This window comes from Leekyejoonella antrihumi, assembly GCF_007845645.1.
In the GTDB taxonomy this organism is placed as follows: Bacteria; Actinomycetota; Actinomycetes; order Actinomycetales; family Dermatophilaceae; genus Leekyejoonella; species Leekyejoonella antrihumi.
This window is the reverse complement of record NZ_VCQV01000015.1, coordinates 1-57,671: the sequence shown is the minus strand read 5'-3', so window position 1 is coordinate 57,671 and position 57,671 is coordinate 1. Positions and strand designations below refer to the sequence as shown.

The 57,671-nt window shown below is 66.0% G+C and carries 49 protein-coding genes, 1 pseudogene and 1 riboswitch (1 of these 51 running past the window's edge); of the genes and pseudogenes, 25 read left to right on the top strand and 25 right to left on the bottom strand.

The features are described 5' to 3' along the window. Positions 1-1,140: the 3' portion of a cell division protein PerM gene (locus tag FGL98_RS11935; protein WP_146316998.1), read on the top strand. It extends 108 nt beyond the left edge of the window; 1,140 of the gene's 1,248 nt are visible here — the last part of the coding sequence; its start codon lies beyond the left edge, outside the window; its stop codon occupies positions 1,138-1,140. 160 nt (positions 1,141-1,300) lie between these two features. On the opposite strand, the gene FGL98_RS11930 is transcribed toward FGL98_RS11935, so the two are convergent. Beyond that, on the bottom strand, positions 1,301-1,690 hold the full coding sequence (locus FGL98_RS11930) for a hypothetical protein (RefSeq protein WP_146316997.1): 390 nt from the start codon (positions 1,688-1,690) through the stop codon (positions 1,301-1,303). 152 nt (positions 1,691-1,842) lie between these two features. On the opposite strand from FGL98_RS11930, the gene purN reads away from it, so the two are divergent. The 5 genes from purN (at position 1,843) to FGL98_RS11905 (ending at position 8,150) form a co-directional block, all read left to right on the top strand. After that, on the top strand, positions 1,843-2,520 hold the full coding sequence (gene purN / locus FGL98_RS11925; RefSeq protein ID WP_342779972.1) for a phosphoribosylglycinamide formyltransferase: 678 nt from the start codon (positions 1,843-1,845) through the stop codon (positions 2,518-2,520). Positions 2,521-2,608: 88 nt separating this feature from the next. Then, a riboswitch (ZMP/ZTP riboswitch) is annotated at positions 2,609-2,685 on the top strand. A 26-nt stretch (positions 2,686-2,711) separates the two neighbouring features. Continuing rightward, entirely contained in the window at positions 2,712-4,322 is a 1,611-nt protein-coding gene (gene purH, locus FGL98_RS11920) for a bifunctional phosphoribosylaminoimidazolecarboxamide formyltransferase/IMP cyclohydrolase (RefSeq protein WP_246136513.1), read from the top strand. Positions 4,323-4,432: 110 nt separating this feature from the next. Further along, a complete protein-coding gene (locus tag FGL98_RS11915; protein WP_186526125.1) occupies positions 4,433-5,485 on the top strand; it encodes an extracellular solute-binding protein in 1,053 nt (350 codons plus the stop codon). A gap of 101 nt (positions 5,486-5,586) precedes the next feature. Next, complete coding sequence (locus FGL98_RS11910; protein WP_146316994.1) at positions 5,587-7,062, top strand: ABC transporter permease; 1,476 nt, start codon at positions 5,587-5,589, stop codon at positions 7,060-7,062. Continuing rightward, positions 7,059-8,150: an ABC transporter ATP-binding protein gene (locus FGL98_RS11905; protein WP_146316993.1), complete on the top strand. Its 1,092-nt coding sequence runs from the start codon at positions 7,059-7,061 to the stop codon at positions 8,148-8,150. Before FGL98_RS11910 ends, FGL98_RS11905 begins: the two co-directional genes overlap by 4 nt. Positions 8,151-8,162: 12 nt before the next feature. Here the strand turns inward: FGL98_RS11905 and FGL98_RS11900 are convergent, their stop codons facing one another. After that, complete coding sequence (locus FGL98_RS11900; RefSeq protein ID WP_146316992.1) at positions 8,163-9,548, bottom strand: aminotransferase-like domain-containing protein; 1,386 nt, start codon at positions 9,546-9,548, stop codon at positions 8,163-8,165. Here FGL98_RS11900 and FGL98_RS11895 point away from each other — a divergent pair. Both FGL98_RS11895 and FGL98_RS11890 read left to right on the top strand, forming a co-directional pair. Next, positions 9,547-10,827: a benzoate/H(+) symporter BenE family transporter gene (locus FGL98_RS11895; RefSeq protein WP_146316991.1), complete on the top strand. Its 1,281-nt coding sequence runs from the start codon at positions 9,547-9,549 to the stop codon at positions 10,825-10,827. The two genes, FGL98_RS11900 and FGL98_RS11895, sit on opposite strands and share 2 nt — an antisense overlap. Before the next feature lie 38 nt (positions 10,828-10,865). Beyond that, entirely contained in the window at positions 10,866-11,270 is a 405-nt protein-coding gene (locus FGL98_RS11890; RefSeq protein ID WP_146316990.1) for a secondary thiamine-phosphate synthase enzyme YjbQ, read from the top strand. 100 nt (positions 11,271-11,370) lie between these two features. Here the strand turns inward: FGL98_RS11890 and FGL98_RS27110 are convergent. Further along, positions 11,371-11,973: pseudogene (locus FGL98_RS27110) on the bottom strand (NUDIX domain-containing protein); the annotation flags it as partial. A 37-nt stretch (positions 11,974-12,010) separates the two neighbouring features. Here FGL98_RS27110 and FGL98_RS11880 point away from each other — a divergent pair. Then, positions 12,011-12,244: a hypothetical protein gene (locus tag FGL98_RS11880; protein WP_146316989.1), complete on the top strand. Its 234-nt coding sequence runs from the start codon at positions 12,011-12,013 to the stop codon at positions 12,242-12,244. Positions 12,245-12,427: 183 nt separating this feature from the next. Next, entirely contained in the window at positions 12,428-12,994 is a 567-nt protein-coding gene (locus tag FGL98_RS11875) for a GNAT family N-acetyltransferase (protein ID WP_146316988.1), read from the top strand. Between the two features lie 202 nt (positions 12,995-13,196). Here the strand turns inward: FGL98_RS11875 and FGL98_RS11870 are convergent, their stop codons facing one another. The 5 genes from FGL98_RS11870 to FGL98_RS11850 form a co-directional block, all read right to left on the bottom strand. Continuing rightward, positions 13,197-13,604 (bottom strand): hypothetical protein, encoded by a 408-nt coding sequence (locus FGL98_RS11870; protein ID WP_146316987.1) that lies wholly within the window; start codon positions 13,602-13,604, stop codon positions 13,197-13,199. Between the two features lie 132 nt (positions 13,605-13,736). Then, positions 13,737-14,816: a class I SAM-dependent methyltransferase gene (locus FGL98_RS11865; protein WP_146316986.1), complete on the bottom strand. Its 1,080-nt coding sequence runs from the start codon at positions 14,814-14,816 to the stop codon at positions 13,737-13,739. Positions 14,817-14,953: 137 nt separating this feature from the next. Then, positions 14,954-16,534 carry an HD domain-containing phosphohydrolase gene (locus FGL98_RS11860; protein WP_146316985.1) on the bottom strand — a complete coding sequence of 527 codons (1,581 nt, stop codon included), beginning with the start codon at positions 16,532-16,534 and terminating at the stop codon, positions 14,954-14,956. 9 nt (positions 16,535-16,543) lie between these two features. Further along, positions 16,544-17,479, bottom strand: coding sequence for a sulfite exporter TauE/SafE family protein (locus tag FGL98_RS11855; protein WP_146316984.1), 936 nt, complete (start codon positions 17,477-17,479; stop codon positions 16,544-16,546). A 113-nt stretch (positions 17,480-17,592) separates the two neighbouring features. Continuing rightward, entirely contained in the window at positions 17,593-20,343 is a 2,751-nt protein-coding gene (locus FGL98_RS11850; RefSeq protein ID WP_222432143.1) for a UPF0182 family protein, read from the bottom strand. Between the two features lie 316 nt (positions 20,344-20,659). Here FGL98_RS11850 and FGL98_RS11845 point away from each other — a divergent pair, with 316 nt between their 5' ends. The 3 genes from FGL98_RS11845 (at position 20,660) to FGL98_RS11835 (ending at position 24,726) form a co-directional block, all read left to right on the top strand. Beyond that, entirely contained in the window at positions 20,660-21,571 is a 912-nt protein-coding gene (locus FGL98_RS11845) for an ABC transporter permease (RefSeq protein WP_222432142.1), read from the top strand. Continuing rightward, positions 21,564-22,412, top strand: a complete 849-nt coding sequence (locus FGL98_RS11840; protein WP_222432141.1) for an ABC transporter ATP-binding protein — start codon at positions 21,564-21,566, stop codon at positions 22,410-22,412. The genes FGL98_RS11845 and FGL98_RS11840 overlap by 8 nt, the downstream gene beginning before the upstream one ends. A 157-nt stretch (positions 22,413-22,569) precedes the next feature. Then, positions 22,570-24,726, top strand: a complete 2,157-nt coding sequence (locus tag FGL98_RS11835; protein WP_146316981.1) for a hypothetical protein — start codon at positions 22,570-22,572, stop codon at positions 24,724-24,726. A gap of 705 nt (positions 24,727-25,431) precedes the next feature. Here the strand turns inward: FGL98_RS11835 and FGL98_RS11830 are convergent. Both FGL98_RS11830 and FGL98_RS11825 read right to left on the bottom strand, forming a co-directional pair. Next, positions 25,432-26,928 carry a hypothetical protein gene (locus FGL98_RS11830; protein WP_146316980.1) on the bottom strand — a complete coding sequence of 499 codons (1,497 nt, stop codon included), beginning with the start codon at positions 26,926-26,928 and terminating at the stop codon, positions 25,432-25,434. 422 nt (positions 26,929-27,350) lie between these two features. Continuing rightward, positions 27,351-28,883 carry a hypothetical protein gene (locus FGL98_RS11825; RefSeq protein ID WP_222432140.1) on the bottom strand — a complete coding sequence of 511 codons (1,533 nt, stop codon included), beginning with the start codon at positions 28,881-28,883 and terminating at the stop codon, positions 27,351-27,353. A gap of 277 nt (positions 28,884-29,160) precedes the next feature. Between FGL98_RS11825 and FGL98_RS25430 the strand changes: the two genes are divergently transcribed. Next, a complete protein-coding gene (locus tag FGL98_RS25430; protein WP_186526123.1) occupies positions 29,161-29,853 on the top strand; it encodes a low molecular weight phosphatase family protein in 693 nt (230 codons plus the stop codon). Then, on the top strand, positions 29,846-30,466 hold the full coding sequence (locus tag FGL98_RS11820) for an arsenate reductase/protein-tyrosine-phosphatase family protein (protein ID WP_186526122.1): 621 nt from the start codon (positions 29,846-29,848) through the stop codon (positions 30,464-30,466). The genes FGL98_RS25430 and FGL98_RS11820 overlap by 8 nt, the downstream gene beginning before the upstream one ends. A 9-nt stretch (positions 30,467-30,475) precedes the next feature. Here the strand turns inward: FGL98_RS11820 and FGL98_RS11815 are convergent, their stop codons facing one another. Genes FGL98_RS11815 through cysC form a run of 3 tightly spaced genes read right to left on the bottom strand, consistent with a single transcriptional unit; the run spans position 30,476 to position 33,397 of the window. After that, complete coding sequence (locus FGL98_RS11815) at positions 30,476-31,231, bottom strand: 3'(2'),5'-bisphosphate nucleotidase CysQ (RefSeq protein ID WP_246136512.1); 756 nt, start codon at positions 31,229-31,231, stop codon at positions 30,476-30,478. A gap of 19 nt (positions 31,232-31,250) precedes the next feature. Then, on the bottom strand, positions 31,251-32,213 hold the full coding sequence (locus FGL98_RS11810) for a sulfite exporter TauE/SafE family protein (protein ID WP_222432139.1): 963 nt from the start codon (positions 32,211-32,213) through the stop codon (positions 31,251-31,253). Continuing rightward, positions 32,210-33,397: an adenylyl-sulfate kinase gene (cysC, locus tag FGL98_RS11805; RefSeq protein ID WP_222432138.1), complete on the bottom strand. Its 1,188-nt coding sequence runs from the start codon at positions 33,395-33,397 to the stop codon at positions 32,210-32,212. Before cysC ends, FGL98_RS11810 begins: the two co-directional genes overlap by 4 nt. A 96-nt stretch (positions 33,398-33,493) precedes the next feature. Between cysC and cysD the strand changes: the two genes are divergently transcribed. The 8 genes from cysD (at position 33,494) to FGL98_RS11765 (ending at position 42,626) form a co-directional block, all read left to right on the top strand. Further along, positions 33,494-34,405 carry a sulfate adenylyltransferase subunit CysD gene (gene cysD, locus FGL98_RS11800; protein WP_146316976.1) on the top strand — a complete coding sequence of 304 codons (912 nt, stop codon included), beginning with the start codon at positions 33,494-33,496 and terminating at the stop codon, positions 34,403-34,405. A gap of 20 nt (positions 34,406-34,425) precedes the next feature. Continuing rightward, positions 34,426-35,676 carry a sulfate adenylyltransferase subunit 1 gene (locus FGL98_RS11795; RefSeq protein WP_146316975.1) on the top strand — a complete coding sequence of 417 codons (1,251 nt, stop codon included), beginning with the start codon at positions 34,426-34,428 and terminating at the stop codon, positions 35,674-35,676. Positions 35,677-35,808: 132 nt separating this feature from the next. After that, complete coding sequence (locus FGL98_RS11790; RefSeq protein WP_146316974.1) at positions 35,809-37,113, top strand: nucleotide sugar dehydrogenase; 1,305 nt, start codon at positions 35,809-35,811, stop codon at positions 37,111-37,113. Further along, positions 37,110-37,718 carry an acyltransferase gene (locus FGL98_RS11785; protein ID WP_146316973.1) on the top strand — a complete coding sequence of 203 codons (609 nt, stop codon included), beginning with the start codon at positions 37,110-37,112 and terminating at the stop codon, positions 37,716-37,718. The genes FGL98_RS11790 and FGL98_RS11785 overlap by 4 nt, the downstream gene beginning before the upstream one ends. Further along, positions 37,715-38,803, top strand: coding sequence for a DegT/DnrJ/EryC1/StrS family aminotransferase (locus tag FGL98_RS11780; protein WP_146316972.1), 1,089 nt, complete (start codon positions 37,715-37,717; stop codon positions 38,801-38,803). The genes FGL98_RS11785 and FGL98_RS11780 overlap by 4 nt, the downstream gene beginning before the upstream one ends. A gap of 1 nt (position 38,804) precedes the next feature. Continuing rightward, a complete protein-coding gene (locus tag FGL98_RS11775) occupies positions 38,805-39,803 on the top strand; it encodes a Gfo/Idh/MocA family protein (protein WP_146316971.1) in 999 nt (332 codons plus the stop codon). A gap of 58 nt (positions 39,804-39,861) precedes the next feature. Beyond that, positions 39,862-41,115: an oligosaccharide flippase family protein gene (locus tag FGL98_RS11770; RefSeq protein WP_186526121.1), complete on the top strand. Its 1,254-nt coding sequence runs from the start codon at positions 39,862-39,864 to the stop codon at positions 41,113-41,115. Positions 41,116-41,342: 227 nt separating this feature from the next. After that, positions 41,343-42,626 (top strand): hypothetical protein, encoded by a 1,284-nt coding sequence (locus FGL98_RS11765; protein WP_146316969.1) that lies wholly within the window; start codon positions 41,343-41,345, stop codon positions 42,624-42,626. Here FGL98_RS11765 and FGL98_RS11760 read toward each other — a convergent pair. The 12 genes from FGL98_RS11760 to FGL98_RS11705 form a co-directional block, all read right to left on the bottom strand. Continuing rightward, positions 42,607-44,034: a hypothetical protein gene (locus FGL98_RS11760; RefSeq protein WP_146316968.1), complete on the bottom strand. Its 1,428-nt coding sequence runs from the start codon at positions 44,032-44,034 to the stop codon at positions 42,607-42,609. The genes FGL98_RS11765 and FGL98_RS11760 overlap by 20 nt on opposite strands. 35 nt (positions 44,035-44,069) lie before the next feature. Then, the gene (locus FGL98_RS11755; RefSeq protein ID WP_146316967.1) at positions 44,070-45,251 is read right to left on the bottom strand and encodes a glycosyltransferase; all 1,182 of its coding nucleotides are present in this window, start codon (positions 45,249-45,251) and stop codon (positions 44,070-44,072) included. After that, positions 45,244-45,681, bottom strand: a complete 438-nt coding sequence (locus FGL98_RS26730) for a CatB-related O-acetyltransferase (protein ID WP_281289173.1) — start codon at positions 45,679-45,681, stop codon at positions 45,244-45,246. Before FGL98_RS26730 ends, FGL98_RS11755 begins: the two co-directional genes overlap by 8 nt. A 119-nt stretch (positions 45,682-45,800) precedes the next feature. After that, on the bottom strand, positions 45,801-46,916 hold the full coding sequence (wecB, locus tag FGL98_RS11745) for a non-hydrolyzing UDP-N-acetylglucosamine 2-epimerase (RefSeq protein WP_146316965.1): 1,116 nt from the start codon (positions 46,914-46,916) through the stop codon (positions 45,801-45,803). Next, entirely contained in the window at positions 46,913-48,016 is a 1,104-nt protein-coding gene (locus FGL98_RS11740; protein WP_146316964.1) for a polysaccharide biosynthesis C-terminal domain-containing protein, read from the bottom strand. The genes wecB and FGL98_RS11740 overlap by 4 nt, the downstream gene beginning before the upstream one ends. Then, positions 48,013-49,293: a glycosyltransferase family 4 protein gene (locus FGL98_RS11735; protein ID WP_146316963.1), complete on the bottom strand. Its 1,281-nt coding sequence runs from the start codon at positions 49,291-49,293 to the stop codon at positions 48,013-48,015. Before FGL98_RS11735 ends, FGL98_RS11740 begins: the two co-directional genes overlap by 4 nt. Then, the gene (locus tag FGL98_RS11730) at positions 49,290-49,925 is read right to left on the bottom strand and encodes an acetyltransferase (RefSeq protein WP_222432137.1); all 636 of its coding nucleotides are present in this window, start codon (positions 49,923-49,925) and stop codon (positions 49,290-49,292) included. The genes FGL98_RS11735 and FGL98_RS11730 overlap by 4 nt, the downstream gene beginning before the upstream one ends. Beyond that, positions 49,922-50,539 (bottom strand): sugar transferase, encoded by a 618-nt coding sequence (locus FGL98_RS11725; protein WP_146316962.1) that lies wholly within the window; start codon positions 50,537-50,539, stop codon positions 49,922-49,924. Before FGL98_RS11725 ends, FGL98_RS11730 begins: the two co-directional genes overlap by 4 nt. Then, on the bottom strand, positions 50,536-51,675 hold the full coding sequence (locus tag FGL98_RS11720) for a DegT/DnrJ/EryC1/StrS family aminotransferase (RefSeq protein WP_146316961.1): 1,140 nt from the start codon (positions 51,673-51,675) through the stop codon (positions 50,536-50,538). Before FGL98_RS11720 ends, FGL98_RS11725 begins: the two co-directional genes overlap by 4 nt. After that, complete coding sequence (locus tag FGL98_RS11715; protein ID WP_146316960.1) at positions 51,672-53,555, bottom strand: polysaccharide biosynthesis protein; 1,884 nt, start codon at positions 53,553-53,555, stop codon at positions 51,672-51,674. The genes FGL98_RS11720 and FGL98_RS11715 overlap by 4 nt, the downstream gene beginning before the upstream one ends. Next, complete coding sequence (locus tag FGL98_RS11710) at positions 53,552-54,991, bottom strand: tyrosine-protein kinase domain-containing protein (protein WP_146316959.1); 1,440 nt, start codon at positions 54,989-54,991, stop codon at positions 53,552-53,554. Before FGL98_RS11710 ends, FGL98_RS11715 begins: the two co-directional genes overlap by 4 nt. Positions 54,992-55,104: 113 nt before the next feature. After that, positions 55,105-55,527 (bottom strand): Crp/Fnr family transcriptional regulator, encoded by a 423-nt coding sequence (locus FGL98_RS11705; protein ID WP_146316958.1) that lies wholly within the window; start codon positions 55,525-55,527, stop codon positions 55,105-55,107. A 306-nt stretch (positions 55,528-55,833) separates the two neighbouring features. On the opposite strand from FGL98_RS11705, the gene FGL98_RS11700 reads away from it, so the two are divergent. Beyond that, positions 55,834-56,709, top strand: coding sequence for an adenylate/guanylate cyclase domain-containing protein (locus FGL98_RS11700; RefSeq protein ID WP_186526120.1), 876 nt, complete (start codon positions 55,834-55,836; stop codon positions 56,707-56,709). 207 nt (positions 56,710-56,916) lie between these two features. Then, entirely contained in the window at positions 56,917-57,171 is a 255-nt protein-coding gene (locus FGL98_RS11695; RefSeq protein ID WP_146316956.1) for a hypothetical protein, read from the top strand. Positions 57,172-57,671: the final 500 nt, after the last annotated feature.

The following is a 57,671-nucleotide window of genomic DNA, read 5'->3' as shown; positions in this document are numbered from 1 at the left end:
GCGATGGCGCTCGTGCTGCTGCTGCTTTCCCTGGTGGCCTGGGTCGTCGACCCGCACAGCAGCGTCGGTTGGATGGACAACCTGGCCTTTGCCGCCGCTGCCTGGGGCATGGTGCATCGCGGCTCACTGGCCGTGCAGGGCGACGGCATCACCCATGTGGTCCTGGCGCCGTTGCTGCTGACGCTGCTCGCCGCCTACCTGGCTCGGCTGTCCGCGGGTGCCCTCACTGCCTACCTGGGTGGGCTGGAGGAGCGGCCACGCAGGTGGTGGGAGCCTGCAGTCGCCTTCGTGCTGGGGTATGTCGTGGCCGGCGTCGCGCTCGCCGTGCTCGCCTCGAGTGGCCCGATGCATCCGCATGCCCTCACGGTGATCCCGGGCGCGGTCCTGATCGGCGGGGCCGGTGTGCTGTGGGCGACCTGGCGCAGCGAACGGGTCGACGATGACGACGACACGGACGACGACCGGCCGCTCACGGACTCCGTGGCAACCCTGTCGGAGCGGCTTCCCTCGACCCTGACACGGGCACTGCGACCGGCCGGCGAGGGGATCCTCGGGTTCCTCGCGCTCGGCACGCTGCTGGTGCTCCTGCTGGTGCTCTTCCACCTCGGTCGCATCGAGACGGTCGGCTCCGAGCTCGGCGCCGGCCTGGTCGGCACCGTCGTCCTGTCGCTGGCGCAGCTCGCGATGCTGCCCAACCTGGCCCTGTATGCCGGGTCGTGGCTCACCGGCGCCGGTGTCCACCTGGGTGCAGTAAGCATCTCGAGCGGCGCGGTGCATGCGGGCACGCTGCCGATGCTTCCCGTGCTCGGCGCCGTGCCCTCGGTGGGGGCGCTGCCGTCCTGGATGGGCGCGGCTCCGCTGCTGCCGGTGCTGCTGGGAGCCGGGATCGGCTGGCGAGCCGGGGCACGGCATACGATGCTGGCGCCGATGAAGGCGAAGGTGTCGACTGCCGCAAGTGCCGCGGGCCTGGCAACGCTGGGACTCGTCGTGCTGATCTGGCTGTCGACCGCGAGTGTCAGTCCCGGCGCGCTGCAGCACTTCGGGCCCTCGCTGATGGTGGTGCCGCTGCTCGCGGTGGAGTTGGTGCTCGGCGCCACGGTGACGGCGGCCGGTGCGCACTGGCTCCGCACCCGCCGCTGACCCCACACACCCCGCGAGAAGTCACAAACAACCCGCGAGAAGTCAGTAATAGCCGTCGAGAAGTCACATATAGCAGTCGAGGGGTGCACAACTGACCGTTCGATGGTTATTAGTGACCCCTCGGGTGTCCTTACTGACCTCTCGGTGAGGGAGGGGTCGGTCAGCTGCCGCCGAGGTAGGAGTGCAGGAGGTTCGTGTCCGCGAAGCTGTTCTTGCAGGATGCCTGCGCGATGTTGGTGTTCGCGCCATCCATGCACTTCTGATAGCTGCTGGTCGCACCCCAGAAGAGATAGGGCACACCGACCATGGCGATCAGCATGACGGTGACCGCCAGGCTCACGCCGGTCCACTGCCTGGTGGCTCGCGGTGCCTTGGCCTCGCGCATCGCACGCAGTGTCAGCACCGACTCGACCACCGCCGCAACCAGTGGCACGATCGCGACGATGTTGAACGGCATCGGCATGAAGGTCGCCAGGAATCCCAGCAGCACATACCCGGTCGATCGCCGCGAGTGAATGACCGCAGGGGGTGCGGTGGGACGCTCTGGCACGGTGCTCCTTCGCATGGGGACGCGATCCATCGTAGGCGGGTCGGTGTCGGCCTGGGGCGCCGCCACCTATCGAGCACAACGTCGGGGGCGGCCGCAGAACTCCCGCCGCCGCGATCGGCCCCGGCGAAGCGGCATCGGTTAGCCTGTGGCGCGTGCCGAGCACTGATGCGCAATCCATCCCCGCCCCGCAAGCGGGAGCTGCCCCGGGGCTCAGGACGACGCCTACGCCCGTGGTCGTCCTCATCTCCGGGTCCGGAACCCTTCTGCAGGCCCTCATCGACGCCAGCCGGGACCCCGCGTATGCCGTCACGATCGCGGCCGTCGGCTCCGACCGCCCCGGGGTGGCGGGCCTGGAACGCGCCGAACGCGCCGGCATACCGACGTTCGTGAGCAGGGTGCGCGACTTCGAGACGCGCGAGGCCTGGGATGCGGCGCTGACGGAGCAGGTGTCGGCCTACGCGCCGGCGCTGGTCGTGTCCGCCGGCTTCCTCAAGTTGGTGGGCACCCGATTCCTGCAGGCGTTCGGCGGGCGCTATCTCAACAGCCACAACGCGCTGCTGCCCAGCTTTGCCGGCATCCACGGGCCCCGCGACGCGCTCACCTATGGCGTGAAGATCGCCGGAGCAACGCTGTTTGTGGTGGATGACGGCATCGACACCGGCGCGATCGTCGCGCAGTGCGCGGTGCCGGTCGAGGATGACGACACTGTGGATTCGCTGACCGAGCGGATCAAGGCCGCCGAACGTCCCCAGCTGGTCGACTACGTCGGCCGGATGGCACGCGAGGGCTTCACGATCAGCGGCCGCCGGGTGCGCATCGGCGACCGCTGACTTCTGCCCCGCCCAAATGTGCACAACTCGGCGGTCATAGGCGCGGGGGTAGGTCGCCGATTGGCGGGTGGCCCGGTCAGCCAGTAATCTGGCCGCACACGACTGGCGCAGGTGGGCAACCACCAGGGAGTGAAGTCGAGCGCATCGAACGCCTGGGTGCCCTCATCAAACCTTTTGAAGGAGTGATGAGCATGCCCACGAGCACCTCGCAGCAGCGTCCGATCAAACGAGCCCTGGTCTCCGTGTATGACAAGTCCGGGCTGGCCGAACTGGCCGAGGGTCTGCACGCCGCCGGTGTCGAGCTCGTGTCGACCGGTAATTCGGCCGCGCTGATCGCGGGTGTCGGCATCCCGGTCACCACGGTGGAGGACCTGACCGGGTTCCCCGAGTGCCTCGACGGCCGGGTCAAGACCCTGCACCCCAAGGTGCACGCCGGCATCCTGGCCGACACCCGCAACCCCGACCACGTGCGCCAGCTCGCCGACCTCGGCGTCGAGCCGTTCGACCTGGTCGTCTCCAACCTCTACCCCTTCCGCGAGACGGTTGCCTCGGGCGCGACGCCCGACGAGTGCATCGAGCAGATCGACATCGGCGGCCCGTCGATGGTGCGCGCCGCCGCCAAGAACCACGCGAGCGTGGCGATCGTCACCAGCCCCAGCGCGTATGCCGAGGTGCTGGCCGCCGTGGCGGCCGGCGGATTCACGCTCGAGCAGCGCAAGCGACTGGCCGCTCAGGCGTTCGTGCACACCGCGGACTACGACAACGCCGTGGCGAACTGGATGGGCAACACCTACGTCGACACCGGTGACGGCACCGGCTTCCCGGCCTGGTCGGGCGCGACGTTCGAGAAGGCGGCGACCCTGCGCTATGGGGAGAACCCGCACCAGCAGGCCGCGCTCTATCGCCACTGGCGCGGTGGTGTCGCCTCCGCCGAGCAGCTGCACGGCAAGGCGATGTCCTACAACAACTACGTCGACACCGATGCTGCCGTGCGCGCGGCCTACGACCATGGCGACCAGCCGACAGTGGCCGTCGTGAAGCACGCGAATCCGTGTGGCATTGCGGTGGGTTCGGATGTTGCTGACGCACACGTCAAGGCGCACGCCTGTGACCCGCTGTCCGCGTTCGGCGGAATCATCGCGGCCAACCGCCCGGTCACGCAGGCTATGGCGGAGGTCGTCAAGGACATCCTCACCGAGGTCGTCGTGGCTCCCGACTTCGAGCCCGACGCTCTCGAGACGCTCAAGGGCAAGAAGAACATCCGCCTGCTCAAGCTCAGCCCCGAGGATGCCATGGCCGCGGATCCTGTTGAGATCCGGCCGATCTCGGGCGGCATGCTGATGCAGACCCGCGACAAGGTCGATGCGGTCGTCACGGACAAGGACGGCGCGGTGACCGGTGGTGACGACGCCGTCAACTGGCGACTGGTGTCGGGTGAGTCCGCCGACGATGCGACGTTGCGCGACCTGCAGTTCGCCTGGCGCGCGGTGCGCGCGGTGAAGTCCAACGCCATCCTGCTCGCCAAGGGCGGCGCCTCGGTCGGCGTCGGTATGGGGCAGGTCAACCGGGTCGACTCCTCACACCTGGCCGTCAACCGGGCGGGGGAGGAGCGGGCGAAGGGTGCGGTGGCCGCGTCCGATGCATTCTTCCCATTCCCCGACGGCCTGCAGGTGCTGATCGACGCCGGAGTCCAGGCCGTCGTGGCGCCCGGTGGCTCGCTGCGCGACCAGACGGTCATCGACGCGGCGCAGAGCGCCGGCCTGACGATGTACTTCACCGGCACCCGCCACTTCGCCCACTGAGCGACGAAGCCGGCATCCCAGCACGTCCGGCCGGGAGTTCTCAGGTTACGTTCATATTTGTAGGCAAGCCTTACCTAACACTCGCGGAGACGGTAGGGAAGGTCTGCATGATGGGGAACACGTCGGTCCGACGCGCGACGCTGCTGGTCGGCGCAACAGCACTGATCGCCGGCTCGGTCGCCGCCTGCGGATCATCCGCCGGCTCCGGCTCCGGCAGCGGCGGGCAGACTCTCACGCTCTACAACGCCCAGCACCAGCAGACCACGGATGCGATCACCGCGGCGTTCACCAAGGCGACCGGCATCAAGGTGCGAGTGGTCAACGACTCCGAGGACGTCCTGACCGCCCAGCTGGAGCAGGAGGGCGGCCGGTCACCGGCGGACCTCTTCTACACCGAGAACTCCAACTGGCTGCAACAGCTGAACACCAAGGGTCTGCTCGCCAAGGTCAAACCGGCCACGCTGCAGGCGGTGCCGCGCCGGGACAGCGCCGCCAACGGTGACTGGGTAGGCGTATCCGCCCGGATCAGCGCACTGGTCTACAACCCGAGCAAGATCAGCGCCGCGCAGCTGCCGACGTCGATCCTGGACCTGGCCGACCCGAAGTATCGCGGCAAGTTCGAGCTGGCGCCGTCCGAGACCGACTTCTGGCCGCTGGTGAGCTCGGTCGCCAAGGCCAAGGGCAACCCCGCCGCGCTGACCTGGCTGAAGGGCATGAAGGCCAACGTCGGCGGCAACGACAACATCCCCGACAACGAGACCCTGACCAGCGACGTCAGTCGGGGGACCACGGACTTCGCGGTCATCAACCACTACTACTTCTACCGGTTGCAAGCCGAGCTCGGGGCGGGCAAGGTCCACGCGAAGCTCGCCTACTTCACCGCCGGCGACCCCGGCTACGTCAAGGCGATCTCCGGCGTGGCCATCTTGAAGTCCAGCAAGCACCAGGCCGCCGCCCAGAAGTTCGTGCAGTTCATGACGAGCAGCGCCGGGCAGAGTGTGCTCGCCCACGGGGACGGCTTCGAATATCCGCTGAAGGCGGGCGTGGCGGCGAATCCCAAGCTGCCTCCGCTGACCTCCTACCGGCCGAACGCGTTCGACCCGGCCGACCTCGGCACCGGCCTGAACGCCAAGACCCTGATGCAGCAGGCGGGTCTGCTCTGAGCACACTGACCCGCGCCCGCACCACCACCGGGCCGAACCGCACCGGCGGTTCGGTCTCCAGCCGCGTCGTCCTCGCCATCGGTGCGGGCGTCGCGCTGTTGATGCTGCTACCGCTCGTGCTGGTCGGGCTGGATGCGAACTCCGCGGGGTGGCGGGAGATCTCGACGGTGCTGTTCCGGGCCCGGTCGGCGATCCTGCTGTGGCACACCGTCGAGCTGATGGCCGTGGTGGTCGTGGCGGCCGGTGCGCTCGGCATCGCCAGCGCGTGGGCCACACAGCGATGCGCGCTCCCGTTGCGGCGGCTGTGGACCGTGCTGCTGGTGCTGCCGATTGCGATGCCGGACTTCGTGGTCGGATACACCTGGCACACGCTGTGGCCGGGGCTGAACCCGCTCCTCGGGTCCGCCGCCGTCATGACCCTGGGCACCTATCCGCTGGTATACCTGCCGGTGGCCGCCGCGCTGCGGCGCAGCGACCCGGTCCTGGAGGACACTGCCCGCGGGCTCGCCGCGGGGCGGCTGAAGACGTTCTGGCGCATCAGCCTGCCGCAGATCCGCGTCGCGGCCACGGCGGGCTCGGTGCTCGTGGTGCTCACGGTCATCTCCGAGTACGGCGCCTTCGAGGTGCTGCGCTTCTCCACCTTCACCACCGAGATCTTCACCGAGTTCCAGATCGATCCGGCCTCGGCGGGCGCGCTGTCGATCCCGCTGGTGCTGATCGGGCTGCTCGTGCTGGCCGCGGAGGCGTTGCTGCTTCGCCGGCAGGTCTCGGCCACTCGTTCCGTCCGCTACCCGCCGCCGCGCGGGCACTGGTCGCCGCGCATCCTTGCGGTCATGGCCGGGCTCGTGGTGCCCGTGGGCCTCGGCGTGGCCCTGCCGGTCGCGACCCTGATCTACTGGATCCAGCGGGGCCAGCACACCACGTTGCCCGCCGCCGCCACGCTCGGCCAGGCCACCTGGGCGTCGGTCAGCTACAGCGCTCTGGGCGCCGCCGTCGCGGTGGCTGCCGCACTGCCGGTGGCACTGCTGACGTTTCGCCGACGCAGCAGTGTGCGGACTCTCATCGACCGATCCTGCTTCGTCACGCAGGCGGTCCCCGGCGTTGTCGTCGCGCTCAGCCTGGTGTTCCTGGCGACCCGATACCTGTACAGCCTCTACCAGAGCGGCCCGCTGCTGGTGGCGGCCTACGCGATCTTGCACTTCCCTCTGGCGCTGGCCTGCATCAAGGGTGCCACTGCGGCCGCACCCGCCCGCCTCTACGACATGGCCACCTCTTTGGGGCGGCACCCGGTCGCGGCGTTCCTGCGTGTCACGCTGCCGCTCATGGCGCCCGGGTTGCTGGCCGGCTTCTGCCTGGTATTCCTCACTGCAATCACCGAGCTCACCGCCACCCTGGTGCTCGCCCCGATCGGGGTCAGCACCCTCGCCACGCAGTTCTGGGCCTTTCAGAGTGAGGTGGCCTACAGCGCAGCCGCGCCCTACGCCCTGGCGATCGTGGTGATCGCGGTCGTGCCCGGTGCCCTGCTCGGACTCTGGTTCGATCGCGACAACGCGGCAGTCCAAGGGGGCCCGGCATGAGCTCGATCCAGCTCCGGGGCGTGTCCAAGGCGTATGAGGTTCCGGTCCTGCGCGACGTGGACCTGTCCGTGCCCGATGGCGAGATCACCGCGCTGCTCGGTGCGTCCGGCAGCGGCAAGACCACCCTGCTGCGCATCATCGCGGGCTTCGAGCCGGCGGATGCCGGTGTGGTCACCCTCGGGGACGTGGTGGTCGACGACGGCACCCGGCGGGTGCGCCCGCAACATCGTGGGGTGGGCTATGTCCCCCAGGATGCGGCGCTCTTCCCGCATCTGAGCGTCGCCGCCAACGTGGGCTTCGGGCTGGCCCGCAAGCAGCGGCATACGGTCGAGTCGTTGTTGTGCACCGTCGGATTGACGGGGCTCGGACATCGCTACCCGCACCAGCTCTCCGGCGGCCAGCAGCAGCGGGTCGCGGTGGCTCGCGCACTTGCCATTGAGCCACGAATCGTGTTGTTGGACGAGCCATTCGGGTCGCTGGACGCACAGCTGCGCGAGACGGTGCGGCTGGACGTTATGCGCATCCTGGCCGAGTCGGGCACCACCACGCTGCTGGTGACCCACGATCAGGACGAGGCCATGTCGGCGGCGGACCGCGTCGCGATGATCGAGGACGGCCAGGTGCTCGCCCATCGCGCCCCGCGACAGTTGTATGACCGGCCCCGGTCCCCCCGCGCCGCGGCGTCCCTGGGCCTGGCGAATCTGCTGCCCGGCCGGTGGTGCCCGGTCGGGATCGACTGTGCCCTGGGCGTGCTCCCGCCGGCCGACGGCTGCGCGTCGCGCTCGGACGGCACGTGCACGATCCTGATCCGTCCCGAACAGCTGCTGGTCTCGGCGCGGTCGACCACGGGTGTGCCCGCACGGGTCACTCGCGTCCGGTTCCACGGCGGCACCACCCTGCTCGACCTGGCCACTCTCGACGACGGGACCGCCCTGATCGCGCAGGTCACCGGAGCCGAAGCGGCCACCTGTCGGGTCGATGACACCGTGCGGGTGCGGGTGTCCGGAACCCCGCATCTCTGGTGGGACGACAGCGAGACCACCGAGGGTCGAGGCGTGCAGCAGGCGACCCACTCCGACACCCCATAGCGGCCGGCCGGATCAACCGTCGGCGAGAAGCCGCGCGAGCAGCCCGGCTCCGGCCCGCAGCTCGTCCTGCGGCGCGGCGCCGAAGCTCAGTCGCAGCTGAAGGCCGGCGACCTCGCCGGTGTGGAACTGGGTGCCGGGTCCGATGACCATGCCGGCGGCGTGCGCTGCGGCGACCAGCTCGGTCTCGGAGAGGCTGGTGGCCACGCGTGCCCAAAGATGCGAACCGCCCTGTGGCACAGAGTCAACCGTGATCTGTGGCACCTGTTGGTGCAGGGCGGAGACCAGGGCGTCACGTCGCCCGCGCAGCTGGGCGTGCAGGCGCCGCAGGTGCCGGGGCCAGGCGGGTGAGCTGAGCAGCTCGATCGCGATCTCCTGCAGGGGCCGTGGCACGAACAGGTCTTCGGCCAGCCGGGAGTCGACCAGACGCTCCCGCACCGGGCCGCGGGCCGCGACGGCCCCCACCCGCATACTCGGTGAGGCCGACTTGGTCAGTGAGCGCAGATAGATGACATGACCGTCCCGGTCGTCGCGAAACAGCGGTGGGGGAGCGGGGGCGTCCAGTGCGAGGTCGCGCGCCCAGTCGTCCTCGATGAGGAACGCTCCAGCTGCGGCTACTGCGTCGAGCACTTCGGCTCGGCGGGTCGCCGCGAGGGTGTGCCCGGTGGGGTTGGCGAAGGCCGGCTGGGTCAGCACGACCCGCGCGCCGGTGGCGGCCAGCGCGCTGCGCAGCAGTGCGGGTCGCAGCCCGTCCCGATCGGTGGGGACCGGGGTGATCTGCAGCCCGGCGGCCCGTGCCGCCACGATGGCGCCGGGGTAGGTGGGCTCCTCCAGCAGCACCGTCTGGCCGGGCGACGCGAGGGACCGGAAGGCCGAGTTGAGGGCCGCCTGCGTCCCGGGGGTGATGAGCACGTCGGCAGTATCGGTGCCGAGGTCGGCGGCAAAGAGCTGCCGCAGCTCATGGATCCCTTCCGGTGGTGCCGTGCTCCACCCGGAGGGGCGACGCAGGGCCCGCGTGGCGGCCGCCATGAGCTCCCGCCGAGGCTGCAGGTCTGCGCTGATGTAGCCGGAGTTCAGGTTGCGCACCGACGGGTCGGCATCGGTCTGGAGGGCGCGGATGGGTTGGACATCGAGCATCTGTGATCCGAGTGTCACACTCTGCCAGGCAAAGTCATGTGTATGTCGGGTGCTGCGGGGTGCGATGAAGACGCCCCGACCCGGCACGCTCGTCAGCACTCCGGCGGCGACCAGCGAGGCGGTCGCCTGGGACACGGTCACCGGACTGACCTGGAGCCTGGTGACCAGGCTGCGGGTGCTGGGCAGCTGGTCACCCGGCGACCCCGTCTCAGCGAGCGAGCGCAGCTCGCGAACAACCCGACCTACGCTGCTATCGTTGCTCATGACAGATCAGAGTAGCGCTATCGTCGAGACGGGCGCACCGCTACCGGGCGCCGCCGATCCCGGTCCGCGCGATGCGGATCGACGCGGGCTGCTGACCGCACTGCTCCACGACATGTCGGTGTCGGCCTGGCTGGCCGGTCTCATCGCCGTCGTGGTGGCCTTTGCCGGACCTTCGGTGATCATTCTGCAGGCCGCGTCGGCGGGTCATCTCACCGCGGCCCAGACCACGTCGTGGTTGTGGGCGATCGGTGTCGGCAGCGGGGTGCTGTGCCTGGGGCTCAGCCTGTGGACCCGCACTCCGGCCATCGCGGCCTGGTCCACGCCGGGCTCCGCGCTACTGGTCACCAGCATCGACCACTTCTCCTATGCCACGGTGATCGGCGCCTACCTCGTCTCGGCTCTTGCGGTGGTGTTCGTCGGCATCAGCGGATGGTTCGGACGGCTGATGCGGGCGATCCCGGCGCCACTGGTGTCCGCGATGCTGGCCGGCATCCTGCTGCCGTTCTGCATCGACGCGGTCTCCGGCAGCGGCGGTCACCTGGTCGTCCCGGGCGCCGCGGTGCTCGGCTACCTGGTGGGCAAGCGGATCAGCGACCGATGGTCGGTGCCCCTTGCCCTGGCGTGCGGGGTGCTCGCCGCGGTGCTGGCCGGCCGGTTGCACACCGCGGGCCTGGCCGTGGGCCTGGCGCAGCCGCACTGGACGACTCCGGCCTTCTCGCTGTCGGCGGTGATCGGCATCGGGCTGCCACTGTTCATCGTCACCATGACGGCGCAGAACGCGGCTGGCGTCGCCGTCTCCCGGTCGTTCGGCTACGACTGCGACGACCGTCGGCTCATCACGGCGACCGGGGTCGCCTCGCTGGTGTTCGCCCCGTTCGGGTCACACGGGCTGAACCTGTCGTCGATCACCGCAGCGATCTGCTCCGGCCCGACCGCGCACCCCGACCCGCGCCGCCGCTACGTCGCCGGAGTCGCGTGCGGCGTGTTCTACATCCTGGTGGGGACGTTCGCCTCGGTGCTGACCGCAGTGTTCACGGACCTGCCGCCCGGACTGATTGCCACGGTGGCCGGCCTGGCTCTGCTCGGCGCGCTGATCGGCTCCCTGGGCGCCAGCCTGGCCGACACCACGCGGTGTGAACCGGCCCTGATCACCTTCTTGGCCACGGCATCCGGGCTCACCCTTCTCGGAGTCGGCTCGGCCTTCTGGGGTCTGGTGCTCGGTGGCGCGGCCGAGATCGTGCTGAACCGTCGTCGCGCTCCCCGAGAGACGCGTGAGTGAGGCCGACGCTCGGGCGCCGAAGTGCGAGCATGGGCCGTATGCAGACACAGACTCGTGACTTTCGCACCGGCGACCGGGAGGTTGTGCTGGACCTGACCTCCGACTGTCAGGAGATGATCCCGGACGGGGCGGACGGCCTGCTGAATCTCTTCGTGCCGCACGCCACGGCCGGCATCGCGATCATCGAGACCGGCGCGGGCAGCGACGATGACCTGCTGGCCGCGCTCGGTGACCTGCTGCCTGCCGACAACCGCTGGAAGCATCATCATGGGAGTGCCGGCCATGGCCGCACGCACGTGATGCCGGCGTTGCTGGCCCCCCATGCAACGATCCCCGTCGTCGATGGGCGCATGGCGCTCGGCACCTGGCAGAGCGTCTGCCTCGTCGACCTGAACGTCGACAACCCGGTTCGCACCGTGCGCTTCTCGTTTCTCGCCGGCTGAGCCGGCAGGCAGAGCCTTCTGGCAACTTCACCGGATCGGGCAGCTGACCCCGAGTGGTCGCCGAGGTCGGCGGGAAGACCGACTCGTGCGTCGCTCGCAACTCGTCTGCGGCCCACCAGCGAAAGTCGACAATGCTCTTCTTCTCGTACTCGGTGAGCCTTGTCGGGGCGGGCTCGAAGTGGTCGATCAAGGTAGTGCAGCCAGGTTTCGTGCACGTCAATGGTCTGGCCGGCGTAGGTGTACGTCGCCTCGCGCGTCCACACGTGGTGCCGTTGGTCAGCCCTTCGAAACCGGTCTCCTCCCATGCCTCGCGACTCGCGGCCCGCGCCGAGGACACGTCGGACTCGATGCCGCCACCCACCGGGTACCAGCGACACATGCCCGTTTCCGGATCTCGCCCACACACCAGAAGTAGGCGCTGCTCGGAGTCGACAAGTAGGAGCTTCACCGTTTTGCGCACCACGTAGCAGACCGTAAGGGAGACCACCGGCGTGCGGACGACCGCTCGAACCGAGGGTTCCCCTTGCGGTGGGTGAGGTCGACGAGCACGTCGCTGCCGACCGCGTGGAGATTCACGAGTCGACCGAGGACTCCTCGGCCACCTTGACGAGCTCGACGCCGAGTGACGTTCGAGGTGCTCCGCGTCGGGTTGCTCGACCACGGTCACAAGGTAGCTTGTAAGGGTGCCCGGCGATCCGATCATTGCGGAGAGCGCGCGAGAAGTTCCTGAGGTGATGATCATGCCGCGTTCGGTCCAAGAGATCCTCGACCATGCCGACGAACTGGCCAAGCGATTCGAGAACTACGAGCCATCTGCCGCGGACGAGCGAGATCCGGCTGCGTTCGCGGAGCTTCGACGTGCGGTCCTTTTGCGGTCGGACGCCGAGCGTTCGATCAAGGAAGCTGTCGATCACGCCCGCGAGCATAGTTCATCGAACTCGCCGACGGCACGCTCATCGGGGACTGCGGTCTGACGATCCAAGACGTCGAAGGCGAGGGCCTGGCGGCGATGCCCTCGTGTTCAGCGCCGACCTCCGCACAGTTCCGTAACCCGATCGTCATATGGGCAGGGCGCACCGCCGCTCGTCGGCGCGTGCGGGTGTTCGAGCTTGCTTTGTCTTACGTGGCCTGTATCCCGCAGCTATAGACTCTTGGCCATGCTGGAGGTCCGCAAAGCCACCGCCCAGGACCGCCGGGCCATCAGCGTCGTGTTGGCCGCCGCGTTCGCCGACGATCCCGTGGTCCGCTGGCTGATGCCGAAGCCTCGCCGCGACATTCAGATGTTTCGAGCCCTTACCCTTCACCTGCATGCCGCTCCCGGTTGCGCCGACATCGCGTCGGACAACGGCGAACCGGTGGGGGCCGCCTTGTGGGATCCACCCGTCCACAGCGTGTCGATGCGGCAAGGGCTCGTGGGATTGTCGAGGCTGTTCTTCGCGATGGGGTCGGGTTACCGCCGCGGCGTTGAGCTTGAGCGCGCCTTCACGCGAGCCAGGCCGTCCGGGCAGTTCTGGTATCTCGCGGCGATCGGCGCTCCGACGCCGGGAACAGGCGCCGGGTCGGCCCTGCTGGAGCAGCGCCTGGCGAGCATCGACGGACCGGCCTACCTGGAGAGCAGCAACCAACGGAACGTGCCGCTCTACCAGCGATTCGGGTTCGCCGTGATCCAGGAGATCTCGCTCCCAGAAAACGGCCCGACACTCTGGACGATGCTCCGCAGCTAACCGCGGCACCAGCCGGCGGTTCCCAACCGCGCCAACGCCAGCCCATCGGCAGGTTCGCGCATTCCGTCCCACAGGCGGAGGAGACCGGCCTCCAGAAGAGAGTTGCTGATCAGGCGTAGCGGGACGCCCACACGGTGTGTGGACGACTCGACTCCACGCGCAGCGGCGGACTGTAGTTCACCTGCAGTTCGTGGTGTTCGGCTCAGTTGACATCGGTCTCCCAGAACGGTTCGCTTCCGGTCAGACGCACCAGCGGCCCACCCGAGAGGTCCACGAGGGTCACCTGCCCGCCACCGTCACCGGGGTAGGTGACCAGCACGCTGGTGATGTCCCAGTTGTCAGGAGTCTCAGTGGCGTCCTCGTGGGCGTGCAGCCGAATCCCGAGTCGGGACAGGTTGTCGCTCGTGACGCCCGGGGCCATGTTCCAGACGATCGGACCATGCGAGCTGTCGTTACCCCAGCTCGAGTCGGTCTCAGACTTCAACTGGGTCGAATACTCCCGAGTCCGATTGCCGTCCACAACGATGACGTAGGCCGTCGCAGAGCTGTCTGCCCGCAGGTCGTCGCCACCGGTCACGATCGTCAACTCCAGATTCGTAATGTCGCTCATCGCAATCTCCTTGATCTTTGGACGAGGTATTACCAGCAAGGAGGCGCCGTGGACCCCGCTGATACGTCCCTCAGCTCAGCTCGACACACCACCAGATGCGCCGCTCAGCCACGCCCACGGTCGGGCAGGTGGTCACGGCCTGACTTCCAGTACCTGGTGGAAGGGTGTGTGGGCCACCTTGGTGAAGCGAGTGAACCCGCCCTCGGTCACGATGTCCTTGATCCGGGCCGGGCCGGCCTGGGTTCCGAGCGCCAGCCCGACCTCCTGCGAGAGTGAGGCGGGGGTGCACAGCAGAGTCGAGAATCCGTAGTAGGCACGCCCGACCGGATTGAGGTTGTCCTGGACGTGGTCGCCGGCCATGGGCTCGACGATCATCCACGTGCCGGTCTCGGCGAGGCTGCGGCGTACCTGCCGCGCCGCACCGACGGGGTCGCCCATGTCGTGCAACGCGTCGAAGGTGGTGACCAGATCGAAGCCCGTTCCGGCGAACGAGGTGGCAGATGCCACGTCGAAGCGCACCCGGTTGCTGACGCCTGCAGCCTGGGCCCGCGAGCGGGCCGAGTCGATCGAGTCCGCGTGATAGTCATAGCCGACGAACGTCGAGTTGGGGAAGGCCTGGGCCATGATGATGCTTGAGGCGCCATAACCACAGCCGATGTCGGCCACTCGGGCGCCGGCCTCAAGCTTGGTGACCACATCGTCAAGCGCGGGCAGCCACTCGGCCACCAGGTGGGCGTTGTAGCTGGGTCGGAAGAATCGCTCGCAGCCCTCGTGTACGTCGTGGGTGTGCTCGTCCCAGCCGAGCCCTGACCCGCTGCGGGCCAGCTCGACGATCTTCGAAGCGTCCGCAACCGTGCCCAGTGCGATCTGGAACAAACCGGGCAGATACGCCGGGCTGGATTCGTCGGTGAAGGCGACTGTCTGCTCGGGCGGGAGGGTGTACTGCCCGGTCGCCGGGTCGTAGTCAACGGTGGCACCGGCCGCTTGGGCGTTGAGCCATTCGCGCGCGTACGCCTCGGTGGTGGCGGTGCTCTCGGCGAGCCGGCTGGGTGTGGTTGGCCCCGAGGCTGCCATGGCCCGGTAGTAGCCAAGTTTGTCTCCCATGACGACGAGAGCGGCATTCAGGGTTGCGCCGACTTCGTCGACACAATGGAACACGAACGCCATCAACTTGTCGAAGTCCACCTCGGTGGACTGTTTTACCTCGGTCATCGCCAATCGTCCCCTTTCGTGAAGCGGGTCCGGGTGCCGGGCCACGTGCTCGACGCTAGGCGGGGCCTTGCCGCGGGACATGGGGTGACCACCCCATCTTTTCGGCCCATCCTCCGGCGGCCGATTGTGAAACCCCGTCAGATCGAGTCGGCCGTCACGGCATTCATCAGTGCGTGCCTGGACGCGAAAAGGCTGGCCAGCGCGCGGTTGGAGACGCCGATCTTGGTGTAGATGTGTTCGACGTGGTTACCCACGGTCTTGCGGGAGATCACCAGCTCGTCGGCGATCTGCCGGTTTGAGAGCCCACGCGCCACCAGCTGGAGCACCTGCACCTCGCGAGCCGTGAGTCCCGCCGGCCACTGCGTGCGCACGCTGACCCGGTGACCGGCAGCACGCAGCACCGCGTCCACGGCGCCACCGTCGAGCCGACCGCCGCGGACCTCGGCTCGCAGTCTCGTGGCAACCTGCTCAACGGTTCCCGCGGGGCGGTGCGGCCGCGGCTCCAGCCACGCGCGATAGGTGTCGGCGGCGGCCAGGATCCGACCCGCCGGGTCCAGCGCGTCTCCGGCCAGCCCGCGCGGATAGCCGGACCCGTCGAGCCGCTCATGATGCTGGACCGCGATAGCCCCCAGCGGTGCGAGCGCGCCGGAGAAGGCCAGCATCCGTTCGGACAGGTAGGGGTGCATCCGCACCCGCTCGGTCTCCACCTCGGTGAGCGCACCCGGCTTGTCCCAGATCGTGTTGGGGACGCCGAGCCGCCCGAGGTCATGGACCAGGCCGGCCCGTCGGACAGTGTGTGCCTCCGCTTCTGAGAGCCCATGATGACGGGCCGCCGCCGCAGCGAGATCCGCGACCGCGCGGGAGTGGCCAACAGTGAAGGGGGACTTGAGATCGACGAAGTCCGCGACCGCCTCCAAAGCGGCCACGAGCTCGGCGTCGGAGAGCCGGATCCCAGAACCGGGCTCCGCCGCGAGGACCGCGTCCCAACTCGTCGGCGTCGCCAGGTCGGCGAACAGTTGCCGGGCCTCCCGGCAGAACAGGTCCACCAGCTGCGGCGCGAACTGGGTGCCGCTGCGCCGCCGGGCCACCCCGACGGCGGCGTCGATACCACCGGCTCGATGAAATACCTCCACGACATCGGCCAGGCTCACCAGTTGCGAGGTCGTCAGGACGTCGGCGCCCTTGGCCCCCGTGGGCACCCCTGCACCGTCCCAGCGTTCAAAGGTCTGCCCGACGCTGCGACGCACCGCAGCATCCAGGCCCAACCGCTCGGCCAGGTCGTCGGCGGCGCGCCAGTGGTTGCTGATCATGTCCCGGGCGGCTTGGATTCCGCCCCCGCGGACGAAGTCGACGCCCACGCCAACTCGTTCAAACGCCGACTTCCCCGTCCCGAGGTGGCGCACGATGAACATCCTCTGGGCTGTCGGACCGGAGAAGTCCACCCGCCGGAAATCGGCCTTCAGCGCACGGTCGTCGCCGAACCACTTGGCCTGTTCGTAGGCGTCAACGTGACAACCGACCCAGGCGAGCAGGGAGGTGTAGAAGACGACCAGCCGCTCGGGCTCCTCGAGCCCGGCACGCTCTGCGAGGCGTAGCGCTATGAGGCACTGCCGCAACACATGTTCCATCGGCTGGCCCATCCCCAGATCGACACCCAGGGACATAACACCCAACAACTCGGCCAGCCGGACACCACCCGCAACGGTCTCGCGAGCCATCTTGGCAGGCTACGCCCAGAACCGCCTACCGGGTATCCCCCGCACGGCCTGCGCCTCGTCGAGATCAGGCTGTGGGGCGTGCGGCGCCGGCCGCAACCTCGCCAGCTCTGACCCGGCGGCGACGGCGATCAGCACGCCGGCGGCGGCGGCGATCCAGGTCGGCGAGGCGCCCAGGGTCGCCAGGCCGGTGAGACTCAGCAGCACCACGATCCCCCGCCTGGTGACGCCCCGCGGTATGCGGGGTGCCAGCCGAGCGCCGAGGAACGTGCCGGGGGAGCCGCCGATCACCAGGGGGACCAGCACCCACCAGTTGACGCCGGTCGTGACCAGGTGTCCGATGGCAGCAGCGACGACCAAGGGGGTGGCCTGCAGCAGGTCGGTGCCGACGAGGCGCAGCGGACCGAGCGTGGGATACAGCAGCAGCAGGCACACCATGATCAGCGACCCGGAGCCGACGCTGGTGATGCCGACGAGCAACCCGCCGACGGCGCCGACGGCCAGCGTCGGCAGCGGGCGAACGGCCGGATCCCCGCCGTGGTCCGACGGCCGGCGGCGCGCCTCGACATACAGCCGGATCGTGTAGGTCGCCGCGGTCACCAGGAGCGTGGCGCCGATCGCGAGCGTGAGCAGGTGGCCCTGACCGGGCCCGATCCAGTGGTCGATCCAGGATCCCGTGACGGCCATCGGGACCGACCCGAGCACCAGCCAGCCCACCAGGGCTCGGTGTGGTGTGCCGTGTCGCAGGTGGGTCGCGGCGCCCACGCTCTTGTTGAGTCCGGCGGCGACCAGGTCGTTCGCGATCGCCGCCGCGGGGGGTATGCCGAGCAGGATCAGGGCCGGCGTCATCAGCGCACCGCCGCCCATGCCGGTCAGGCCGATCACGATGCCGATGCCGAACGACACCAGCAGCAGCTGCACGGTGTTGTGCGCGAGCAGAGCGGTCACTGTGGGCCGTTGCCGAAGGTGACGGTGCGGAGCGATAGGAGCACGAAAGCAACCTACACAAAGTTATGGGTAGAGTTAGCTAACCTTATGTATTTTGAGACGCACTCGATGGGTCAGTTCTGGCCGGCGGAGTTGAATGCCGACTTCAGCGCAGCGGTGACGTTGTTGTCGAAAGATGGTGCACCGTTGCCATAGAGAGCAATGACGTGACGCAGGATCGGGAACGACTGGCTGCTGGTGGACTGCGTGTAGACCGGTTCCACGTAGAGGATGCGACCGGCGACGGGGATCGACACAAGATCACCCAGCACGACCTTCGACTGACCACCGCGTTGGAGGGTCAGCGCCTCGGTGATCGTGGTGTCCGACTCGATGTCGTTCTGCACCTGCGACGGAGACTCGCCGCCCGACTCCGACGGGAAGTCGAGCACCGTGAACTTCCCGTAGTTCGGGCCGGGTTGGGCGTCGACCGACACGAAGGCGGCGAGGTCACGGCCGTTATACGTGACCATGGGACTCGACAACGCGTAGTGCTCACTGCCATATCCGTTGGCCGACATCGAGATGTAGTCCGAGGGCTGGGACGGAGCGGGCACGTTGGTGGTGGTGTTGGTCTTCGCGTTGATCTTCTTGGCGGCGGCGACCGTCGGGTCCGAGGGAACCTTCCAGAAGTCGTTGGCGCTGTAGAAGTTCGCCGGCCCGGTGACGTGGTACTGCGCCAGCAGGGTGCGCTGCGTGTTGAACAGGTCCGTGGGGTAGCGCATCTGCGACAGCAGTGCCGACGGGATGCTCGACTGCGGCTTGATCAGCTTGGGGAAGACCGACTCCCACGCCGTCAGCAGTGGGTCGGGCTGTGCCTTCTGGTTCCACGCGTACATCGTGACCTTGCCCGTGTATGCATCCACGACCGCCTTGACCGAGTTGTGCATGTAGTTCACGCCGGTGCTGGACTGGGCCACCGATGCACCGTTGGCGGTCAGCGTGGTGCTGGTGGCGCCGTGCAGGTTGACCATCTGCGAGTCGGGGTAGCGGTTTGAGGTGGTGTAGCCGTCGACGATCCACTTGATCTGCCCGTTGACGATCGCGGGATACACGTCACCATCGAGGGTCAGCCACGGAGCGATCTTGGCGACCCGTGCCCGCGGATCGCGCACCATGAGCAACTGGGAGGCGCTGTTGAGCTCCGAGCTGAACAGGATGCTCGAGCTGTTCAGCCGGACCGCGTAGAGGAACCGGCGCAGCGTCGAACCGATCGGAATGCCCCCGTTGCCCGTATAGGTCGTGTGGGCCGAGCTCGCCGAGCCCTTGGCGCCCGGGTGGTCGAACTCGAGGTTCTGGTGGCTGCTCGCCGGCTGCCCGGCGATGGCATACGACCCTGCCGCGAAGGACTGGCCGAAGTACACCTGCGGGCGGGTGACGGGAATCTCCTGGCTGGGCGGCATACCGCCGTTGAGGAAGACCGGGCTCTCGGTCGCCGCGTCCATCTCGGTGGTCGGCGCCGCAACGACCCCGTAGCCGTGGGTGTACACCAGGTGGTCGTTGACCCAGGTCTGGTCGGGGACACCCGAGATGTTCAGCCCACGCACGGCCAGGGCGACGTCCTGGCCCTTTCTCGCGGCCACATCGTAATGGCTGATGTCGAGCGTCGACTTGAAGCCGTAGTACGGCTGAATCTGCTGCTTGACGGTGAACGTCGGCGACATCTGGTTCGGATCGAGCACCGGGATCTGGGCCGTCTTCATGGCGAGCTTCACGAGTGCGTTGCCCTGGATCGTCTTCGACGGGTTGTACGGGATGGTCTTGACGTCCCCGTCGAGGCCGAACGCCGCCAGGGTGGCCTTCTGGTTATTGGCAATCTCCGGCAGGTCGACCTGCGCCGCGCTCGGCTGCTCGCGCAGCCGGTAGACCAGTGACGGCCAGGCGGTCCCGACCACGAGGGCGGCGGCCACGAGCACGCCTATGGAGGTCACGAGCATCCGGGTACGGCGTACGACGAAAACGTTGGCCAGCAGGGCCAGCGCGCACAAGGCCCCGACGACCACCATCGTGTCCTTGCTAGGCAGGGCTGCATGAACGGCCGTGTAGCCCATACCGGTGACCGGCCCCTGACCGGAGGTGGTCAGCCCATACCGTGCCAACCAGTAACCTACGGCCTTCAGGGCGATGTATCCGGCCAACAGCAGCGACAGCAGGATGACGCTGCTGCGAGTGACCTTCTGGCGGCCGCCGCGGATTCGCCATCCGCCGTACCAGTAGCCGCCGACGACGGCGATCCACAGGCCGTACTGGATCGCGTGTGACAGCAGCGACACGACCATGAGGTGGAAGGGATAGACCTCCACGAAGAAGGAGATGTCCTTGTGGAACTGCGGATCGGTGCCGTGCCAGGGGGCGGAGTGGCTCCACAGCAGATAGGTCTGCCAGTAGCCCTGCGCCCGCTCGCCGGCCAGCACACCCGGGACGACCACGGCCAGCAGCATGATGAGCCGCCAGACCTGGTGCTCGTGCCGCCGGAACGCGGCGCGGAACACGTCGTCCTCCTCGTGGATCGACAGTCGCGGTACGGCTCGGCGCACGGCCAGGAAGGTCAGGCCGCCGATGATGGCGGCGATGACCCCGAATACGGAGAACAACAAGACCTTCGCCCACAGCACCGTCGTATACACGGACCCGTCGTTCACCGAGTCGAACCACAGGTCCGTCGTGATGATGCGCACCGCGACCTCGAACAGCAGCCAGGCCACGACGAGCACCGCGATGGCGATTGCCAGCCGGACGCCCCAACGCCGTGCGGCCCCAGGCACAGTCCCAGAACGATGCTGCGACTCACCTTTTCGTGACGACGGCAGACGCAGGAGACTCACGTCAGGACACCTCGGCAGACTCTTGCGGCAGGGTGCGCCGGTCGTGCCATGGGATCCTCCTATGTGGGCCCGCAAGCCCGGGACGATCCCGAGGGCAGCTGCATCAAAAGCGTGTGCCCAGGATCTGTGATCTCGGGCATCGCCAGGCTCCAGACATGCTAGTGGTGTGACTCGGGAGGAACCTGAAGAAACGACCTGCTCTGCTGTGATCTTGGTCATGTGTCGAAGAGCGACGCCAGCAGGCGCGCCAGGACGGTGCTTGGTACGCACAGCGCGTGTCACCGGGTGGTGATCCCCATGCCGTATCGTTCCCCTCGTGACACAGCTGGGTGAGGCGCGGCAGAACCGGCCGGGTGGTGATCCGCTATCCCGGGCGGAGGTGCAGCAACTGGTCTCACGCTACGGCCTCAAGCGGGCAGGGGCTCGAGAGTCCCTGAGCACCTACACCAGCGAACTATGGAACAGGCGCCACTTCGTCGTCGAATTCGCCCGGGCGACCAACGCGTCCGGATACTCACGCAGCTTCCTCGGCCAGTCCTGGCAGGTGTTGACCCCGCTGCTGAACGCGGGCGTCTATTACCTGCTCTTCGGGCTGCTGTTGAAGGCCTCGCGTGGTGTGCCGAACTACATCAGCTATCTGGTGATCGGCATGTTCGTCTTTCAGTTCATCCAGGGCACGTTGGACGGTGGGGCACGCTCGCTCCAGTCGAACCTGTCCCTGGCTCGCACGCTGCGCTTCCCGCGCGCGGTATTTCCCATCTCGGCGACAGCCATTGCGCTGCAGCAGATGCTGATGTCGCTGGTCGTGCTCGTGCCGATCGTGGTGCTCACCGGCGAGCCCATTCGATTGCAATGGCTCGAGGTGATCCCGGCTCTGGTCTTGCAGTCGCTCTTCTGTGTCGGGCTGGCCTTCCTTTTCGCGCGGATCGGCGCGAAGGTGCCCGATGTCTCGCAGATGCTCCCGTTCGTGATGCGGGTGTGGCTCTACGCGTCCGGGGTCATGTACAGCATCACCCAGGTCACCGCGCACATGAACCCGCTGGTCGGCAAGATCTTGGGGGTCAACCCGGCCGCCGAGTTCATGGACCTGTACCGCGGCGCGCTGCTCGCTTCCGGTCCGAGCTCGACGCTGGGCGAGTGGTTTTCCGCGTTCGCGTGGACCGTGGTCGTTCTCGTCGGTGGTTACGTGTTCTTCTGGAAGGCCGAGGAGGAATACGGCCGTGACTGAACAGCGCGAAGACCGGGTTCCGACCGTGATCGCGGACAACGTCCACCTCACCTATAAGATCTCCGGCCGGTATGCCAAGCGTGGTGGCGCCGCCGCGCTGGCTCGCACGGTCATGCGCCAATCGACTCCAGGGATGCGGGAGGTGCGCGCGGTGCGCGGCGTCAGCTTCACCGCGTGGCGCGGTGAGGCGATCGGCCTCATCGGCCCCAACGGGTCCGGCAAGTCCACCCTGCTGCGCGGGGTCGCCGGACTGCTCACCCCCTCGGAAGGTGCGATCTACACCCTGGGCGAGCCGGCTCTGCTCGGCGTGAATGCAGCGCTCATCTCGACCATGAGCGGTGAGCGCAACATCACCCTCGGCTGCCTGGCCATGGGGATGACCCCGGATGACGTCGCCGAGCGCTATGACGGGATCTGCGAGTTCTCCGGGATCGGTGAGTTCGTCTCGCTGCCGATGAACGCCTACTCCAGCGGGATGGGCGCGCGGCTGCGCTTCGCGATCGCGTCGAGCAAGTCGCACGACATCCTGCTGATCGACGAGGCGTTGGCCACCGGCGACGCGGAGTTCCGCGCCCGGAGCGAGGAGCGTATCCAGCAGCTGCGTAAGGAGGCCGGCACGGTCTTCCTGGTCAGTCACAGCCTCGGTGTGGTGCGCGCGACCTGTGACCGCGCGATCTGGCTCGAGAAGGGCGAGATCGTGATGGACGGCGCCACTGAAGAGGTCCTTGATGCCTACGAGGAGCGGCACGATCCGAAGAGTGCCGCCCGTCACCGCGAGCAGCGTCGACTCGCCGGGGAGGCCTCGGCAAAGAGCCCGACCCAGGTGAGCGCTACCGGGTAGAGACCCGCGCCGGCTGGAGCAGTCCAAGGATCCAAGGCTGCGGAGGTCGTCGGAGTCGGGGAAGGTGTTCCGGGTGCCTGTTGCGGCGTCGATGCTCCGATTGCCGGTGGGCAGAGTCATGGCCGGGCGACCGCGTTGACGCATGTAGCCTTGGGTGGTGACTCGACGATGGCTGGCACTTGTCGCGCTCGCCGTCGCAGGCTATCTGGGCATGTCCTACACCGTGGCGTGGCTGACGGCTCGCCCACCCGTGCAGGCTCTTAGTCAGCCCGGCCCTCTCATTCTGGTCGGTGTGCCGTCGCTGGCCTGGGAGCACGACACCGCGACGGCCGACCCGGTGCTATGGAGTCTCGCGCGTCGTGGCGCAGTCGGCGCCATGGCTACCAGGTCTCTATCGGCGCACAGCTGCTCGCTCCAGTCGTGGCTGACCCTGTCTGCAAGTGCCCGCACGACGATCGGTCGCACGGTGCCGGCGACCCACGGCGAGCGGACCACGGAGTGCCCGCAGCCCGTCACGCCCCAGGTGAGTGCCGGTGACATGTTCTTTCCGGACTGGGCGACGTGGCGCACAAGTGCCCTGGCCCGGCCGTTGTCCGCCGACATCGGCCGCCTTGGCAGCTCGATGACCAAGATCGGGCAGTGCATCAGCGCCCACGGTGAGCTTGCCGGGCTGGGCGCGGCCAATCGTGTCGGCCTGATCGCGCACTACTCGCCGTCGACGACGAACCCCGACCTGCATACCTGCCCGGTGACCTTCATCTCACTACCCGCCTACAGCGACACCTACATCGCCCACCTGATGAAACGGCTGCCGCCGAAGTCGACCCTCGTGGTGGCGGGGATGGCCGACGACACTGCTCCCGAGAGCCTGCACGCCGTGGTGATCGCCGGACCCGGGGTGCCGCACGGGCAGCTCACCTCGGAGGCGACACGGCAGCCGGGGGTGCTGCAGCTGACCGACCTGTCAGCGCTCGTGCTTGCGCGGATGGGAGCGGCGGCACCACACCTGACGGAGGGCAGCGTCCCCGTGGTGCAGAGCACGTCCAGCCCGACGGCGTCGGTGGTCGCGGCGTCCGAGTTGACCGAGGTGCTCACGGTCGAGCACGCCTTCGTGGCACCGTTCTTCATCAGCTATTTGGGCGTTGTCGTCGTCGCGCTGCTGCTCTGCTCACTGTGGTGGTGGCGGCAGCGCCGCCGCGGCCGTCCGGCCGGCATCCTGGTGCGCGCGGCATACGCCATCGTCGGGGGGATGGCCGCAGCGATGCCGGTCTCGACGTTCCTGGTAGGGCTGGTGCCGTGGTGGCGTGCGGGCGATCCGAGGCTGGCACTCGCCGGTTTCATCGTCGCGTTCGCAGCGGTGCTTACTGCCGCTGCGCTGCTCGGCCCGTGGCGGCGCTGGAAGCGCGGCCCCATGCTCTTCCTCGCCGGTGCGACGCTGGTAACGATCACGCTCGACATCATCTATGGCTCCCGGCTGCAGTTCACCTCCATGATCGGGCTGCAGCCGGTCTATGGCGGCCGGTTCTATGGCAACGGCAACATGGGATACGCCATCATGGCGACGACGGGGATACTCATCGCCGCCACCCTCGCCGGCAAGCTGATCGAAGGTCGGCATCGCCGGCTGGCGACGCTCACCGTGTTGCTCGTCGGGAGCTTTGTCGTGCTGGTCGACGGATTCCCGTCCTGGGGCGCCGACGGTGGAGGTCCGACGGCGCTCATCCCGACCTTCGGCTATCTGGCGCTCAACGCCGCCGGTGTGCGCCTGACCTGGCTGCGGATCGCAGTGATCGGGTCCTGTACGGCGCTCATCGTCAGCGGGCTCGCGGTGCTCGATTACCTGCGGGCGCCGAAATACCGCACCCATCTGGGTGACTTCGTCTCGCAGGTGCGCAACCACGGCAACTTCAGTGGAGTCGACCGGATCTGGCAGGCGAACTGGCACATGCTCACCTCCAGCTTCGGCACCATGCTCGTGCCGTTCATGCTGCTCTACGCGATCCTCGCGCTGGTGCGACCCGACTGGCCGATCGCCCGCCCTATCCGGCCCCTGCTGGAGAAGGTCACCTTCCTCGGCCACGGGCTTGCGGCGACAGTGGTGTGCTGGCTGATCGGGTTCCTCAGCAACGACTCGGGCACGGCGATCCCGCCCGGCGGCATGATGATCGCCGCTCCGCTGCTGATCGTGCTCTCCGCCTGCCTGTCCTGGTCCCGGCCGCCGAAACCGAAGCCGGCACGGTCCGCACCTGTTGAGTGGAAGCCTCGGCGAACGTTGTCCCGACAGCATCCGCACGACCCGACCATGGACATCTGACCCCACCACCCGGCTGGCCCCGCCGGGGGAGCGCGAAGCGCGAGCCCGTGTCGAAACCTCTGGTACCAAACGCGTGGATTCTCACGGGGTTTCGACGCGCCGGACTCACTTCGTTCGCCGTCGGCTCAACCACCCGTGGGGCCCGGTTCACATCTCCCCGGCTGGTTGAGCCGGGGGAGCGCGAAGCGCGAGCCCGTGTCGAAACCTCTGGCACCAAACGCGTGGATTCTCACGGGGTTTCGACGCGCCGGACTCACTTCGTTCGCCGTCGGCTCAACCACCCGTGGGGCCCGGGTCACACTTCCCCGGGTGGTTGAGCCGGGGGAGCGCGAAGCGCGAGCAAAACCCCCGGCTGGTTGAGCCGGGGGAGCGCGAAGCGCGAGCCACACCCCCCCGGCTGGTTGAGCCGGGGGAGCGCGAAGCGCGAGCCCGTGTCGAAACCTCTGGCACCAGACGCGCGGACTCTCACGGGGTTTCGACGCGCCGGACTCACTTCGTTCGCCGTCGGCTCAACCACCCGTGGGGATGGTCCCCCACCGGACTCACTTCGTTCGCCGGCGGCTCAACCACCCGTGGGGATGGTCCACCACCGGACTCACTTCGTTCGCCGGCGGCTCAACCACCCGTGGGGATGGTCCACCACCGGACTCACTTCGTTCGCCGTCGGCGGGCCACCGACGATAGGCCCGGTCCCATCCCCGCGGGTCAGGCCGTGGCCGGTGCGTCCTCGACCCGGGTGCCGTGAGCCATCCACCACCGCGCACTCTGCCGGACCTGGGCGCTGACACAGTCGGCATCGGTGGCCGCGGCTAGGTCGGGGTGGCCCGACATCCCGGCGGCGAAGACGGCGCTGGTCTGGGTGAGGGGATCGCGCAGATGCGGCCGGAGGCTGAACCAGGGCGGGATCTCGGCCCCGTGGGCCAGCGCCTGCAGCGCGCTGGGGCGCACCAGCGGTGAGGAGCCGGAGAGCAGGTCGAGCAGACCGCGTTGCTGAGCCGAGCCCGCCAGATAGGGCAGCGTCATTGCGGCGGTGCTCCTGGTGACCGGGTCGTCGCTGGTCGCGATCAGGCCGGTGGCCCGGTCGGCGAGCGCCGACCGGTAGGGGCTGGCTCCCAGCAGCTGAAGTGCATGGTGCCGGCGCTCGGGGAAGTGTCCGACCAGCGCCGCGTGCAGCAGCTGGGCGAGCACCGGGTCCTTGGGGTCGAGGTCGTGTCGGGCCTCAGTCAGCCTGGCATACAGCTCGGGGCTGGGCTGTTGCCGATGGTGTAGTGGGCGAGGGTCATGACCCAGCAGGCTGGTTGCCTGCCGAACCAGGCCGGGGGACAGACGGGAGGCCAGCACGACGGCCGTCGCCGCCCGTTGCGGGTCGTGGCGGCATACGCCCAGGACGCCCTCGCCTATCCGGGCACGCTGGCTCGCTGTCAGTCGATCTTGCGAGATCGGGGTCAGCAAGGCGTGGGCTGCGGCACGGCGGGCGTGGGCGCAGGGCTCCTCAAGGGTGGTGATCAGCCGGTCGATCAGCCGCGGGTCGGCGGAGGTGCCGATCACACCGAGCGCGGTGGCCATACCTGCCGCGCCGGGCGTCGCGACGAGATCGAACACGACGTCGACCACCGCGTCCTTGGTCTGTGGGTTGCGCACCAGGCGGCAGAGCGCCTGGATGCGGGTTGTGCGGGCGGACCTCGCGGCGCGGACCGTCTCGGCCAGCAGCTGCCTGACCCAGGTGCGGGCCAGTCTGGGTGGCAGCATCACCGGGTGCGGCCCGTCGGCCAGCGTGGTCAGGGTCAGCCAGTCCGCTCCCGTCGCCGTCGCTCCCTCGATCCGGGCGTCGACCAGCGCGAGCCGGTCGACCACTTCGCTGCGAGTGAGGTCAGGGGGACTCGCCAGCTGACCGGCGAGAGCAAATCTCGCACCTTCACATACGCTGGTCAGCTGTCCAGGCGGCAGGCCGAGCACGCGCTCGTAGGCGGTGATCATCGCCTCCGGGGCGGAGTCCTGACCGGCCTCGCACCGGCCCACGAACGACGCGTCAGCGGGATATCCGGCGGCGGCCAACTGCGCACCGAACGCGACGTCGGAGACTCCAGGCCGTGCAGCGAGACGGTGCGTGCGCAGCAGCCAGCCCACCCAGGCATCGACGTCGATGCGCCGCGCGACCATCGGGGTGAGGCTCTGGGGCCGGAACCCGTGGCCATCACTCACGCGACTGGTGTCCCTTCACTGCGTCCTCGGCATGCATAACAAGCGACCCGGCCGGTGCAGCATCCACGGACGCGCAGGTGCAGGGTCTCTGTCCAGGGTAGTGGCCCGTGAGCCGTACGTGCGAGTAAGGCGCGCCCGATTCTGGGCTGACGGGCCATCGCACGACAACATTGCGCGCGACCGGGACGGGCCAGCGGTACGCCTTCGACGAGGCGGACGGATGTCCGAAGTCAGTCTGCCGGCTGCGCCTTCGCGAGGGCTTCCCATGCAGGCGTGACCTCGACCGTTCCACGGCCATGCTTGGCCTGGTCCAGGAGGATTCGGGCGGCACGGACTTGGGCTCGAGTGGGCTTCGTCCGCAAGAACTTGTCGCCGCGCGACGGCGTCGTCGCCGCGCCATTCACGTCTCCGCCTCCTGTGGGCTACGCCGGCGCGTCATCCACGCGGGTGCCGTGGGCCATCCACCACTTGGCGCTCTGCTGGACGTCGCCCCGCACGAAGCGAGATCCAACGGCGGAGGCGAGGTCGGGATGTCCGGACATTCCCGCCGCGTAGATGGTGGCCGAGGCGAGCGAGGGATGGATCAGGTGCTCATGCAGGTCGATGTCCGCCGGCACCCCCGAGCTGTGTGCGAGCGCCTGCAGGGCGAACGCCTGGACGCTGAGCTCGGGATCGTGCAGCAGGGCCGTCAGCGCCTGCTGGTGCTGCGGGCCGGCGAGGTAGGTGAGCATGTGACCGGCGGCCTTGCGAGCCGGGGGCTCCGCGGAGGCGAAGATGTCCAGGGCGGTCTCGGCGATCGGCTCGCGGTAGGGGCTGGCCCCGAGCAGCACGAGGGCATGATGCCCGCGACCATCGTGCTCATGGGCGAGGGCTTCCTGCAGCAGCCGCTCCAGCATCGGGTCTGTAGAGATGCCGGAGTAGTTCGCGGCCGCCGAGAGGTATTGCCCGATCCGTGGTGGCCGGCGCATGCGGGTGGGCAGCGCCGCGACTCGACCCTCGGCACCTGAGCGGCGCAACAGCGCCGTGGTCAGCTGAGACGAGATGTAGGGAGCCACGACCATTGCAGCCTCCCCGCCTTCGGTCGGGTCATCGTGGGCCACGGCGACCAGGTGGCGGGTGATGCGGTCGCGGTCGGCGGTGTCGAACTCACCCAGGTCGGCCCACTGCTGCAGGGCCAGCGCTGCGCCGGTCCGGGGCCCGCCGGTGGTGGTGCTGAAGATGCGAAGCACCTCATCGAGGGCGGATGCGCGCGGTGCGTCGCCGAGCGCGGCCACCGCGTCGATGGTGCCCTGGGCGCCGTCCTCGTGCGTCGCGACACGCACGGCCTGGATGATGGCTCGTCGCGGTTGTGGATCGTGCAGCAGTCGTGAGATGGCCTCGCACCGGGCGATGTATGCCGCGCCCACGGACCTCATCATCTCGGTCACCAGGCGATCGCTCCACTCCTCCTGCACCGAGGGGAAGAGCATCAGCCCATCTCGCATATCGACCAGGTTGCTGAAGGACAACCAGTCGCCCCCGGTCATCTGGTTGTCCTGAAACCGGCCCTCGAGTCGCTCCAACTCGGTCCAGGTCGCATCCCGTGTGGTGTGCGAGGTGTGCCGCAGGCCGATGGATCCGAAGGTTCGCCAGAGCGCATCGCTCGGGCCGAGCAGGTCGCCGGGGCGTTTGTGCAGGACACGCTCGTAGGTGGTGATGACCTCGGCCGACATCGCGCGTCGGCCGTTCTCGATGCTGCTCAATGTGTCGGAGCCGAGTGGGTGGCCGAGGGCGGTGGCCTGGGCGCAGAACTCCTTGACCTCGCCCAGCGGCGAGGCCATGCGCGTCATCCGCAGGAGCCAGAGGACACGCGGTTTCGGGTCGATCGCCGGCCCGTTGAGGTCGGTCAGGTCGCGCGGGATGTTGCTTGGCCGCCCGGTTTTGGCACTCCACCCCATCGCAACCCTGCCTGTCACCCGGTCGGTCCGATCCTTCCCGATCAGACGTCGTTCATGCAGGAGTGAGGGTAGCCGCGGGAGGCGCTGCCGTGGTCGAGACCGGGGCATCGAGTCCAGTTCGTGACCCAATACTCAGCGGGCGCACAGGCGAGCCCTGGGAGTGACCAACAGGCGAGCGTGACTTGACAAGACAGTGCGAGTTTCGTAGTGGCAGCGACGAATAGGAGTTTTCGTGTTTGCGACGGAGGTCGTCAAGTAGTCGACCGCGCGGCGTCACCTCGCGTAGTTTCGGGGCATGGTCAAATCAGGTGGTGGAGGGTTGCGGCCGGGGGGGATCCTGATCGTCCGGGAGGGGAATGTCGGTGCATCGCCGCGTCTCGCACGGTTGCTTGCGGCACAGCTCGGTGATACCGGGATCACGGTCCATGGTGCCGAGGTCGATGCTCTGGGCGGCAGCGCGATCGTCCGGCTCACGGCACGCCTCCTGCTCGGGCGGCGTCCCGGAGCAGAGCCAGGTGGCATGGGGCCGCGCCGGCTGACGGCGGAGATGGTGCAGCGTGCCGACCTGGTCCTGTGTGCCACACGTGAGGTGCGCACGACGGTGGTTCGCCTGGAGCCCCGGGGGCTGCGCTACACCTTCACCGTGCTCGACTTTGCCGATATCGCGGCGAGGTTGGCATCCGACCCGCTCCGTCAGGAGCCGGCCGACAGTCGGACCGGCGGGTCTGTGGTGCGGCTCCTGGTGGAGGCCGCGATCGAGCATCGTCACGACGTGCGTGCCCGTCTGCGCGACGAGCCGGACCTGATCGATCCAGGTGGGTTCCGCTCGCACGACTTTGCGTCCGTCGCCGATCGGCTCGATGCCGCGGCGATGCCTATCGGGCAGGCCCTGTGCACGATCGCCCGGGACCGCCCCATCGAGCTGGCGACACGATGCGGACAATCGGCAACCGCTCAGGCTTCTCTCATATCCTCGATGCATGACTGACAGCAATGACTTCCGGCCCGGGGCTGGACGGATCCTGGTGGTCTGCACCGGCAACGTCTGCCGCTCGCCCTACCTGGAACGTCGCTTGCGAAGCGAGCTGCGCGGCACCGGGATTGCGGTCACCAGCGCCGGCACCGGTGCGCTCGCCGGTCACGAGATGGAGCCGATGGCCGCCGAGCGGCTGAGCCTTGCGGGGGGAGACCCGGAGGGCTTCCGGGCCCGTCAGGTGACGGCTCAGATGGTCCGCAATGTCGACCTGGTGCTCTGTGCGACCCGGGAGCACCGCACGACGATCGTGCGGCTGGAGCCGAAGGCATTGCGCCGCACCTTTGCGGTGCTCGACTTCTCCGATCTCGCGGAGCACATTCCGCCAGGCCCGCCCGAGCCGTCATTTCTGGACGAGCCGGACGCGAACTTCGTCCAGCGGGTCGTGTCGGCCGGCACCCTGCATCGGGACGAGGTCCATGCACGCATCGACGGGGACGCCGACGTCATCGACCCCTTCCAGCGCGGGGAGCGCGAGTTCGACAAGATGGCGGAGCAGCTCGAGTCGGCCATCGTGCCGATCGTGCGCGTGCTGCGGACGATCCTGACGCTCGAGTCTGCGGACTGACGCGGGTTCCTACAGCTTATCCAGACCCTCGCGAATAGCAGCGAGCACCGGTGGGCGACAGATGATCAGATCCGGCAGCCACGGGTTGGGCTGGTTGTAGACCAGCGGTGAACCGTCGAGCCGGCTCGTGTGCAGCCCGGCGGCCCGGGCGACCGCAACGGGGGCGGCCGAGTCCCACTCGTACTGTCCGCCGGCGTGCACGTAGGCGTCGCTCTCACCGGTCACGACGGACATCGCCTTGACTCCGGCCGAGCCCATCGGGACCAGCTCCGCGTGCAAGATCTCCGCGAGTCGCGAGACGAACTCCGGCGGCCGGGAGCGCGACACCGCCAGCCGGATGCGGCCGGCGTCCACCGAGTCGCCGGCCAGAGGGTTGTCGGTGGAATGCACGACTCCGGCAGCCGGCCGGGACACGGCGCCGGCGACCAGGTCGCCCTTCTCCCAGAGCGCGACATGCACCGCCCAGTCGGTGCGGCCGGGCTCGGAGTATTCCCGGGTGCCATCCACCGGGTCGACGATCCAGACCCGCTCCGCGACGAGGCGGGCCCGGTCGTCCGCGCCCTCCTCGGAGAGCACTACGTCGCCCGGACGGTGCCTGGCCAGTGCGTGCATGAGGAACTCATGCGAGGTGCGGTCGCCCGCATCCTTCAGTTCCTTGCCGACGAGTCCCTGGCCCCGAAGCTCCATCAGCACCTTGCCGGCCTCCACGGCCAGGTCGGCGGCAAGCTGTGCGTCGGAGAGCTTGGTGGTGTCGTCGGTAGTCACATCGGCATCCTAGGAGACGCTATAGGGCGGGGGGCAGTTGATCGTCCCGATCGACATCTCGCACGCCGGCGCTCGGCGGCGGCCCGAAGTGATCGAACGCCGGCACCCCGTGCGCTCGTCGCACCAACCCCCATGCCACAGGTCCAAGGATGATCAGCGCGGCTCCGGTGATCCCGACCCAGGTCGGTGATGCCCCGATCATGCCCAGGCCAGTCAGACTGAGCACCGTGACGATTCCACGTCGGATGACGGACTGGGAGACCAGGCTCGACAGGCGGGCGCCCAGAGCGGTGCCGAGGGACCCGCCGATCACCAGTGGAATGAGCACGGACCACTCGATCCCGGTGACGAAGATGTGTCCGATCGCGGCAGCGACCACGAGCGGTACCGCCTGCAGGAGGTCAGTTCCCACCATGCGATGCGCCGACATCGACGGGTAGAGCAGCAGCAGGCTCACCATGATCACCGAGCCGGATCCGACGCTGGTGACACCCACGAGGAGGCCGCCGACCGCACCGACGGCAATTGTCGGTATGGGCCGAATGACCAGCTCGCGCACGTGAATGTTGTGCCTGACCGTCCGCACCAGCCCTAGGTACATCCGAACGACGTAGGTGGCGGCAGTCATAAGCAGCGTGCAGCCGATGGCCACTTTGAGAAAGACCTGCCGGTCCGCCGGCGCTCCCACTTCTTTGACAATCCACGACCCCACCAACGCCATGGGGACCGACCCGATCACCAACCACTTCACCAGCTGCCGGTTGGGTGACCCATGACGCAGGTGCACCGCAGCTCCGACCGACTTGCTCACCGCCGCCGCGACCAGGTCATTGGCCACGGCAGCGGTGGGGGGAATCCCCAGAAAGATCAGGGCGGGCGTCATCAGCGCCCCGCCGCCCATGCCGGTCAGACCGACGGCGATGCCGACACCGAAGGCGACGATCAGCAGCTGAAGGGTGTCCACGCCAAACAGGCCGCTCACGCGCTGCTTCCGAGGTTGGGTCGCTGGCGACGTGCCAGCAGGTGAAGGACTTGGTCTCGCCCGTCTGCAACGGTGACCGCCGAGGTGTTGAGCACTAGGTCGGCGTCGTCGGGCTCCTCATAGGGCGCGCTGATGCCAGTGAAGTTGGGAATCTCACCGGCTCGCGCCTTGGCGTAGAGCCCCTTGCGGTCGCGGCGCTCGCACTCCTCAACGGGGGTGGAGATGTGCACCAGCACGAAGGTGCCGCCGCGCTCGGCGACCATGCGGCGCACGTCCTTGCGGGTGCTGTCATATGGCGCGATCGGACTGCAGATCGCCAGGCCCCCGTGGTGGGCGATCTCGGCGGCGACCCAGCCGATCCTGCGGATGTTGGTCTCCCGGTCCTCGGGGGAGAAACCGAGCCCGGCGGAGAGGTTGCGGCGCACGACGTCGCCGTCCAGCAGTGTGACCGGGCGTCCATCTCGCTCGAGGATGGCGTTGCGCACGGCACGGGCGACTGTCGACTTGCCGGAGCCCGACAGACCGGTGAAGAAGAGCACCAGGCCGGCGGTCTCGTCCGCGGGTTCGGAGGCCTCGGTCATCACATCGGCGAGCCGTGCGGCGCTTTGCGGGCTGTACGCGGCAACCACCGATCCCAGCAGCTCGGGGTTGGCGCGTGCCCTTGCGGCGCTCAGCGGAATGGCCACCACGCGCGTGTTCCTGCGAAGTCCGCCGATGGCGAGCGCAGATCGGATCGTCGCCAAGGCTCGCGAGCTGGGCTCGACCGACGGGCCGGCAAGCACCAGCAGCAGAAGCGGTTGTCCTTCGTCGTAGGAGGCAACGTCCGTTGCCACCAGGGGCCGATCGACGATCACCGACGTCGAGCCGTCAGCCAGAGCCTCGGCCCGGACCTCCGCCGGGGCGCGGTAGAGGGTTTCGTACGGCCGGGTCGAGACCTCGCCCAGCCAGGCAGGGGCTTCAGTGAGCTCGAACCGGTCGCCGTGCCGGGTGGGTGGAGCCAGGTGCGCAAGGGGGACCCCCTCGGGGTCGACAATTTCTACGGCGCCATTGTCTGAGTCCACGCCGGGGACGGTGATGCGCCGCGGGAGGTCCGCGCTGACGCTCAGGGCACCGCTGCGAAGCAGCAACAGGTCGTCGAGAGTGTCGAGCGGCGGACAGGCCTGAGGGGTGCTCGGTGCGGGCATGCGCACATCCTCCCATTGGACGGTCCGACCTGCGGATTGATCTGCCGGTATCCTTCCGAGTGACCGTCGCACCCCAGCAGGGAGTATTGCCAAACAATGCAGACGCATTCGGACTATCGGCTCAGCCAGCTCGATGAGTTGGAGGCGGAGTCGATCCATATTTTTCGTGAGGTTGCGGCCGAGTTGGAGCGGCCGGTGTTGATGTGTTCGGGGGGTAAGGACTCGATCGTGATGTTGCGGTTGGCGGAGAAGGCGTTTCATCCGGCGAAGTTGCCGTTCCCGGTGTTGCAGGTGGATACGGGTTTCGACTTTCCTGAGGTGCTGGCGGCTCGGGATAACTGGGTGGACCGGTTGGGCGCCCGGCTGGTGGTGGCGTCGGTGGACGAGGCCATCAGGCACGGTGTGGTGGTCGATGATGGTAAGACGAGCCGGAACCGGTTGCAGATCGGCACGTTGTTGCACGCGATCGAGGAGGGCGGGTTCACGGCGGCGTTTGGGGGTGGCCGGCGGGATGAGGAGAAGGCTCGGGCGAAGGAGCGGATCTATTCGCATCGAGATGAGTTCGGGCAGTGGGATCCGAAGAATCAGCGCCCGGAGTTGTGGTCGTTGTATAACGGGCGGTTGCATGCGGGGGAGCACATGCGGGTGTTTCCGTTGTCGAACTGGACCGAGCTGGATATTTGGCACTACATCGCCCGGGAGCGGATCGAGATCCCGTCGATCTATTTCGCACATGAGCGGAAGGTGATCGCGCGGGATGGGATGTTGTTGTCGGCGTCGGACGCGGTGCAGCCTCGGGCGGGGGAGATGGTCGAGGAGCGGACGGTGCGGTTCCGCACGGTGGGGGACATGACCCTGACGGGGTGTGTGGAGTCGCAGGCGGACACGTTGGAGAAGATCATCGATGAGATCGCGGTCGCTCGGGTGACCGAGCGGGGCGCGACTCGCGGGGACGACCGGTTCTCGGAGGCCGCGATGGAGGACCGGAAGAAAGAGGGCTACTTCTGATGGCGCGTGTGGGAGCGGACATGGATCTGTTGCGGTTCGCGACGGCGGGGTCGGTCGATGATGGCAAGTCGACGCTGATCGGGCGGTTGCTGCTGGACTCGAAGTCGATCTTTGAGGACCAGTTGGCGTCGGTGGAGGCGACCAGTGCGTCGAAGGGGTATGACTACACGGACCTGGCGTTGCTGACCGATGGGTTGCGGTCCGAGCGGGAGCAGGGCATCACGATCGATGTGGCGTACCGGTATTTCGCGACACCGAAGCGGAAGTTCATCATTGCGGACACGCCGGGGCATGTGCAGTACACCCGGAACATGGTCACCGGTGCGTCGACGGCGGATCTGGGTTTGGTGTTGGTGGATGCGCGGCACGGGTTGACGGAGCAGTCGCGCCGGCATGCGGTGTTGTTGTCTTTGTTGCGGGTGCCGCACTTGGTGTTGGCGGTCAACAAGATGGATCTGGTCGACTACGACCAGGCGGTCTTTGAGCGGATTGTTGCGGAGTTCACCGCGTTTGCGTCGAAGTTGAACATTCCGGATCTGCTGGTGGTCCCGATCTCCGCGCTCAAGGGTGACAACGTGGTGGCCCGGTCGGAGGCGATGGGGTGGTATGAGGGCCCGTCGCTGATGCACCACCTGGAGCACGTGCACATTGCCTCGGACCGGGAGCTGCGGGATGTGCGGTTCCCGGTGCAGTGCGTGATCCGGCCGAAGTCGGATGAGCATCATGACTACCGCGGGTATGCGGGGCAGGTTGCGGGTGGCGTGCTCAAGCCGGGTGATGAGGTGATGGTCCTGCCGAGTGGGATGACCTCCACGGTGGCGGGTATTGACCTCTTCGATGAGCAGCTGGCTGAGGCGTATGCGCCGATGTCGGTGGTGGTGCGCCTGACCGATGACGTGGATGTCTCTCGTGGGGACATGATCTGCCGGACCAAGAACATGCCGACCCAGACCCAGGACGTGGACGCGATGGTCTGCTGGATGACCACCGCGCCGTTGCGGGCCGGGCAGAAGTTGGCGATCAAGCACACGACTCGCACGGCGCGCACGATCGTCAAGGATGTGCAGTACCGGTTGGACGTCAACACCCTGCACCGCGACCTGGGCGCCGACCAGCTCGGCCTGAACGAGATCGGCCGGGTCCAGCTGCGGGTGACCCAACCCCTGCTGGTCGACGCTTATGAACGTAACCGCACGACGGGTTCTTTCATCCTGATCGACGAAGCCACCGGGGGCACCGTCGGCGCAGGCATGATCAACACTGGCAGCTAGGCCGCATCCGAATCGGAACACAACTATCGGCGAGAGTTTGCATTGGTGGCCGTGATGAGGTGGGTCACGTAGACATGAGCATGTAGTCGCTACTCTATTCACGACACATGGACGAAATTGGGGAATCATCACGTGAAGATCACGGTAGTCGGACTGGGCAAAATCGGGCTTCCGCTCGCGGTCCAGTTCGCGCGCTCCGGACATACCATCCTGGGAGCAGATGTCAGCCAGGCGGTCGTTGACCAGATCAATTCCGGGCAGGAGCCGTTCCCTGGGGAAGCGCACCTTCAGGAGTATCTGTCCGAGGTAGTCCCCTCGGGCGCTTTGCATGCGACGGTTGACACGGCGAGCGCTGTCGGCGAGAGCGACGCGGTCGTCGTGGTGGTTCCGCTGTTCGTCGATGAAGAGGCGCGACCGGACTTCGGATGGATGGACTCTGCAACCGAGGACATTGCGCGTGGGCTCACTCCCGACACGCTGGTGATCTATGAGACGACCTTGCCGGTGGGAACGACCCGCACTCGGTGGAGGCCCAAGCTCGAGGAAGGTTCTGGCCTTACAGAGGGTCGGGACTTCCACCTGGTGTTCTCGCCGGAGCGAGTGCTCACCGGCCGGGTGTTTGCGGATCTTCGCAAGTATCCCAAGCTTATTGGTGGCCTGAGCGAAGGCGGCGCGAAGCAGGCGACCGCGTTCTACGATCAGGTCCTCCAGTTCGACGAGCGCGCAGACCTGGACCGCGGCAACGGCGTCTGGGACCTCGGTTCCGCAGAGGCTGCCGAGATGGCAAAACTGGCAGAGACGACGTACCGCGATGTAAACATTGGCCTCGCGAACCAGTTCGGTGCCTTTGCCGCCAAGAACGGAATCGATGTCTACCAGGTCATCGAGGCCAGCAACTCGCAGCCGTACAGCCACATCCACCGGCCAGGTATTGCCGTTGGTGGGCATTGCATCCCGGTCTACCCGCGCCTCTATCTATGGAATGACCCGGACGCGACGGTCGTCCGGGCGGCTCGCGAAGCCAATGCGGCCATGCCCGCTTATACGGTAGGCCTCGCCGCCGGCGCCGCGGGTGGAGACCTGCGGGGCAAGGCCGCCGTTGTGCTCGGAGCTTCATATCGCGGTGGCGTCAAAGAGACAGCCTTCTCCGGGGTATTCGCGACGGTGGATGCCCTGAATGCGACTGGCGCTGAGGTGCTGGTGCATGATCCGATGTATTCGGCCGATGAGCTTGCCAAGTTTGGTTGGAAGGCTTACGAATTCGGTCAGCCGGTCGACGTCGCAATCGTGCAGGCAGACCACGCCTCGTATGCGGACCTCTCTTCGAGCCAACTCCCTGGTGTCAGCGTCGTCGTCGACGGGCGCAAGATCCTGGACCCGTCGAAGTTTGATGGTGCGCGATTCTTGGTCGTTGGCCAAGCATCGAAGAAGGTATGACAGTGGCTGGGGCAAGAGTTGTCGACTCCGCGGATGTCGCTGCGACCGCTCGCATTGGCGACGGTTCATCGGTGTGGCATCTCGCTCAGGTGCGTGAAGATGCCGTGCTCGGCCGTGACTGCATCATCGGACGTGGCGCATATGTCGGCACCGGGGTGCGGATGGGCGATGCCTGCAAGCTGCAGAACTACGCGCTCGTCTATGAACCTGCGGTTCTCGAGGATGGTGTGTTCGTGGGACCGGCGGCTGTCTTTACTAATGACCACTATCCGCGATCGATCACCCCTGATGGTGATCTGAAGCGAGGTGACGATTGGGATGCGGTGGGTGTCACCTGTCGCACGGGCGCCTCGATCGGGGCGCGCGCCGTGTGTATCGCTCCGGTGACTATTGGCCGGTGGGCAATGGTCGCGGCCGGTTCAGTGGTCACGAAGGACGTCCCAGACTTCGCGCTGGTGGCCGGTGTGCCGGCGAAGCGGATCCGGTGGGTGGGGCGTGCCGGCTTGCCCCTCGAGCAGCTTGACGAACGGACCTGGCGCTGCCCAAGTACCGGCGACACGTACATCCAGGACGACGACACTTTGACGGAGGAATCTGCAGTATGAGCGAGTTCATCGCACCCGCAAAACCGATCATCGGTGACGAAGAGCGCGCCGCAGTCGATCGGGTGATGCGCAGTGGAATGCTGGCGCAAGGCCCCGAGGTCAAGGCGTTCGAGGAAGAGTTTGCAGAGCACTTTGGTCTGGGCCGCGCGTGCGTCGCGGTGAACTCAGGTACCTCGGGCCTGCACCTCGGGCTGCTCGCGGCGGGCGTCAAGGCGGGTGACGAGGTGGTCGTGCCCTCGTTCACCTTTGCGGCGACTGCAAACTCGGTAGCGCTGGCCGGCGCGACGCCGGTGTTTGCCGACATCAGCGCCGACGACTTCTGCCTTGATCCAGGATCCGTGGAAGCCGCCATTACCGACCGGACGGTCGCGATCATGCCGGTGCACCTCTATGGGCACCCGGCCAAGATGGAACAGTTGCTCGCCATCGCCGAGAAGCACGACCTGAAGGTCTTCGAGGACGCGGCTCAGGCGCACGGCGCGTCACTGCACGGCACGCCGGTCGGGGCGTTTGGCACGTTCGGGATGTTCTCGCTCTATCCGACCAAGAACATGACCTCTGGCGAGGGCGGCATGGTGAGCGCGGCCGACGCCGAGATCGAGCAGCTGCTGCGGCTCTACCGCAACCAGGGCATGCTGCAGCAGTATCACAACGAAGTTGTCGGTCTGAACAACCGAATGACTGACATCCACGCCGCGATCGGCCGGGTGCAGCTGACGAAGGTCGACAGATGGACAAAGCTGCGTCAGGAGAACGCGGCGTTCCTGAGTAGCCGCCTCGAGGGCGTCACGCCACCGCCGGTTGCCGATGGTGCGGTCCACGTGTATCACCAGTACACGATCCGAGTGCCGCAGGACCGCGATGGACTGGCGAAGGCGCTGCGTGAGGAGTACAACATCGGCTCCGGCATGTTCTATCCGGTGCCAAACCACGAGCTGAAGCCATTCCAGGCGAACGTCGAACTGCCCGAGACCGTGAAGGCCGCCGCGGAGTGCCTGTCGCTGCCGGTGCATCCGTCCCTCACGGAAAGCGATCTCGAGCGCATCGTGACCGCGGTCAACACGCTTGCCAAGGCAGGTGCCTGAGATGGCGAATCTGCGCGCGGGGCTTATCGGTCTTGGGATGATGGGCCGGCACCACGCGCGTGTGCTCGGAAGCCTCGGCGGAGTCGATTTGGTCGCGGTCGCGGATCCGGGTGGCGACAAGTTCGGAGTCGCGGGTGACCGCAACGTGGTGTCGAGAGCGGAAGAACTCATAGCGGTCGGCCTCGACTACTGCGTGGTTGCGGTCCCAACCGCATTTCACGAGGAAGTTGGCACCGCGCTCGCGGAGGCGGGCGTGCACACAATCATCGAGAAGCCACTGGCGGAGAATACCGAAGCGGCCGAGCGCCTCGTAAGAGTATTCAGTGACAACGGCCTGATTGGGGGCGTGGGGCACATCGAGCGGTACAACCCGGCGCTGCAGGCAGCCCGAGCCCGCATCGAAGGCGGGGACCTCGGTGAGGTATACCAGGTCGTCACTCGCAGGCAGGGACCGTTCCCCGGCCGGATCGCCGACGTGGGTGTCGTGATGGATCTCGGCACCCACGACATCGACCTGACGGCGTGGGTCACCCAGCAGGAGTACACCGCTGTCTCCGCCCGCACTGCGCATAAGTCAGGTCGACCACATGAGGACCTCGTTGCGGTTGTGGGTCAGCTATCAAAGGGCACCGTTACCAATCACCTGGTCAACTGGCTTTCGCCTCTCAAGGAACGCACCACGGTTATCACGGGGGAGAAGGGCACATTTGTCGCGGACACTCTTACCGCTGATCTCACCTTCTACGCTAACGGTCAGGTCGAGACAACCTGGGATGAGATCAGTCGATTCCGTGGGGTGTCTGAGGGCGACATGATTCGCTACGCGATCGCCAAGCCTGAACCCCTTCGCACTGAACATGAGAACTTTCGTGATGCGGTTCTTGGCAAGAGGACTGACATCGTGACGCTTGCGCAGGGTCTGGCAACGGTCCGGACGGCGGAGGCCTGCATCACGTCTGCGCGAGAGGGCCGCACGGTCTCCGTCGGCCCGACCCCCTAAGACAATGCGCACACGCATCGCCCGATGGTCGCCAGCCCGCCGGGGACTGCTCGCCATCATGAGTGGTGTAGCTGGTGGCCAACTCCTCGCGCTGCTGGCATCGCCCATTCTTGGTCGCCTCTTTCCGCCGAACGAGTTCGGACCGTTCGCTGTCGTCAACGCAGCCGTCATGTCCATCGGAACGATCGCGGCCCTACGCCTTGAGCTTGCCATCCCCCTGCCGATGCGTGAAGGAATGGCCAGAGACGTAGCTCGGCTCGGACTTCAGATTTGCACGGCATTCGGGACGTGTGGGCTGGCGATCGCTTGGATCGCTCGTTACCAGCTCGCCGCCGGGCTTGGGCAGAGCCACTCGGTCGCGGCGCTCGTACCGTGGGTGCCTGTCATCGCCGCCGAGGTCGGAGCGTTTGCAGTCCTGAACCAACTGGCGATCCGGCAAAAAGCATATGGCGCGATCGCCCGACGAAGCGTGCTCCAGGCGGGCGCCACGGTGGTTGCCCAGATCGGCGGCGGATTCGCCGGACTCGGCTCACAAGGGCTCGCACTTGGCTTGGCGATCGGTCAGGGCGTAGGCGTCGTCACACTGTGGGCGAGCACCCGACCCGACTCGCGGGAGCACGCCACTGTGCGTGCGTCAACCCGCCGGATCCTCAAGCGGTTCCGCAGTTTTCCACTGCTGCTCGCACCGGCAGGGCTGCTCAACTCACTAGGTCTGCAGATCCCTGTCCTCCTGGCTTCTGCGCTCTTCGGCGTCGAGGTGTCCGGTTGGCTGGGTATGACCCAACGGATCCTGGCGCTTCCCATCGCACTGCTGGGCACGACACTCGCGCAGGTCTACCTTGGCGAGTTCGGTGAGGCGAAGCGCGCCGACAGCGACCAGCTCGCGGCACTGTTCGTGCGCACGTCGAAGCGGCTGGCGGTCGCCGGCGTCGTGATCGCGGCGGTCGTGATGCTGCTCGGTCCGCTGGGATTCTCTGTCGTGCTTGGAAGCCAGTGGGAGACTAGCGGCGCATACGCGCAGGCGTTGGCGATCGGGCTGGTCATCCAAATGGTCGCGTCGCCGCTCTCGCAGACGCTCATCGTCATGGAGCGAAACCTGCAGCAGTTCATCTGGGATATCGGCCGACTCGCGTTCAGTGCCGTGGCAGTCTATGGGGGCTACCACGTGGGCTTCTCGGCGCTGACCTCGATGTGGCTGCTCGGCGGCGCGATGGCAATAAGCTATGCGCTGCTGTGGTGGCTGTCCTGGCGGGCAGTCCGCAGTGCCACCGTTCACCTCCCCACCCGCAACTCTTGGAGCACTGCGTGCTAAGTCGCCCGAGACGTCCATTCACCATTGGCGGCGCGGGTGCGCTCGTGATTGTTCTCGTGGTCATTCTCGTCATGTGGCGTCCGTGGTCCGCACCAAGCCCCCCACAATTGTCGACGGGTGGGCCGCATGCGGTCCCCGTTACGGCAGCCCCACTAGACAGGGGCCTGTACTCAGGGGCCGTTCTCGACACGCACGGCCGAATCAACATCGATTCGACTCTGAGGCAGGTGGTTCGGGCGCATGCCGATACCTACTACTACTTGATATGGGACCGGGTTCCGGGCACGACCAGGTCGAATCCCGAGATCAGTCAGGAGTCATGGAACAATCTTCCGGAATTTGCGGACAAGGCTGCACGCATGGGCGTTTCTGTTATCGTCTATCTGGTGCCGCCGTCGGAGACGGTTCGGCAGAACTACAAGCCCTTCGGCTGGGACTATTCCCGCTGGTTCCGCGCGGTGGGTCGTATCGCGGCACGGCACACCTCCATCGTCGGGGTCGCCATGGATGACATCGCATCGAACCTCGTGATCCCTGGCACGGTCACTCCGGAGCAGCATAAGTTCACGGTACGAGGGTTAGAGGCGGCGATGACCGATGCTCGGGCCACCGCTCCGTGGCTGAAGTTCTTCGCCGTCCTGTATGCGCGAGATATCCTTGGTCCTGGATCCGTCATCCCCTACTTGCGGACCGTACTCAACGGGGTCATCTACCCATTTGCCGGTCCCGATCAGGTCCATGGTGCGCCCCAGAACACGACCGACCCGTCGGGAGTTCTCTCCAGCGTCAAGCGCGTGCGAGCGTCCACATCTTGCGTTGAAGGGTCGTGCTGGGAGGTGCACATCGGCCGAGCGGCGGTAAGCGGTGCTACGGCGAGTATGGCCAAGACGATCTCCGTCGGCGGCTCCGACACGATCCGGATCTACTACTCGGACGACCGTACTGTGCCAAGTCAGGGGACATACACCTTGTCGCTCAATCTCGATGGACAGCCCGTTATGCTGAGCCGAGGACCCGATGTGCGAGGAATGCATTCAGCCAGGGCGACACTTCGGCTCGGTGTGGTGAAGAAAGGCGGACGGCTGCGCCTCACGGTGCGTCGAAGCCACGGCGTAGAGCGGTTGACAGTGGTGGTGAACGGCTTGTCCATAGATCACAGAGGGCGGTCGACTACTGTCGATCTGACACGCGGCGCATCCCGATCGGCACCGAGTAGCGGGGTCGACAGCCAGTTCGTCCATCCGCTGAAACTGATTTCGATGTATTACTGCGCTCCTTTCGGCGCCGAGGACCATACGCCTGGTGCCGCAGGTTTCACCTACGTCGAGTCCGTGCTGGGCCAGATGGTAGGCGCGCTGAAAGATCAGGACATAGACGGTTTGGTCGCCTACCGACTTGATCTCCGTCGCGGACCGCAGACGGCAGGTGTGGCTGAGACGTCGACCTTCGGGCTCGTGCAGCGTACTTACGCCAGCCTTGTGAAATACAGAGCTATCGCCGAGAGCCGTTAGGCACCTTCGAAGTTCGGAGTGACCCGCGTCGCCATGACGATCTTGTGAAGGTCCCGGACGTTGCTCGAAGGCCACGCCGTGCGGATGCGCCATCTTCCGTGGGCGACATTGTGCGGTCCTTTCTCGCGACAAGCATATTATCTGGGGCGAGAACTAGGAGTAGGGCAGCCATCGCAAAACCATCGGATAGAATTGCCGTGATGGGGCTTGAGTTGACTAGCGCAATCACCGGGGTTAGCAATACACCCGCAGCTAGCACGGGCCGATGACGGCGCGCCGCGCTCACGACCAATGCGATGATGAGGCCAGCGACGACAGCCTCGATGGCTATTCCTAAATATCCGAAGTTGGCATAGCCGTCTGCTACGTAGTTGCTGTTGGCGAGCACGTGGCTATTCCCGGTCAGGTAATTCCCGACGATGAACCCAGGGTTCATCTGGTACGGCGAGCTGGTCAGCCCAGACAGGAAGCCGCTACTCCAAAGCGCGTGCGGCTGCCCAGTAAAGACTGCGAAGTACGCTGCAGGCAGGTTTCCCGATACGAGAATAAGTCGGTCGACAAAAATAGCCGTCATCGTCGTCGAGCCACGCAGCAAGTCTGTCGCGACAGCGAGCATGACCGCAACGAGAGTTCCTCCGACCAACGCTATCCCGCTCCGGCGGCGCGTCCTGAAAAACCAGATCGCAAGCAGAACGGCAATTCCCGACAGGATTGTCAACTTGTACCCGGTCACGGAATAGATGAAGAACTGGCCCAGGAGGCCGATTAGAATTAGCCATCTCGAACCGCCAGTCGCTCCGCGCGCGATCAAGAAGGGGTTAATGACATTTCCCTGGAGACGGACGACGTATCCGAGTATCGGTCCGGATGACAGGATGATGTCGCGATATGAGTTTCGAATCGAGTACACCTGCGTGAGGTCCAACGACGCGAACTTGAACCCCGCGGTGGAAAAGATGTATGCGTACGAGCCAATTGTCATCGCGGCGATGAGCCACCAGAAGATCTGCGGGGGCAGTGATAAAACGGGAAGTATGTCGCGTGGGATGACCCGGCCGATTCCGATAATAAGTAGGAAGGTAAGAGCTGCAGTAATTGAAAGGATGCTCGCTTGATGCGGCGTACAGATGTCAGCGTAATGCGGCACGAGCATGAGGGGCGTTATGACGAGAATGTACAAGATCCACAGAATGAAGGCTTCAACATCCACGACGCGTCGTGGCAGGAACTGCGCAACCAGTAGAAGCGTAATGAATGCCAACCAGTAGGGCACAGCATTTGGTTCGCGGTATCTCTCACCGAGGTACGAGTATGTCGGGGATACGACATGCTGGTAGGTCCACTCAAGGGCCAGGGAGAAAGCCAACATGGTCGGGATTAGTAACGCCGTGAAACTCGTCCTCGACATGGGGGTGAATCTTCTAGGGTCGAGTCGCTGTACTTTCATCGTGAAAGGTCTTCCAGAAGACGTTCCACTACTCTGCGCCCGGAAAACGCCTCGTTAGATTTCGCGTGAACGCAGCGAGGCATATCGCTAGCCGACTTCATACGCTGGGCAGTCCTGATGCCGATGGATATTCCTTCAGGGCGCGGCGCGATTTCGTGCGCAGACGAAGATCCACGCAGGAGGTGATCCGTGAACTGATTTCGCGGAATGATGACCTGCAGGCCTGTTCCCATGGCCTGCTGAATCGTGATCGCTGGCATCGTGGGCCAGATGCCTACATCTGCAGCATTGAATAACTCATTGAGACGGCGCGCGTCGACGAATGGAAACGATAACGTGATATCAGAGATCCCGGAGTCTTCGACGTGCTTACGAATGCGGCAACTTTCCTCGCCGCTGTCCATTCCAACGATAATCAGACGTACTCGCGGCTCACGCTGCCGATAGGATGCAATCGACTCCACAACGGAGGAGATGCACTTCTGCGGTTGTACCTTACCCGCGGCGATGACCACAAGGTCGTCGTCATCGTAGTTAAGTTCTGCTCGTGCGGCGCTACGCGTCTCGCGGGAAAAATAGAATTCCTCGCGGTCGAACGCGAGTGGTAGGACTTCCATTCCCGAGGGAGCGAAGTGCCGTAGGCGAGTGATCGTGTCCATAGTGTAGCCGTACGCCCTGCTGGCTCGACGGTTGACCGTCCAGTAGATCAGTCCTTTCGTGGCTGAGAATGCCGCGAATTTGATCCGGGACTGGATTGGCCCGAGCGCAGCATACATCGCCGCGTTGTCACCGTAGAGCGCGACCCGATGCTTCACTCTCGGTATAGATGCGAGGGCAGGAAAAAGCTGTCCGGGCATGACCTGGACAACAAGATCATAGGAACCGTTTTGGACCAACGATGGCACCCTCCGGGACCAGACCATCGAGCGGATCTCGCGAATCGGCAAGCGGGTCACGAGCACGTCGTTCTCGTAACATTCGCCTGCAGGGTAAATGCGAGATGCGCCGACCTTGGCGAGGTGGTCATCGGAGAAGATGGGTGAAACTCGGTTGCCTGCAAGCACGTTTGTGTCTGCCACTTGCGAGAACGCCCTAGCGAGGACGGTTTCTTGGTAGCCGCTGAACCAGTCGAAATATCCCGCGACAATGAGAACCCGGGGTCGATCATGCCTAGTCATGGATGGCCTGCGTGTGGGCGAATGTTACGGTGAAATCCTGAGCGTCGAGGCTCGACTCGTGCCGCACCTGCTCGTCCGGCGTGAACCGGTCGCGCAGATGCCGGGCTGGAATCCCAGCCCAAATCTGGTAGGGGGGTACATCCCGGGTGACGACGGCGCCTGCCCCTATGACAACTCCATTGCCGATAGTGACACCGCGGACAATGACGACGCCATAGCCGATCCATGCGTCGCGGCCGATTCTGGTGCGTTGCTGAGGAGGGCGGCCTGTGAACTGGATTGGTGTTCCGACAACGTTGACCGAATGGTCATCGCCGATGATAGCCACACGTGGCGCGAGCAGCGTGTACGACCCGATGCTGACTCCGGGCGCGATGGTGCAGTCGGGCCCTATGTACACGTAATCACCCGCGACGAGGTCAGGGCTCACCCGGGACGAGTGATGAACCGAAGCCGTGGGCGCAATGTCGCGAAGGCTCTTTGACCGTGCAACGAGTACGCCCCGTGCCTGGCGAGCCGCTTGATAAAGTCGGCCAGACCGATTTAGCTTCATGATCGAAGTCCTGCCCATTGGGGATGTCGATGCGCTGTTGACAGAATAAAATTGACGGCCCGCTCAGAGGTATTGGCGATCTTGTAATCGTCAGGAACCTCCCGAAGATGACCTTGCGCCTCCGTCGCAACTTTGACAGCAGTAACTATATCCGAGGGATTAAGTCCGGTCATTATGATGGCGCCAGTGTCGAGAGCTTCTGGTCGCTCTATTGAGTCGCGCACGGTGATTGCGGGAAAGCCGAGGATACTCGACTCTTCGGCGATTGTCCCTGAGTCGCTAAGGACGCAGGAGGCGCCGAGTTGGAGCCTGTTGTAGTCGTGGAACCCCAGCGGGTCGCTGAAAGTGATGTATGAGGGTGCGGTCCAGTTGGAGAGTCCAGTTAGGCGGTTTCGGGTACGCGGGTGCGTCGAGACGAAGACCGGTAAGCTCGTTGAGTGGTGGACGGCGTCGATCCCGTCCAACAGCATCCCGAGTCGTTGAGGCGAGTCGACATTCTCCTCCCGGTGGGCGCTCACCAGCAGATACTGACCCTCGACGAGGCCACGATCCTTGAGGACAGTCGACCGGTCGATTGCTGGGCGATACGCCGTGAGGACTTCCTGCATCGGCGATCCGGTTTTGAGGATGCGTCGCGGGTGGATACCTTCGGCGAGCAGGTTGCGTCGGGCGTGCTCGGTATAGACGAGGTTGAAGTCCGCCACGTGGTCGACCAACCGCCGATTCGTCTCTTCAGGCACATTCTCATCGAAGCAGCGGTTGCCAGCCTCCATATGGTAGACGGGGATTCGCATTCGCTTGGCCATGACTGCAGCGATGCAGCTGTTGGTGTCTCCGAGGATCAGCAGCGCATCAGGACGCTCGCTGCGTAGCACCTCTTCGGATTTGATGAGGGTTTCGCCAAGCACATGGCCGAGGCTGGAGGTGTCGACATTGAGGAAGTAGTCCGGCTTGCGAAGTCCCAGGTCCTCAAAGAAGATCTCGTTGAGGTCGTAGTCGTAGTTCTGCCCGGTATGCACGAGGACGTGATCGACCGTTTTGTCCAAAAGCAGGATTACTCGGGACAGACGAATGATCTCAGGACGGGTGCCGACAATGGTCATGATCTTCATGCGGTGGGCTCCAGAGCGACGGGCTCCCAGAAGGTGTCAGGACGCTCGGGGTTAAAGAGTTCATGGGCCCAAAAGAGTGTGACGAGCTCGTCGTCGCCGGTATTGGTGATGTTGTGCACCCACATCGTTGGCATGTCGACGATTGCGGGCTCGTCGCCGTTGACGTCGAAACTGATGACCTCGTCGGTGAAGACCTTGCGTAGAGAGATTCGCGCTCTTCCACGAATGACGACGAACCGTTCGACCTTCTCGAGATGAAAGTGCTCGCCACGGGTGATGCACGGATGGGTGGTGGAGACGAATGTCTGCCCCTGGCCGCCGTGCGCTTTGACGGTCTCCACGAGGTCGCCACGCTGGTCCGCGTGCTTTGTGAGCGTGATTGGGTAGTGGTGAGGGAACATCGCCCAGCGCAGGGTGTTGAAGAGCTCAATATCCAACTCATTGAGCAGGGGAGGGATGTCGCCCACGTTGTAGAGCGCCTTCATCCGTACGAGCGTGTCGTAGATCGTCTGCACACTGGTTTCGGTGCCCACCGGCTCGAGGTTGGGCAGGGACGTCGTCAGCGCGTCGATCAGGGTCTGCGCCGCCGCCTGCACGTGCAGTAGGCGGATCGGTCGGTCCAGGATCTCAGGCGTGTCACCCGCGACCACCTTGTGCACGAACGTCGCCACGAACGAGTTGTAGTTGGCCCGCCCGCCCTCGCCGAAGAGGTTCGGCAGGCGCACGTCGACGTAGGTCGCGCCGGCCTCGGCGGCGGCCTCGGCCAGGGTCGAATTCGCCCGGGCCTTCCCAGAGCCGTAAGGGCTGCCGGTGCCGGCCCAGATCGAGTTGGCGAAGATCACCCGCTGCACCGACGAGTTCGCCTTGAGCGCGGTCGCGATGTGTTCGGCCAGCTCAATGTTGCCGTCCTCGACCTCATGCGGTGCGCCCCGATTGATCCCCGCGACATGAATGATCGCGTCGACGTCGGCAGCCAGGTCGGCCAGGTCGGACCAGTTCTCCCTGGTAACAAGGACGACCTCGTGCTCGGTGAGGGAACGTAGGCGGACACGGGTGTGCCACCCGAGAAATCCGGCGGCGCCGGTCAGCAGAATTCTCATGTTTGTCTCCTTGCGGCGAAGTCTGCAGGATGTGCCTGCCCGGCAGGCGATGATCTGATGGCGTGAAGGAGCATGCGCTCGAGCCGGTCAAGTCCTGCACGCTGACTGAAGCGGGACTCGTAGAGAGTACGGGACCGGCATCCGATGCGTTGGAGCTGATCGGGTGTCATGGCGGAGAACTCTTGAACTGCCAGGGCGAGAGCTGCCGAGTCTCCTGGCTGCACTCCCAGACCGACGCCTTCACTTGAGACGAGCTCCGCGACGTCGCCAGCTGCATGTGCGAGGAGGGGCCGCGCCGAGGCAAGTGAGAACTGCATCTTGCTTGGCATCGTGGCGCGGAGTAGAGGCGTATCCATCAGGGAAATGATCTGTACGTCAGAGGCGGCGATGTACTTTCCGATGTCGGTCGCGGGTCGCGGTCCGAGCACGTGGACGTTGTCGGCGCCCTCGTCGCGCACAAGATCGACCAGGGAGGAGCGCGAGACCCCGTCGCCGATGAGGACGAGCTGCGCTCGCTCGGCTCGGGAAAATCCTCGCACCAGTGAGTCAAGCGCTTGCATCCGTCCGAGGTTGCCGACGTACATGAACAATCGCCCTGCTGGTAGCCCGAGCTCCCTGCGCAGAGCGGTGGACGAAGGGAGGTCGGGCCGGAGCAGGTCGTCCGTGGACCAGTTCGGGGTGTCGAAAATCTTGGCTGCGGGCACGCCACGCGACTCAAGGATTTGTCGCATCGAGGGGGAAATTACTCCGACGGCTGCCGCGTTGCGATACGCCAGTCTGCAGAACCGGTCGATGGGGGGACGCATGATGTCTGCCAGCCGGGCCGGGACCATACCGCTGTCGGTGACGCTGTCCGGCCAGAGATCTTGAATGATCAGGCAGCTTGGTCGCCTGTGCCGGAATCGATATGTCATAGGGGCGAGCGCCGATGTGGCAGGAGACGAATACGTCAGCCACACGTCCGGAACGGGCATCTTGAGTCGAGCAACGGCGGATGAACTCACGGCGAAGGTCCCGTAGTTGAAGGCCCGCTGAACGGGTGCGCTGTCGTGGCTCGGATAGAGCGGTGCTCGATGAACCGTGACCCCGTCCACGGATTGCTCTCTTCGGTAGGGGCGCAGCGGGTAGTCCGGGCGTAACCGGCCGGTGGGGTAGTTCGGAAAGCCCGTCAGCACATGCACCTCGTGCCCACGGCCGGCGAGTCCGGACGCGATGGACTGCGGCAGATGCGTTCCTGGCTCGGGCGGATACCACTGCGTGACAAAGCCGACTCTCATCGGGCTGGCACACCCTTGACAACAGTGTTGTCGGGGACGGACTTGGTAACCAAGGAACCGGCGCCAACAATCGAATCAACTCCGACATTGAGATTCTGCAGGATGGCGGCATGTGTGCCAACCATCGACCGCTCACCAACGGAGACACCACCGGAGATTGCTGCGAGTGGGTTGACGGTGGCGTACGAGTCGAAAGTTGAGTCGTGGCCCACTGTGGAATTGATGTTGATGTGTACGTGGTGGCCGAGTGTGATGTTCGTCGTCAGGCGCGCACCGGCGCAGATGACCGATCCGGGACCAAGTTCGACGTCTGCGCCAAGGCTGGCGGCGGGATGCACCAGGACTGCGGACATCCAACCAGCAGCTTCCAAACGGGTGGCGACGGACTCGCGAATCCTGCCGGTTCCGATGCCGATGACGAAATGCGCGGGTTGCAGCTCAAGGGCGTGCGCGATGCCGCCGACGACCTGCGCGCCGCGGCGGGACACCAGCCTAAGGTTTTCTTCGCTCGGCGTGTCGTCGATGTAGCCGGCGAACTCCCAGGTCGGTGAGACCTCGTTCTCGGCGTTGACAATGTCGTGCACCTCTCGGCCGAACCCCCCACACCCCACGATGTACAGGCGCTGCATCATGCAACCTCCGTTGGATTCCCGAGGAACTCGGTCATGGTCACCGTGTCGTCGCCCGTGACTCCGTCTCGGAGCAACACCGGCAGAATCGTCATCGCGATGATCCTGAGGTCCGACCAGACGGTATGCGAGTCGACATAGCTCACGTCAAGTGCGAGCCGTTCGTCCCACGTCAACCTGTTGCGGCCCGACACCTGTGCCAGACCGGTCAGTCCGGGCTTCACCTCGTGCCGCCGCAACTGCTCAGGTGAATATCGGTCCAGGTACCTGGTGAGCAAGGGGCGTGGCCCAACCACCGACATGTCACCTCTCAGGATGTTCCACAGGGCAGGGAGTTCATCGAGGCTGGTGGACCGTAGCCATGCTCCGAACGGTGTCAGACGCTGCGCGTCGGTCGCCCGGCCATCGGCTTCGTCGGGCTCGAGCATCGTGCGGAACTTGAGCATCGTGAAGGGCTTGCCGTGTAGACCTGGACGTGTCTGTTTGAAGAGTATGGGCGACCCGAGTCGTCGACGAACTGCGACGGCAACGGCTAGCTGAACGGGAGCGGTCACGGCAAGCGCCGGCACGACCACCGCCAGATCAAACGCGCGTGTGAAGGTGGGCCGGTTCGTCATTCCGGACCCACTATCGCCAACACGGAGTGGGCGACCCGACTCACCTCGGCCTCGGTGAGCTCCGAACCGCTGGGGAGGGTGATCCCATTGGCGAAGAGCGCTGCCGACGTGTCACCGCCATACATCCGCCCATCACGATAGAGCGGCTGCAGATGCATGGGCTTCCACAGGTGTCTGGCCTCAATGTCTTGCATGTCGAGCCTGCGGATCAGGTCCGTTGCGCTGATCGAGATCCTTTCCGGGTCCAGCACGATGCAAGTCAACCAGCAATTATCGTCTGCGTCGTCATCACCCGCGGATCGGCCGAGCAGTCGGACGCCCTCCACCGGACGGAGGGCCTTGGCATAGTGGTCGCGATGGGCTCGGCGACGTTTGATCATCTCGTCCAGACGCGAGTGCTGCGCCAGACCCAGCGCTGCGAGGACGTTGGACATGCGGTAGTTGAAGCCCATCTCGGTGTGCTCATACCACGGCGCAGGCTGACGCGCCTGGGTGGACAGATATCGGGCCCGTGCCATGAGGTCGGCGTCGTCGCTGAGCAGCATCCCACCACCCGAGGTGGTCATGATCTTGTTGCCATTGAAGGACAGCACGCTTGCGCTGCCGAACGATCCTGCCGACTGCCCCTGCTGCGACGCTCCCAGCGCTTCAGCGGCGTCCTCAACGAGGGGGATCCCACGCCTCTGTAAGGCGGGTCGCAACGCCGTGTAGTCGACACAACGGCCAAAGAGGTCCACTGCCATGACGCACGCGACGTCCTGCCCAGTCGACTGTAGGTCGTCGATTGTTTCGATCAGAAGGGCAACGTCAATGTTGGCGTCACTTTGCTGGCTGTCAACGAAGATCGGCTTCGCTCCAGTGTAGAGAACGGCGTTGGCGGATGCAGCGAAGGTCATGCTGGGCAGCACGACCACCTTGCCAGGGCCGGCACCGAAGTGGAGAAGAGCAAGATGCAGCGCTGCAGTTCCTGACGACAGCGCCAATGCGTGACGGACCCCGACTCGCTCGGCGATGTCGTGCTCGAATTGATCGACCATCGGGCCAAGGGGTGCGACCCAACCAGAACGCAATGCCTCGAGCACATAGTTCTCTTCAACCTTGGTGATGTCGGCTCGCGAGAGATGAATGCGGGTCATGCCTGCCCTCTCATGGGGGACTTTGTCATGGCCTCGTCGCGCATCCACCGATAGGTATCGGCGGCGTCAGCAGTGTCCACCGTAAGCACGCGTTCGGCGGAGATAGCCGGCACTTCCACGCAGTTGACCATCGGGTGAGTGGAGGGGCGAATTTCGTCGCCGGGGTAGAAGAGGACTTCGCTCAACTTCTCGCCGTGCCGTAGTCCGGTGAAGACAATGTCGATGTCGCGTCGACCGGACAAGTCGATCAGTGTGTGGGCGACGTCGACGATCTTCACGGGTTCACCCATCTCCAGCACCATCACCTCGCCGTCGGTGCCGATCGCCGACGCCTGGAGGACCAGTTGGCTGGCCTCCGGAATGAGCATGAAGTATCGCTCGACGTCGGGGTGGGTGACCGTGATGGGGCCGCCACGGTCGATCTGAGCGGTGAACGCTGTGATGACCGATCCGCGGGAGCCCAGCACATTGCCGAAGCGCACGCTGACATAGCGACCCGTCCCACGGGTGGAATACTCCGCGGTGAGGCGCTCAGCGAGTCGTTTCGTGTAGCCGAGCACGCAACTGGGATCGGCAGCCTTGTCGGTCGAGACGTTGACAAAGGTCTCCACCCCGAACTCGGACGCAGCCTGCAGCACGTTGAGGGTGCCCAGCACGTTGGTCTTCCAGCCCTCTAGGGGGAACCGCTCGAGCAGGGTGAGGTGTTTGAGGGCCGCCGCGTGAAAGACCAGCTCTGGCTGCTCCTTGACGAAAATGGCGCGCAGCGCGTCTAGGTCGCGGATGTCGGTCAGGGCGAGCGTGCCGTCGTCCAGCAGAGCTCGGCCAGTCAAACTCATCTGGACGCCATGCAGCGCCGACTCGTCCCGGTCGAGCAGAACCAGCTTCTTCGGCTCGTACCGGTAGATCTGGCGGGCCAACTCGGAGCCGATCGATCCGCCGGCACCGGTCACCAGCACGACCTTGTCACGGAGCGATCGGGCGATGGCGGCGTCATCGAGCTCCACCTTGCGCCTGCCGAGCAGGTCCTCCAGGTTGATCTCTCGCAAGTCGGTGCTGTCGAAGGACGCCCCGAGCAGCTGCGCCATCGTCGGCACGATCAGCACTTGCAGGTCGACGGCTGCGGCTCGCTCGCGGACGTCCCGGACGAGCTCGGTCTCAGCGGACGGAATGGCAATGACCAGAGTCGTTGCGCCCGTCTTCGCGGCGACTGATGAGAGGTTCTTGAGGCCGCCACTGACGCGCAAACCGTCGATCTTGAGGCGTCGCTTGCGTGGGTCGTCGTCCAGCAAGGCCACTGGCACGTAGGGCGAGCCCTCATCACGACGTAGCCCGCGGATCAGTTGGCGGCCGCCAAAGCCCGCACCAAAGACGATGACCTTCTGGGTATCGCCCGCCGTCGTAGTCCGCCCAAAACGGTAGGAACGCACGACGAACCGAAGGGTGAACATCCCGACCATGGCCATGACCGGTGTCAACAGGGCAAGGCTGCGCGGCACCTTGTCGAACCACGGTGTGAGGAGTGCCAGCAAGACCAGGACGACCGCGGTGAGCAGGCATGCACGCCCGATGTCCGCGGTCTCCTCGAACGATCCACGGAGGTGACCGACCCGGTAGGGGCCGGCAACGAGGCCGAGGACCAGATAGATCAGCGCTGCATACGCCGCGAAGCGGGTTGTTGCCAGGAAGACGATGCTGTTCAGGTCGAGGTCGTAGCGCAACCACGCTGCTGTGTAGGTCGCTGCGAGAACGATGAGTGCGTCGCCGGCGGCCCAGCAGCTCTGGGCGAACCACTCGCGCCTGCGACGAGCGATGAAGGGACGGGATGCGTTTCGTTCCTCAGGCTCATTCGGGTCCCGACGCAAGTCAACCCCGGGAGTCATCGCCGCGCCAGGAACTTTCGTGGCTTGGCCCCATCGGAGGCACGTACGTTTGCCCGGCTGCTGAGCTGGTTGCTGCCTTGCGGTCGGTAGTCGTAGCGGTAGTCGTAGTAGCCCCCGATCCGTGAGCTGCGCGGGATGCGGTTGAGGGCGACACCGAGCACCTTGCCCTTGACCGCGTGCAGTGATTCCAGGGCGGTCTGCAGCTGGTCACGGCTGACCAGACCGCTGCCGACCACCATGACAGCGCCGCCGACGATGGTCGACAGCACAGCGGCGTCGGTCACGGGCAGAAGCGGTGGTGCGTCGATCAGCACATAGTCGAAGCGTGCCTCCAGCCGGTGCAGCGTCTCCTTCATCACCGGCGAGCCCAGCAGCTCACTGGGGTTGGGCGGCAGCTGGCCGGCGCCGATCACCGCAAGGCGGTGCTTGCCGAAGGGCTGCAGCACATCGGCAAGGTCCGCCGCCTCGATGAGCACATCGGTCAGGCCGACCGCCCCCTCCATGCCGAGATATTCGAGCAGCTTCGGCCGACGAAGATCGCCCTCGATCAGACAGACCGTGGCACCCGCCTCGGCCAGCGTGAGGGCGAGGTTGGCCGTGGTGGTGGTTTTTCCCTCGCCGGCAAGAGTGGAGGTCATGACAATGCTGCGTGGATGATTCGATGCATCCACGAAACGCAGGTTGGTGCGCATGGCGCGGAAGGCCTCGGCGCGATGTGAGTGCGGGTCGCTCAGGACCAGCAGAGGGTGCTGGCTGGCATCGTTGTCGAAGGGAATGGCGCCGATCACGGTGAGATCCTCGTCGAGCGCCTCGACGTCGTCCTTGGTGCGCACCTTGGAGTCCAGGACGTGCCGCAGCACTGCCACGCCAAGCCCAAGAAGCAAGCCGAGCACCACGGCGAGCGCGAGGTTGCGCGTCGGTCGCGGGCTCACCGGTGGGGTGTTGATGATCGCCGACTTGGTCACGGTGACCTTCACCGGGCTGGCCGAGTTCTTGGAGACCTTCTCGAGGTTGTCGATCGTCTTGGGGAACTGCTTGCCAATCGCGGCAGCGATGCGCTGTGCCTGGTCCGGGCTTGAGGCGGTGACGTCGACATTAATCAGGACTGTGTTTGGCGGCACGATGGCCGCGACCTGACCACCGAGTTCCGCGGCAGTGGTGTTCAGGTGCAACTGCGTGATCACCGGGTTCAGCACGACCGGCGCAGTGACCAACTGGGTGTAGGACGTGACGCGTGCCTGGCTGAAGGTGCTGCCCTGCGCGAGCTGGCTTGCATCGGTTGAGTCGGAGGTCGACACGAAGAACTGCAGGCTGGACGCGTACTTCTTCGGCGACAGGAGGGTGTAGGCACCCGCGAGGAGCACAACGACGACAAGCACCGCGAGGACGGCCCTCCAACGTTTCTGGAAGATCCTCAAGTAAGTCTGCAGATCCACGGATTAGCCTCTCCTGATTGATCTCGTCTGCCTGGTCCAGGCCGGACGAGCCCCCGGTTGTCCCATCTCGTCTCGATGAGAGCGGATGCGCATTGCGCCGTTTGGCTTGCTCGTCAGTGCCCCACTGTGGCGGCCTCGACTTTGCGCAGGCGCAAGCATAGCGTCTTGAGCAAAGCCTCGGCGATCTCTGGGTGCCCCATGAGAGTCGGTGCGAAAGCCATAGATGGCAGGGCAAATGTCGTCACGCCCTCGGGGCCGGCTGCGAGACTGGCCGACCGCGGTTCGCCGTCAATCATCGAGAGCTCGCCGACGTATTCACCATCAACGGTGCCGCGGCCATTGCCGCCGGCACTGACCGACCTGCTGCCTTCCAGCACAACTCGCAGTCCGCTGTCGGGTGCGCCCTCGGTGATCACGGCTGCTCCGGGCGGGGTACTGATGGTGGCCCCTGACCCAACGATCAACTCCGTTGCCTCATCGCTGAGGGTAGAAAAGAGATCAATGCGGCGGAGGGCCCGGATAAGTGGGGTGGCCATGTGCGGATATCCTCCAACGTGGTGCAGATGTGACGGGTGAGCCCCAAGCACGATAGCAGCGGGTTTGTCACCTGAATACGGTTTTTGTGCATTGGGGCGCCCCGACCGACAACAAGTCTGGCCCCAGAATGGCGCGGTTCCTGTCCGAAGATGGATGCCTATCCGAGTACTGGTCAGTAGGTCACGGTTCGGTCACCCCCGACGGGAGCGCGACCGGCCTACGTCGACCACACCGTATACGCCGGGACACCTGCCACTCTCGACTACCGCGGTCGCTGTGGTGGTGTGCGGTGTGGCGCTGAGGTGGTGCAAGCGGCGTGGTTCTGCTCCAACGGTGGTGCCGCGATCGCGCAGGGCGGGCAGCGCGGCGCCGGTGCGCAAGCACGTGGAGATCCTCTTCGTCGACATCGTCGGGTCGACATCGCTGGGGGAGTCGGTCAACCCGGAGCCCTGCGGGCCAACCTGTCGCGCTACTTCGACGCGGTCTCCAAGGTGGTCTGGTCCCATGGCGGCACCGTCGAGAAGGTCATCGGGGATGCGGTGGTGGCGGTCTTCGGAGTGCCGGTCAGCCGCGAGGACGACGCCCTGCGGGCGGTGCGCTCCGCCGGGCGCATCCATGAACGAGTGGCCGAGCTGTCCGGCCGGATGCGCGCGCAGCTGGGCCAGGGGCTCAAGGTGCGGATCGGCGTCAACCAGGGTGAGGTGTTTGTCACCCACCGGCCCGACGGCCAGTTCTCGGTGACCGGCGACCCCGTCAACGTCGCCGCCCGGCTGGAGGCAGCCGCCGGCCCGGGGGAGACCTACGTCGGCGACACGCTCGCCGCCCTTGTCGCAGCGCGGTGCCACTGCAGTCCGTCGGTCCGATGCTGCACAACGGTAAGACAGTGCCGCAGCAGGTCTATCGGCTCACCGACGACACGGGGCCACGACGGCCGTGCACCGCACCGCCTTCGCCGGGCGGGCCGCCGAGCTCGCCGACCTCGCGACCATCGCCGATCGCACCGCGAAGCGTGGACAGGGCTGGTTCCTCACCCTCGTGGGGAGCCCGGCATCGGAAAGCACCGCCTGGCGAGCCACTTCCTGGCCGGCCGAGACGGCCTGCGGGTGCTGCGGGGCAGCGCGCAGCCGCTGGCCACCGACGGCCCGCTCGCCAAGCTGCTCGGCCAGTTGGGCGACGACTAGCAGGCCGCGGCGACCGATGTGGAGCCGCGGTCGCCAGTCCCGCGTCGAGGACCTCGAGCCGATGAGGCGCGACGAGCTGCACGAGATGGCCAAGGAGCGGATGAAGGAGATCGAGGAGATCGCGGCGCGGGAGGGCCGACGCGCCGACGTCTCGGTGGACACCCTGATCACCCTCAGCGACGGCAACCCGCAGGTCTTCGAGGTGCTGTGCAGTGTCTGTGCGACGGCACCGAGCTGCCGGTATCGGTGCACGCCCTCTTCGAGGCGACCCTCGGCCGGCTCGCTCCCGCGGAGCGGGCCTTCTGCGAGGGCGCATCCATCCTCGGGCGTGAGTTCTATGTGGAGGCAGTCGAACCCGTGATCGGTGCGATGTGCGAGCGGCCGCGACACGGCTCGGGGTCGCCGACCGGCTGCGTCAGCTCAACATCCTCGAACCGGCCGACGGTGACCGTTCCGGCCTGAGCACGACAATGTGGTCCAGACTCAGGCAAGCCTCCAACCTTCGCGAGGCCTACGCCGAGCTCACCGAGATCACCTCCGGCACACCGGTACTGGCGGTCGTGCAGGAGCCGGCAATCTGTCCGAAGGGCTGGTGGAGCTCGAGAGGATCTCCGCCCTCGTTGAGGTGGCCGACGACCGCCCCATGCGCGGCGTGATGACCTTCGCGCGCGTGGAGTTCGGCATGCGGAGCGACGAGCCGGTCGAGATCGTCCTCGCCGATGTCGACGAGGGTCTCAGAACCAGTGCAGCGCAGCGAGATCGGACTGACCCCGGACGTCGTGGCTACCGAGCTGATCGGTCGACTTGGCTGACCTGGGCAGCCGCCGGCCGGGATGCGCCCTGGGTCAGTGGTAGTAGCCGAAGCAGTCGGCGATCAGGTGGACCGAGCCTGTTGATCCGTTGTAGAGGTCGATGTATCCGGTGGACGAGACGGGCACGAGCACCAGGTTGGGTGCGGTGAG

What these genes read in the sequence shown, in the direction of transcription:
- wecB (WP_146316965.1), bottom strand. Translation starts at nt 46,916, where the DNA reads ATGAAGATCATGACCATTGTCGGCACCCGTCCTGAGATCATTCGTCTG.
- FGL98_RS11865 (WP_146316986.1), bottom strand. Translation starts at nt 14,816, where the DNA reads ATGACCGAGGTAAAACAGTCCACCGAGGTGGACTTCGACAAGTTGATG.
- FGL98_RS11895 (WP_146316991.1), top strand. Translation starts at nt 9,547, where the DNA reads ATGACAGATCAGAGTAGCGCTATCGTCGAGACGGGCGCACCGCTACCG.
- FGL98_RS11705 (WP_146316958.1), bottom strand. Translation starts at nt 55,527, where the DNA reads ATGGCCACCCCACTTATCCGGGCCCTCCGCCGCATTGATCTCTTTTCT.
- FGL98_RS11820 (WP_186526122.1), top strand. Translation starts at nt 29,846, where the DNA reads ATGACTGACAGCAATGACTTCCGGCCCGGGGCTGGACGGATCCTGGTG.
- FGL98_RS11875 (WP_146316988.1), top strand. Translation starts at nt 12,428, where the DNA reads ATGCTGGAGGTCCGCAAAGCCACCGCCCAGGACCGCCGGGCCATCAGC.
- FGL98_RS11730 (WP_222432137.1), bottom strand. Translation starts at nt 49,925, where the DNA reads ATGATGCAGCGCCTGTACATCGTGGGGTGTGGGGGGTTCGGCCGAGAG.
- FGL98_RS25430 (WP_186526123.1), top strand. Translation starts at nt 29,161, where the DNA reads ATGGTCAAATCAGGTGGTGGAGGGTTGCGGCCGGGGGGGATCCTGATC.
- FGL98_RS11905 (WP_146316993.1), top strand. Translation starts at nt 7,059, where the DNA reads ATGAGCTCGATCCAGCTCCGGGGCGTGTCCAAGGCGTATGAGGTTCCG.
- FGL98_RS11770 (WP_186526121.1), top strand. Translation starts at nt 39,862, where the DNA reads ATGAGTGGTGTAGCTGGTGGCCAACTCCTCGCGCTGCTGGCATCGCCC.
- FGL98_RS11715 (WP_146316960.1), bottom strand. Translation starts at nt 53,555, where the DNA reads ATGACTCCCGGGGTTGACTTGCGTCGGGACCCGAATGAGCCTGAGGAA.
- FGL98_RS11740 (WP_146316964.1), bottom strand. Translation starts at nt 48,016, where the DNA reads ATGAGAATTCTGCTGACCGGCGCCGCCGGATTTCTCGGGTGGCACACC.
- FGL98_RS11880 (WP_146316989.1), top strand. Translation starts at nt 12,011, where the DNA reads ATGCCGCGTTCGGTCCAAGAGATCCTCGACCATGCCGACGAACTGGCC.
- FGL98_RS11900 (WP_146316992.1), bottom strand. Translation starts at nt 9,548, where the DNA reads ATGAGCAACGATAGCAGCGTAGGTCGGGTTGTTCGCGAGCTGCGCTCG.
- purH (WP_246136513.1), top strand. Translation starts at nt 2,712, where the DNA reads ATGCCCACGAGCACCTCGCAGCAGCGTCCGATCAAACGAGCCCTGGTC.
- FGL98_RS11890 (WP_146316990.1), top strand. Translation starts at nt 10,866, where the DNA reads ATGCAGACACAGACTCGTGACTTTCGCACCGGCGACCGGGAGGTTGTG.
- FGL98_RS11860 (WP_146316985.1), bottom strand. Translation starts at nt 16,534, where the DNA reads ATGGCTCGCGAGACCGTTGCGGGTGGTGTCCGGCTGGCCGAGTTGTTG.
- FGL98_RS11915 (WP_186526125.1), top strand. Translation starts at nt 4,433, where the DNA reads ATGGGGAACACGTCGGTCCGACGCGCGACGCTGCTGGTCGGCGCAACA.
- cysC (WP_222432138.1), bottom strand. Translation starts at nt 33,397, where the DNA reads ATGCCCGCACCGAGCACCCCTCAGGCCTGTCCGCCGCTCGACACTCTC.
- FGL98_RS11720 (WP_146316961.1), bottom strand. Translation starts at nt 51,675, where the DNA reads ATGACCCGCATTCATCTCTCGCGAGCCGACATCACCAAGGTTGAAGAG.
- FGL98_RS11795 (WP_146316975.1), top strand. Translation starts at nt 34,426, where the DNA reads ATGGATCTGTTGCGGTTCGCGACGGCGGGGTCGGTCGATGATGGCAAG.
- FGL98_RS11735 (WP_146316963.1), bottom strand. Translation starts at nt 49,293, where the DNA reads ATGAGAGTCGGCTTTGTCACGCAGTGGTATCCGCCCGAGCCAGGAACG.
- FGL98_RS11755 (WP_146316967.1), bottom strand. Translation starts at nt 45,251, where the DNA reads ATGACTAGGCATGATCGACCCCGGGTTCTCATTGTCGCGGGATATTTC.
- FGL98_RS11780 (WP_146316972.1), top strand. Translation starts at nt 37,715, where the DNA reads ATGAGCGAGTTCATCGCACCCGCAAAACCGATCATCGGTGACGAAGAG.
- FGL98_RS11910 (WP_146316994.1), top strand. Translation starts at nt 5,587, where the DNA reads ATGCTGCTACCGCTCGTGCTGGTCGGGCTGGATGCGAACTCCGCGGGG.
- cysD (WP_146316976.1), top strand. Translation starts at nt 33,494, where the DNA reads ATGCAGACGCATTCGGACTATCGGCTCAGCCAGCTCGATGAGTTGGAG.
- FGL98_RS11760 (WP_146316968.1), bottom strand. Translation starts at nt 44,034, where the DNA reads ATGTCGAGGACGAGTTTCACGGCGTTACTAATCCCGACCATGTTGGCT.
- FGL98_RS11785 (WP_146316973.1), top strand. Translation starts at nt 37,110, where the DNA reads ATGACAGTGGCTGGGGCAAGAGTTGTCGACTCCGCGGATGTCGCTGCG.
- FGL98_RS11725 (WP_146316962.1), bottom strand. Translation starts at nt 50,539, where the DNA reads ATGACGAACCGGCCCACCTTCACACGCGCGTTTGATCTGGCGGTGGTC.
- FGL98_RS11870 (WP_146316987.1), bottom strand. Translation starts at nt 13,604, where the DNA reads ATGAGCGACATTACGAATCTGGAGTTGACGATCGTGACCGGTGGCGAC.
- FGL98_RS11775 (WP_146316971.1), top strand. Translation starts at nt 38,805, where the DNA reads ATGGCGAATCTGCGCGCGGGGCTTATCGGTCTTGGGATGATGGGCCGG.